Source organism: Amycolatopsis sp. NPDC114484, assembly GCF_055633755.1.
On the sequence record NZ_JBVKDQ010000039.1, the window covers coordinates 1 to 56,008 of the forward strand.

54 protein-coding genes, 1 tRNA gene and 1 pseudogene are annotated in these 56,008 nt (G+C 69.4%); 15 read left to right on the forward strand and 41 right to left on the reverse strand.

Translation table 11 applies throughout. The annotated features are described in order from the left end of the window. Positions 1–109: 109 nt before the first annotated feature. Both ACZ7SW_RS43585 and ACZ7SW_RS43590 read right to left on the reverse strand, forming a co-directional pair. Positions 110–883: an enoyl-CoA hydratase-related protein gene (locus tag ACZ7SW_RS43585; protein WP_470236246.1), complete on the reverse strand. Its 774-nt coding sequence runs from the start codon at positions 881–883 to the stop codon at positions 110–112. Next, positions 856–1,854 carry a GlxA family transcriptional regulator gene (locus tag ACZ7SW_RS43590; RefSeq protein WP_470236247.1) on the reverse strand — a complete coding sequence of 333 codons (999 nt, stop codon included), beginning with the start codon at positions 1,852–1,854 and terminating at the stop codon, positions 856–858. The genes ACZ7SW_RS43585 and ACZ7SW_RS43590 overlap by 28 nt, the downstream gene beginning before the upstream one ends. A 72-nt stretch (positions 1,855–1,926) precedes the next feature. Here ACZ7SW_RS43590 and ACZ7SW_RS43595 point away from each other — a divergent pair, with 72 nt between their 5' ends. Continuing rightward, on the forward strand, positions 1,927–2,484 hold the full coding sequence (locus ACZ7SW_RS43595) for a cysteine hydrolase family protein (protein WP_470236248.1): 558 nt from the start codon (positions 1,927–1,929) through the stop codon (positions 2,482–2,484). A gap of 388 nt (positions 2,485–2,872) precedes the next feature. Here ACZ7SW_RS43595 and ACZ7SW_RS43600 read toward each other — a convergent pair whose 3' ends face one another. Genes ACZ7SW_RS43600 through ACZ7SW_RS43610 form a run of 3 tightly spaced genes read right to left on the reverse strand, consistent with a single transcriptional unit; the run spans position 2,873 to position 5,810 of the window. Next, the gene (locus tag ACZ7SW_RS43600; protein WP_470236249.1) at positions 2,873–4,894 is read right to left on the reverse strand and encodes a protein meaA; all 2,022 of its coding nucleotides are present in this window, start codon (positions 4,892–4,894) and stop codon (positions 2,873–2,875) included. Positions 4,895–4,944: 50 nt separating this feature from the next. Then, positions 4,945–5,256 (reverse strand): DUF6191 domain-containing protein, encoded by a 312-nt coding sequence (locus tag ACZ7SW_RS43605; protein ID WP_470236250.1) that lies wholly within the window; start codon positions 5,254–5,256, stop codon positions 4,945–4,947. Positions 5,257–5,264: 8 nt separating this feature from the next. Beyond that, complete coding sequence (locus ACZ7SW_RS43610) at positions 5,265–5,810, reverse strand: hypothetical protein (RefSeq protein WP_470236251.1); 546 nt, start codon at positions 5,808–5,810, stop codon at positions 5,265–5,267. Between the two features lie 113 nt (positions 5,811–5,923). Between ACZ7SW_RS43610 and ACZ7SW_RS43615 the strand changes: the two genes are divergently transcribed. Then, a complete protein-coding gene (locus ACZ7SW_RS43615; protein ID WP_470236252.1) occupies positions 5,924–6,553 on the forward strand; it encodes a LysE family translocator in 630 nt (209 codons plus the stop codon). Positions 6,554–6,608: 55 nt separating this feature from the next. Here the strand turns inward: ACZ7SW_RS43615 and ACZ7SW_RS43620 are convergent, their stop codons facing one another. From ACZ7SW_RS43620 to ACZ7SW_RS43630, 3 genes are read right to left on the reverse strand one after another with little or no spacing between them, the layout of a single operon-like run. After that, positions 6,609–7,799: an alpha/beta hydrolase family protein gene (locus ACZ7SW_RS43620; RefSeq protein ID WP_470236253.1), complete on the reverse strand. Its 1,191-nt coding sequence runs from the start codon at positions 7,797–7,799 to the stop codon at positions 6,609–6,611. Continuing rightward, positions 7,796–8,602, reverse strand: coding sequence for an NmrA family NAD(P)-binding protein (locus ACZ7SW_RS43625; protein ID WP_470236254.1), 807 nt, complete (start codon positions 8,600–8,602; stop codon positions 7,796–7,798). Before ACZ7SW_RS43625 ends, ACZ7SW_RS43620 begins: the two co-directional genes overlap by 4 nt. After that, positions 8,595–8,990, reverse strand: a complete 396-nt coding sequence (locus tag ACZ7SW_RS43630) for a nuclear transport factor 2 family protein (RefSeq protein ID WP_470236255.1) — start codon at positions 8,988–8,990, stop codon at positions 8,595–8,597. The genes ACZ7SW_RS43625 and ACZ7SW_RS43630 overlap by 8 nt, the downstream gene beginning before the upstream one ends. Before the next feature lie 94 nt (positions 8,991–9,084). Between ACZ7SW_RS43630 and ACZ7SW_RS43635 the strand changes: the two genes are divergently transcribed. Further along, positions 9,085–9,675 (forward strand): TetR/AcrR family transcriptional regulator, encoded by a 591-nt coding sequence (locus ACZ7SW_RS43635; protein WP_470236256.1) that lies wholly within the window; start codon positions 9,085–9,087, stop codon positions 9,673–9,675. A 16-nt stretch (positions 9,676–9,691) separates the two neighbouring features. On the opposite strand, the gene ACZ7SW_RS43640 is transcribed toward ACZ7SW_RS43635, so the two are convergent. Then, on the reverse strand, positions 9,692–10,162 hold the full coding sequence (locus ACZ7SW_RS43640; RefSeq protein ID WP_470236257.1) for a MarR family winged helix-turn-helix transcriptional regulator: 471 nt from the start codon (positions 10,160–10,162) through the stop codon (positions 9,692–9,694). 70 nt (positions 10,163–10,232) lie between these two features. On the opposite strand from ACZ7SW_RS43640, the pseudogene ACZ7SW_RS43645 reads away from it, so the two are divergent. Continuing rightward, positions 10,233–11,330: pseudogene (locus ACZ7SW_RS43645) on the forward strand (amidohydrolase family protein); the annotation flags it as partial. Positions 11,331–11,598: 268 nt separating this feature from the next. On the opposite strand, the gene murA reads toward ACZ7SW_RS43645, so the two are convergent. Beyond that, the gene (murA, locus tag ACZ7SW_RS43650; RefSeq protein ID WP_470236258.1) at positions 11,599–12,873 is read right to left on the reverse strand and encodes a UDP-N-acetylglucosamine 1-carboxyvinyltransferase; all 1,275 of its coding nucleotides are present in this window, start codon (positions 12,871–12,873) and stop codon (positions 11,599–11,601) included. Positions 12,874–12,934: 61 nt separating this feature from the next. On the opposite strand from murA, the gene ACZ7SW_RS43655 reads away from it, so the two are divergent. Next, positions 12,935–13,501 (forward strand): cob(I)yrinic acid a,c-diamide adenosyltransferase, encoded by a 567-nt coding sequence (locus ACZ7SW_RS43655; protein WP_470236259.1) that lies wholly within the window; start codon positions 12,935–12,937, stop codon positions 13,499–13,501. A gap of 75 nt (positions 13,502–13,576) precedes the next feature. On the opposite strand, the gene ACZ7SW_RS43660 is transcribed toward ACZ7SW_RS43655, so the two are convergent. The 17 genes from ACZ7SW_RS43660 to ACZ7SW_RS43740 all read right to left on the reverse strand — a co-directional run bounded on the left by ACZ7SW_RS43660 (position 13,577) and on the right by ACZ7SW_RS43740 (position 29,732). Continuing rightward, the gene (locus ACZ7SW_RS43660; protein ID WP_370934648.1) at positions 13,577–13,747 is read right to left on the reverse strand and encodes a hypothetical protein; all 171 of its coding nucleotides are present in this window, start codon (positions 13,745–13,747) and stop codon (positions 13,577–13,579) included. Between the two features lie 90 nt (positions 13,748–13,837). Further along, positions 13,838–14,272 carry a DUF2550 domain-containing protein gene (locus ACZ7SW_RS43665; RefSeq protein WP_470236260.1) on the reverse strand — a complete coding sequence of 145 codons (435 nt, stop codon included), beginning with the start codon at positions 14,270–14,272 and terminating at the stop codon, positions 13,838–13,840. A 27-nt stretch (positions 14,273–14,299) separates the two neighbouring features. Next, positions 14,300–14,665, reverse strand: a complete 366-nt coding sequence (locus ACZ7SW_RS43670; protein ID WP_009082582.1) for a F0F1 ATP synthase subunit epsilon — start codon at positions 14,663–14,665, stop codon at positions 14,300–14,302. Positions 14,666–14,779: 114 nt separating this feature from the next. After that, complete coding sequence (gene atpD, locus ACZ7SW_RS43675) at positions 14,780–16,207, reverse strand: F0F1 ATP synthase subunit beta (protein ID WP_452078858.1); 1,428 nt, start codon at positions 16,205–16,207, stop codon at positions 14,780–14,782. After that, on the reverse strand, positions 16,207–17,139 hold the full coding sequence (locus tag ACZ7SW_RS43680; protein WP_470236261.1) for a F0F1 ATP synthase subunit gamma: 933 nt from the start codon (positions 17,137–17,139) through the stop codon (positions 16,207–16,209). Before ACZ7SW_RS43680 ends, atpD begins: the two co-directional genes overlap by 1 nt. A gap of 11 nt (positions 17,140–17,150) precedes the next feature. Beyond that, positions 17,151–18,788: a F0F1 ATP synthase subunit alpha gene (gene atpA, locus ACZ7SW_RS43685; RefSeq protein ID WP_470236262.1), complete on the reverse strand. Its 1,638-nt coding sequence runs from the start codon at positions 18,786–18,788 to the stop codon at positions 17,151–17,153. A 54-nt stretch (positions 18,789–18,842) separates the two neighbouring features. Further along, positions 18,843–19,667, reverse strand: coding sequence for a F0F1 ATP synthase subunit delta (locus tag ACZ7SW_RS43690; protein WP_470236263.1), 825 nt, complete (start codon positions 19,665–19,667; stop codon positions 18,843–18,845). A 6-nt stretch (positions 19,668–19,673) separates the two neighbouring features. Continuing rightward, complete coding sequence (locus tag ACZ7SW_RS43695; RefSeq protein WP_470236264.1) at positions 19,674–20,222, reverse strand: F0F1 ATP synthase subunit B; 549 nt, start codon at positions 20,220–20,222, stop codon at positions 19,674–19,676. Positions 20,223–20,250: 28 nt separating this feature from the next. Further along, positions 20,251–20,505, reverse strand: a complete 255-nt coding sequence (locus ACZ7SW_RS43700; RefSeq protein WP_037815373.1) for an ATP synthase subunit c family protein — start codon at positions 20,503–20,505, stop codon at positions 20,251–20,253. 58 nt (positions 20,506–20,563) lie between these two features. Then, positions 20,564–21,349: a F0F1 ATP synthase subunit A gene (gene atpB, locus ACZ7SW_RS43705; RefSeq protein WP_344271433.1), complete on the reverse strand. Its 786-nt coding sequence runs from the start codon at positions 21,347–21,349 to the stop codon at positions 20,564–20,566. A gap of 384 nt (positions 21,350–21,733) precedes the next feature. Continuing rightward, positions 21,734–22,225 (reverse strand): hypothetical protein, encoded by a 492-nt coding sequence (locus tag ACZ7SW_RS43710; RefSeq protein ID WP_370934641.1) that lies wholly within the window; start codon positions 22,223–22,225, stop codon positions 21,734–21,736. Positions 22,226–22,276: 51 nt separating this feature from the next. After that, positions 22,277–23,434, reverse strand: coding sequence for a glycosyltransferase family 4 protein (locus ACZ7SW_RS43715; protein WP_470236265.1), 1,158 nt, complete (start codon positions 23,432–23,434; stop codon positions 22,277–22,279). A gap of 91 nt (positions 23,435–23,525) precedes the next feature. Next, entirely contained in the window at positions 23,526–24,176 is a 651-nt protein-coding gene (locus ACZ7SW_RS43720) for an L-threonylcarbamoyladenylate synthase (protein WP_354743953.1), read from the reverse strand. 470 nt (positions 24,177–24,646) lie between these two features. Continuing rightward, the gene (locus tag ACZ7SW_RS43725) at positions 24,647–25,843 is read right to left on the reverse strand and encodes a hypothetical protein (protein ID WP_470236266.1); all 1,197 of its coding nucleotides are present in this window, start codon (positions 25,841–25,843) and stop codon (positions 24,647–24,649) included. Positions 25,844–25,968: 125 nt separating this feature from the next. Continuing rightward, positions 25,969–28,134: a M6 family metalloprotease domain-containing protein gene (locus ACZ7SW_RS43730; RefSeq protein ID WP_470236267.1), complete on the reverse strand. Its 2,166-nt coding sequence runs from the start codon at positions 28,132–28,134 to the stop codon at positions 25,969–25,971. 311 nt (positions 28,135–28,445) lie between these two features. After that, on the reverse strand, positions 28,446–29,312 hold the full coding sequence (prmC, locus tag ACZ7SW_RS43735) for a peptide chain release factor N(5)-glutamine methyltransferase (RefSeq protein ID WP_470236268.1): 867 nt from the start codon (positions 29,310–29,312) through the stop codon (positions 28,446–28,448). Between the two features lie 75 nt (positions 29,313–29,387). Next, complete coding sequence (locus ACZ7SW_RS43740; RefSeq protein WP_470236269.1) at positions 29,388–29,732, reverse strand: MerR family transcriptional regulator; 345 nt, start codon at positions 29,730–29,732, stop codon at positions 29,388–29,390. A 57-nt stretch (positions 29,733–29,789) separates the two neighbouring features. Here ACZ7SW_RS43740 and ACZ7SW_RS43745 point away from each other — a divergent pair, with 57 nt between their 5' ends. The 3 genes from ACZ7SW_RS43745 to wsfD all read left to right on the forward strand — a co-directional run bounded on the left by ACZ7SW_RS43745 (position 29,790) and on the right by wsfD (position 32,817). Continuing rightward, positions 29,790–30,527: an alpha/beta fold hydrolase gene (locus ACZ7SW_RS43745; RefSeq protein ID WP_470236270.1), complete on the forward strand. Its 738-nt coding sequence runs from the start codon at positions 29,790–29,792 to the stop codon at positions 30,525–30,527. Further along, complete coding sequence (locus ACZ7SW_RS43750; protein ID WP_470236271.1) at positions 30,524–31,303, forward strand: TIGR03619 family F420-dependent LLM class oxidoreductase; 780 nt, start codon at positions 30,524–30,526, stop codon at positions 31,301–31,303. The genes ACZ7SW_RS43745 and ACZ7SW_RS43750 overlap by 4 nt, the downstream gene beginning before the upstream one ends. Positions 31,304–31,389: 86 nt before the next feature. Further along, positions 31,390–32,817: a glycan biosynthesis hexose transferase WsfD gene (gene wsfD / locus ACZ7SW_RS43755; protein ID WP_470236272.1), complete on the forward strand. Its 1,428-nt coding sequence runs from the start codon at positions 31,390–31,392 to the stop codon at positions 32,815–32,817. A 3-nt stretch (positions 32,818–32,820) separates the two neighbouring features. On the opposite strand, the gene prfA is transcribed toward wsfD, so the two are convergent. Together prfA and rpmE are read right to left on the reverse strand one after the other, a co-directional pair. Then, positions 32,821–33,891: a peptide chain release factor 1 gene (gene prfA / locus ACZ7SW_RS43760; protein ID WP_470236273.1), complete on the reverse strand. Its 1,071-nt coding sequence runs from the start codon at positions 33,889–33,891 to the stop codon at positions 32,821–32,823. Positions 33,892–33,973: 82 nt separating this feature from the next. Then, complete coding sequence (gene rpmE / locus ACZ7SW_RS43765; RefSeq protein ID WP_043832086.1) at positions 33,974–34,201, reverse strand: 50S ribosomal protein L31; 228 nt, start codon at positions 34,199–34,201, stop codon at positions 33,974–33,976. A 233-nt stretch (positions 34,202–34,434) separates the two neighbouring features. Here rpmE and ACZ7SW_RS43770 point away from each other — a divergent pair, with 233 nt between their 5' ends. Continuing rightward, on the forward strand, positions 34,435–34,959 hold the full coding sequence (locus ACZ7SW_RS43770; protein ID WP_470236274.1) for a CHAP domain-containing protein: 525 nt from the start codon (positions 34,435–34,437) through the stop codon (positions 34,957–34,959). A 217-nt stretch (positions 34,960–35,176) separates the two neighbouring features. Here ACZ7SW_RS43770 and rho read toward each other — a convergent pair whose 3' ends face one another. The 6 genes from rho to argS all read right to left on the reverse strand — a co-directional run bounded on the left by rho (position 35,177) and on the right by argS (position 43,992). Continuing rightward, a complete protein-coding gene (gene rho, locus ACZ7SW_RS43775) occupies positions 35,177–37,213 on the reverse strand; it encodes a transcription termination factor Rho (RefSeq protein WP_470236275.1) in 2,037 nt (678 codons plus the stop codon). Positions 37,214–37,619: 406 nt separating this feature from the next. Further along, on the reverse strand, positions 37,620–38,501 hold the full coding sequence (gene thrB, locus ACZ7SW_RS43780; protein ID WP_470236276.1) for a homoserine kinase: 882 nt from the start codon (positions 38,499–38,501) through the stop codon (positions 37,620–37,622). After that, positions 38,498–39,553 carry a threonine synthase gene (gene thrC / locus ACZ7SW_RS43785; RefSeq protein WP_470236277.1) on the reverse strand — a complete coding sequence of 352 codons (1,056 nt, stop codon included), beginning with the start codon at positions 39,551–39,553 and terminating at the stop codon, positions 38,498–38,500. Before thrC ends, thrB begins: the two co-directional genes overlap by 4 nt. Next, positions 39,550–40,824 carry a homoserine dehydrogenase gene (locus tag ACZ7SW_RS43790; RefSeq protein ID WP_470236294.1) on the reverse strand — a complete coding sequence of 425 codons (1,275 nt, stop codon included), beginning with the start codon at positions 40,822–40,824 and terminating at the stop codon, positions 39,550–39,552. The genes thrC and ACZ7SW_RS43790 overlap by 4 nt, the downstream gene beginning before the upstream one ends. 78 nt (positions 40,825–40,902) lie before the next feature. Next, positions 40,903–42,333 (reverse strand): diaminopimelate decarboxylase, encoded by a 1,431-nt coding sequence (lysA, locus tag ACZ7SW_RS43795; protein WP_470236278.1) that lies wholly within the window; start codon positions 42,331–42,333, stop codon positions 40,903–40,905. Positions 42,334–42,336: 3 nt separating this feature from the next. Then, entirely contained in the window at positions 42,337–43,992 is a 1,656-nt protein-coding gene (gene argS, locus ACZ7SW_RS43800; protein ID WP_470236279.1) for an arginine--tRNA ligase, read from the reverse strand. A gap of 203 nt (positions 43,993–44,195) precedes the next feature. Between argS and ACZ7SW_RS43805 the strand changes: the two genes are divergently transcribed. Continuing rightward, on the forward strand, positions 44,196–45,032 hold the full coding sequence (locus tag ACZ7SW_RS43805) for a DUF3105 domain-containing protein (RefSeq protein WP_470236280.1): 837 nt from the start codon (positions 44,196–44,198) through the stop codon (positions 45,030–45,032). Positions 45,033–45,172: 140 nt separating this feature from the next. Continuing rightward, positions 45,173–45,823 carry a DUF305 domain-containing protein gene (locus ACZ7SW_RS43810; RefSeq protein WP_470236295.1) on the forward strand — a complete coding sequence of 217 codons (651 nt, stop codon included), beginning with the start codon at positions 45,173–45,175 and terminating at the stop codon, positions 45,821–45,823. Between the two features lie 45 nt (positions 45,824–45,868). Here ACZ7SW_RS43810 and ACZ7SW_RS43815 read toward each other — a convergent pair whose 3' ends face one another. The 3 genes from ACZ7SW_RS43815 to ACZ7SW_RS43825 all read right to left on the reverse strand — a co-directional run bounded on the left by ACZ7SW_RS43815 (position 45,869) and on the right by ACZ7SW_RS43825 (position 48,652). Further along, positions 45,869–46,465 carry a flavin reductase family protein gene (locus ACZ7SW_RS43815; RefSeq protein ID WP_470236281.1) on the reverse strand — a complete coding sequence of 199 codons (597 nt, stop codon included), beginning with the start codon at positions 46,463–46,465 and terminating at the stop codon, positions 45,869–45,871. Positions 46,466–46,475: 10 nt separating this feature from the next. Then, a complete protein-coding gene (locus ACZ7SW_RS43820; protein WP_470236282.1) occupies positions 46,476–47,396 on the reverse strand; it encodes a cation diffusion facilitator family transporter in 921 nt (306 codons plus the stop codon). Between the two features lie 134 nt (positions 47,397–47,530). Further along, complete coding sequence (locus ACZ7SW_RS43825; protein WP_470236283.1) at positions 47,531–48,652, reverse strand: epoxide hydrolase family protein; 1,122 nt, start codon at positions 48,650–48,652, stop codon at positions 47,531–47,533. A gap of 104 nt (positions 48,653–48,756) precedes the next feature. Here ACZ7SW_RS43825 and ACZ7SW_RS43830 point away from each other — a divergent pair. Next, positions 48,757–48,829 (forward strand) — tRNA-Arg (locus ACZ7SW_RS43830). 107 nt (positions 48,830–48,936) lie between these two features. Here the strand turns inward: ACZ7SW_RS43830 and ACZ7SW_RS43835 are convergent. Together ACZ7SW_RS43835 and ACZ7SW_RS43840 are read right to left on the reverse strand one after the other, a co-directional pair. Beyond that, positions 48,937–49,599, reverse strand: a complete 663-nt coding sequence (locus ACZ7SW_RS43835) for a response regulator transcription factor (protein ID WP_470236284.1) — start codon at positions 49,597–49,599, stop codon at positions 48,937–48,939. Continuing rightward, positions 49,596–50,705, reverse strand: a complete 1,110-nt coding sequence (locus tag ACZ7SW_RS43840) for a sensor histidine kinase (protein WP_470236285.1) — start codon at positions 50,703–50,705, stop codon at positions 49,596–49,598. The genes ACZ7SW_RS43835 and ACZ7SW_RS43840 overlap by 4 nt, the downstream gene beginning before the upstream one ends. Before the next feature lie 208 nt (positions 50,706–50,913). On the opposite strand from ACZ7SW_RS43840, the gene ACZ7SW_RS43845 reads away from it, so the two are divergent. Next, positions 50,914–52,323, forward strand: a complete 1,410-nt coding sequence (locus ACZ7SW_RS43845) for an alpha/beta hydrolase family protein (RefSeq protein ID WP_470236286.1) — start codon at positions 50,914–50,916, stop codon at positions 52,321–52,323. Between the two features lie 5 nt (positions 52,324–52,328). Here ACZ7SW_RS43845 and ACZ7SW_RS43850 read toward each other — a convergent pair whose 3' ends face one another. Then, the gene (locus ACZ7SW_RS43850) at positions 52,329–53,324 is read right to left on the reverse strand and encodes an NAD-dependent epimerase/dehydratase family protein (RefSeq protein ID WP_470236287.1); all 996 of its coding nucleotides are present in this window, start codon (positions 53,322–53,324) and stop codon (positions 52,329–52,331) included. 367 nt (positions 53,325–53,691) lie between these two features. On the opposite strand from ACZ7SW_RS43850, the gene ACZ7SW_RS43855 reads away from it, so the two are divergent. After that, positions 53,692–54,966 (forward strand): nucleotide disphospho-sugar-binding domain-containing protein, encoded by a 1,275-nt coding sequence (locus ACZ7SW_RS43855; protein ID WP_470236288.1) that lies wholly within the window; start codon positions 53,692–53,694, stop codon positions 54,964–54,966. 100 nt (positions 54,967–55,066) lie between these two features. Further along, complete coding sequence (locus ACZ7SW_RS43860; protein WP_470236289.1) at positions 55,067–56,002, forward strand: NAD-dependent epimerase/dehydratase family protein; 936 nt, start codon at positions 55,067–55,069, stop codon at positions 56,000–56,002. Positions 56,003–56,008: the final 6 nt, after the last annotated feature.

The following is a 56,008-nucleotide window of genomic DNA, read 5'->3' on the forward strand; positions in this document are numbered from 1 at the left end:
CCCATCGAAACCGAAGCAGCACGCCGCCTAGCCCAAGACCACGACGACTAACCACCCAGGTTCCGCAACACCCCCTCAGGGTTCCCCTCACGGACGTCAGGCCGAGAGGTCAGTCTGTCCAGTCGGGCTTGCGCTTCTCCAAGAACGCCGCCATTCCCTCACGCGCGCCCGGCAGCTGCGAAGCCGACGCCATCACCTCCACGGCGATCGCGTACGCGTCGGCTTCCGGCCGGTCCAGCTGGGCGTACAGGGTCTGCTTCCCCATCGCCTTGCTCGCCCGGCTGCCGCGGGTCGCCCGGCCGAGCAGTTCCGCGACCGCCTCGTCCAGGGAATCGTCCGGGACGACGCGGTTGACCAAACCCCAGTCCAACGCCGTCGCCGCGTCGACCACGTCGCCGGTCAAGGCCAGTTCCATCAGGCGTTTCCGGCCGATCGCGCGCGCCACCGGCACCGCGGGCGTATGACAGAACCAGCCGCCCTTGCCACCTGGCAGCGCGAAGCCCGAAGACTCCGCCGCGACCGCCAGATCGCACGACGCCACCAGCTGGCACCCGGCGGCGGTCGCCAGCCCGTGCACCCGCGCGATCACTACCTGCGGCACCGATTCCATCGTCCGCATGAGCGTCGTGCAGAGCGTCAGCAGCTCGCGCACCCCCATGAGGTCACGGGCCGCGACATCGCCGAAGTCGTGTCCGGCGGAGAACACCGGCCCCGCGCCGGCCAGCACGATGCCGGTCGCGTCGGACTCGCCCGCCTCGCGGAACGCGGCGAGCAGCTCGCCGAGATGCTCAGCGGACAGCGAATTGCGCCGCGCCGCGCGGTTCATCGTGATGGTGACCGTGTCGCCGTCCCGCTTTACGAGGATGTGCTCGTACTCGCCCATGCCCCGACCGTAACCCCGACCGACGGGATGCGGAAAGTGCGCCGATACGAATCCGGCCCGACCCCCACCTCCGCCCGCAGCCGGCGCCGCAGGTTCGCGGCACTGCCGAGCCCCGCCCGCTCGGCCACCCGGGCGACCGGCAGATCCGTGGTTTCCAGCAGCCGCCGCGCATGCCGCACCCGCTGCACGAGCAGCCACCGCCCCGGCGTACTGCCCGTGGCGGCGGCGAACTCGCGATGAAACGTCCGAGGGCTCATCCCCGCATGCTCCACCAGATCCGGCACCCCGATCTCGTCCGCGAGCCGAGTCAGCGCCCAGTCCATTGTGGACGCAATCCCGGGCCGAGAAGCACTGGGCGGCAACGGAGCTTCCGCATACTGCCGCTGCCCACCCTCCCGAACCGGAGGCATCACCAGCCGGCGGGCAAGACGCGCAGCGACATCCGCCCCATGATCACGACGCACCAGATGCAGACAAAGGTCAAGTCCACCCACGACGCCCGCAGACGTAAGCACGTCGTCCTGCTCGGTGTACAACACGTCGCGGCGCGGATCCGCAGCCGGCGCGACCGCGGCGAGCGCGTCCAGATCGCGCCAGTGCGTCGTAGCGGGCCGCCCGTCGAGCAGCCCCGCAGCAGCGAGCGTGAACGCTCCAGAACAAAGCCCAGCAACCGTCGCCCCGCCCCGATGAGCCCGCCGAAGCGCATCCCGCGCGGCGGCAGGCACTTCAGCCAGCGGATCGTCGCGCCCCGGCGCAAGAATCAGATCGCACTCGTCCAGCCCAGAAAGACCATGCGTCGCAACGACTTCCCCGAACGGCGACACCCGCACGCGCCCCCGCCCGGGCGCACACACGCGCACCGTGAACGGACCGATGCCACTGTCGGTGCGGTCCTGAGCCCACACCTCCGCGATCACCGCCAGGTCGAACATCCGGCTGCCCGGCAGGAGCAGCACCCCGATCGTGCGCATGGCAGAAAAGTACCGTATCGCGCCTCTTCTGCCACTCCCCTTTACCGCGATCCTCCGGTCAAAATCGAGCCTATGACCACCGCACTGCTGCTCATCGACGTCCAACAAGGCTTCGACGACGCCCCCTTCTGGGGCCCACGCAACAACCCCGACGCCGAAGCGAACATCAAGGCCCTGCTTCAAGCGTGGCAAGACCGCCGAGCCCCCGTAGTGCTGGTCCACCACGACTCCGTCAAGCCCGATTCGCCGCTACGCCCCGGCCAGCCAGGCAACGACTTCAAACCCGAACTAGCCAACGCCCGCCCAGACCTGGTCTTCGGCAAAAAGGTGAACTCCGCCTTCCTAGGCGACATCGACCTGGACGCCTGGTTCAAAACCCGAGGCATCACCAGCTTCGTCCTGGCCGGCATCCAAACCAACTTCTGCTGCGAAACCACCGCCCGCATGGGCGGAAACCTAGGCTACGAAGTAACTTTCGCCCTGGACGCCACCTTCACCTTCGACCTGCGAGGCCCAGACGGCGCCCTCTTGACCGCCGAAGAACTCTCCCGAGCAACCGCGACAAACCTCCACGGCGGCGGCTTCGCCACAGTGAAATCCACCAAGGAAATCCTGGCCAACGCTCCGTGAGGGCCACCCTCACAGCCCCTGATTCCCTCAGGGTTCCCCTCACGACCAGCGCAAGTCCGTGCGGGACCCCTTCACGTACCTAGATTCCCTCAAGGAGCCCTTCACAGCCCACTCGGCCACCGCCGCCGAGCTGCCGCCGCGCACCAAACCGCAGCCCACGCACCCAACCAACCAGGCACCCACACCACCCCCGCACCCGCACCCCACACACCACCCCCGCACCCACACCACCCCCGCACCCCGATACGAAGCCAAAAATGCAGTCTGCGGGGGCTTGTCAAGGCATCTTTCCCGCCTCGACAAGCCCCCGCAGACTGTCATCACAATGGGCTTCGGGGTGCCCCACGCAACAACAGGGCGCAATGTCGCCGCCAGGCGACGAGCCCCCCTAAGCCCCCAACCCGCCCCGCTCCCGAACCAACTCCACAATCCCAGCCATAATGTCCGTCAACTCATAATCCTTAGGCGTAAACACCCGAGCAATCCCCCGCTCAGTCAGCGACGCCGCATCGTCGGGCGGAATAATCCCACCCACGATCACCGGAATATCCCCAGCCCCCGCCGCCCGCAACCCGTCAACGACGAGCGGCACCACCTCAAGATGGGACCCGGACAGCACAGACAACCCGACCACATGCACCCCCTCCTGCACAGCAGCCGCGACAATCTGCTCCGGAGTCAGCCGGATCCCCTGGTAAATAACCTCAAACCCAACATCCCGAGCCCGCACCGCAACCTGCTCGGCCCCGTTGGAATGCCCGTCCAGCCCAGGCTTCCCCACCAGAATCCGCAGCCGCTCGCCCATCTCGGCCTCAGTCCGGCGAACCAGCTCCCGGACCCGCTCCAACTCCGGATCCCCCTGTCCAGCAGCAGCCGCGGCGGAAACCCCAGTAGGCGCCCGATATTCGCCGAACACCTCGCGCAGCGCCCCGGACCACTCCCCAGTAGTCACCCCCGCCCGAGCACAATCCACCGTCGCCTCGAACAAATTCCCCGAAGTACGAGCCACGTCCTTCAACACAGCAAGAGAATCAGCGACAGCAGCGTTATCCCGCTCCTCCCGCCACTTCTCCACCGCGGCAACCGCGGCCTTCTCCACCGCGGGATCAATAGTCTCGATCGCCTTGGCCCCCTCCGCCTGCAACGGCGACGGCTCAGTCGTCTCGAACTTATTCACCCCGACAAGAACCCGCTCGCCGTTCTCCATCCCCCGCCGATATTCCGCGAGAGACGAAACGAGCTGCGACTTCATGTACCCGCTCTCGACCGCGGCCACCGCCCCGCCGAGATCCTGCACCCGGGCGATCTCCTCGCGAGCGCCGGAAACGATCTCGTCGACCTTGGCCTCGACCACCCGCGACCCGTCGAAAATATCCTCGTACTCCAGCAAATCCGTCTCGAACGCGAGCACCTGCTGCATCCGCAGCGCCCACTGCTGATCCCACGGCCGAGGCAACCCGAGCGCCTCGTTCCAAGCGGGCAGCTGAATCGCCCGAGCCCGCGAACCCCGCGACAGCGACACCGCCAGCATCTCCAGCACGATCCGCTGGACGTTGTTCTCCGGCTGGGCCTCGGTGAGCCCGAGCGAGTTCACCTGCACCCCGTACCGCAGCCGTCGCGCCTTCGGGTTCTCGACGCCGTAGCGTTCACGCGTCAGCTCATCCCACAGCTGCGTGAACGCGCGCATCTTGCACATCTCTTCGACGAACCGGACGCCCGCGTTGACGAAGAACGAAATGCGCGCGACGACCTTCTCCATGTCGGCCTGGTCGACCTGGCCGGAGTCGCGCACCGCGTCCAGCACGGCGATCGCGGTGCACAGCGCGTACGCGACCTCCTGCGTCGGCGTCGCGCCCGCTTCCTGCAGGTGGTAGCTGCAGATGTTGATCGGGTTCCATTTCGGCACGTGGTGCACGGTCCAGGCGATCATGTCGGTGATCAGCCGGAGGCTCGGCCCGGGCGGGAAGATGTAGGTGCCGCGGGACAGGTATTCCTTGATGATGTCGTTCTGCGTGGTGCCGGTGAGCTTGGCCAGCACCTCGTCGACGTCGCGGCCCTCGGCCTCGGCCTGCTCGCGGGCCACCGAAACGTACAGCGCGAGCAGCCACATCGCGGGCGCGTTGATGGTCATCGAGGTGTTCGCCTCGGCGAGCGGGATGCCGTCGAACAGCCGCCGCATGTCGCCGATGTGCGAAACCGGGACGCCGACCTTGCCGACCTCGCCGCGCGCGAGCACGTGGTCCGGGTCGTAGCCGGTCTGCGTCGGAAGGTCGAAGGCGACCGACAACCCGGTCTGCCCCTTGGCGAGATTCCGCCGGTAGAGCTCGTTGGACGCGGCGGCGGACGAATGACCCGCATAGGTGCGCATCACCCAGGGCCGGTCGCGCTCGTGGTCGGTGGGGTACGGCACGGTGCACCTCTCTTCGCCGAGACGACCGCCCGAGTGTACCCGCCGGTAACTTAATCGGCGGAGTGGATTCGGCCACGCCCGGGTGACGCGCCGGGCCGGACGACCACTACCCCGCGGTCAAGGTCGACGGTACCCAGCGGCGGCGCTCCCTGCGCGTCCTCGTCGAGGGTCATCTCGACCGAATCCCGGTGTTCGAGCTCGTTGCGCTTGGTGCCGTAAAGGAATGAGGTGACCTCGTCGAGGTAGGTCGAGGACAGCCGCGCCTTGAGCCGGGACGGCTTCCTCTTTCGGCGCAGTTCCCAGCCGCCGACGATCAGCAGCGCGATGGTGGCGACCGGCAGCGAGAGACCCAGCAAGGTCATCAGCATGGTTAGCCAACGACCGGCGTGCGCGGAGCGTTCCGGGCGATCAGCTCCGCGATGTGCCCCGCATCCTCGACCGCGACCAGTTCGGGCACCATCGTCGTGAGCGACGACTGCGCCCGGAACTTCCGGGCGCGCAGCCGCACGCGCGGGGGTGCCCCGAAGCCGACGGTGCCGATGCCGTCGCCGTGGTCGCGAACCCGCGGCTCGCCCAGGTCGGGAAGCCACACCCAGCGGAACTCGATGCCGCCCGGACGGTCGGCGACGAAGACGATCCGACGGTCCGTCACCAGGTAGGCCAGCACCCCGAACAGCACCTTTCGCTGCCGGTTCTGGTCGGCGATCAGTGCGAGCATCGCCCCGAGGAAGCCTGGCCACAGGGTGAAGATGACGGGATCCACGTCGAACAGCACGATGCCGACGGTGCCGAGCGCGAGGAGCATCCCGAAGACCACCGCCGCTGCTACGTAACCGTGATAGTCCGCGTACCGGCGCACGTACCGCTGCGGCCGCCCGGACCAGAGCAGTTTTTCGTCTTCTGCCAGTGGGTACATGACGCCCTCCTCGCTCCCGAAGAGTGCACGCCGTCCGGTTCGCCCGGGTTGCCCGAGCACTGTGACGGAAATCCGCGCGACGTCGGCCGATCCGGGATCTACCGTGGTCAAACGTGACGTGGAGCGGGTACGGCAGTTATCTGGTGATCGTGGTCCTCATCGTGCTCGCGCCGGGGCCGGACACGATGGTGATGCTGAAGAACGCGCTGTCCGGCGGGGCGCGCGGCGGCTTGCTGGCCACGGCGGGCATCCTCGCCGGCAACGCGGTGCAGGGCACTGCCGCGGCGCTCGGGCTGGGCGTGGTCATCGCCCGCTCGCAACCGGTGTTCCTCACGCTCAAGTGGCTCGGCGCGGCATACCTCCTGTTCCTCGGCTTCCAAGCGCTGCGCGGCGCCTGGCGCGGCAACTACGACACGGTCGCCGACACCCAGCGCAAGCGCACCAGCGGCTTCCGGCGGTGGCGCGAAGGGTTCCTGTCGAACATCACGAACCCCAAGGTGCTGGTGCTGTACCTGTCGGTGCTGCCGCAGTTCCTCGACCCGGTGCGCACGACGACCTGGGACGCGCTGGTGCTCGCGTACACGGTCGCCGTGCTGGGCACGATCTGGTTGCTGGTCCTCCTGTTCTTCGTGCACCGGGTCCGCGCCTGGCTCAGCCGCCGCAAGGTCCGCCGCGCGCTGGACGGGGTGACCGGCACCGCGCTGGTCGGGTTCGGCGCGGCGCTGGCCCTCGAATCCTCGTGAGTGCTGATCGCGGCTAGGACGTGCGACTCGCGCCGGGAACAACACTCACGGGACCTCACAGCACGTCGTCCAGCCAGTCGTAGATGCGGCCGTTCGCGAGCCGCATCGCGCCGACGTGGCAGTGCGCGTCCGCGCCCTCCTCCGCGGTGAAGTTCAGCAGCTTCTTCGGGCCGCTGATCCGGTCGTACAACTGCTGCGGCTCGCCGGTGAAGAACAGGTCCTCCGGAGCGTCGCAGATCAGCGCCGGGCACGTGATGCGCTCGGCCACCCCGTCGTACAGGTTGTATTCGAGGTACTTCGCGAGGAACTCGCGATCGGTCGCGCCGCCCATCACGTAGCGGCCGTGGCTCAGGGCCCAGCGCACGGTCGGGCTCTGCTCCCTCGCGGCGGCTAGAAAGGCGTCCAGTTCAGGATCCTCCGGCGCGTACGCCCGGCGGACGAGTTCGTCGCGGTCCCACGGAAGCTGCTGCACGAAAACCGCACCCGCGTCGAAGAGGCCGTCCACCGCGACGACGGCCGACAGCCTCGGCTCGAACGCGGCGGCGCGCGGCGCGAGCATTCCGCCGAGGCTCCAGCCGATCAGAGCGACCTTCTCCGGGATCACCTCCGGGAGAGCGAGGGCGTAGTCGAGCACCTGGCTGACGACGTGCTCCCAGTCCGGGCGGAACAGCATTCCGTCGCGGTGCACGGCACTGGGCTGGCCGGGACCGTCGAAGGTCAGCACGTGGTAGCCGCGTTCCTGGCCGGCTGTCGCGCCCATGAAGTGCAGGTCCTCGGCGCTGCCGTCGAAACCGTTGTGCGCCACCAGAAGCGGCTTCGGGCCGTCGCCGGGAGCGCGGTAGAAGTAGCCGCGCAGGACGTGGCCGTCGTAGGGGATTTCGATCCGTTCGACGTTGTCGATCGACTCCACGGCGCGCTGGAAACACTCGACGTTGCGCTCGTAGGCGTAGTTGATCCGCGGGTCTTCCGGGTTGCCGTGCAAGAAAAACTCGGCACGGCGGTAGTACGTCGAGGCGCGCAGGTACGCGTCGCGCGCGCTGACCGGGTGCATGGTGGCGGCTTCGTCGTAGAGCCGTTCGGCGGCGGCGAGCCACGCGTCGTGCCAGCTGTCGTAGTCACCGGATTTGATGTTCGACGCGATCGCCACGACCTCGCCGAAATCCGCGCCCCCGTAGGCGATCTGGCCCAGCGCGATCAGCGTCTCGAACCAGAATTGCGGGTCGTCTTCGAACAGCAGCGGCTTCATCGGATCTCCTCTTTCGCGAAGGTGCGGAAATCGCGGGCGGGTCGTCCGGTGACCCGCTCGACGGTGTCGGTCACGCGGTCCTCGGCACCGCCGCGGATCGCCTCGTCCAGCGAGGCGAGCATTTCGGCGTACGCCTCGGGGAGGCCGTCGCGGACCAGGAATCGCTGGTACTCAAGGGTGGGAACCGGTGCGTGCGCGACCGGGTGGCCGAGCCGCTTCCCGACGATCTCGGCGGCCTCGTCGTAGCTGAGCGCGCGCGGGCCGGTGATGAGGTGGCCGGTGTTGTGCGGCTCCGGATCGAGCAGCGCGCGAACGGCGACCGCGGCGATGTCGCCGGCGTCCACGAACGCCACCCGGGCGTCGCCGGTCGCGGTCACGATCCGGCCCGCGCGGGCGCTGTCGCCGACCAGGTTCCCGGCGGTGAAGTTCTGCATGAACCACGACGGCCGCAGCACCGCCCAGCCCGGCTGACGGCGGACGAGGCCGGGCAGACCGCCGAGCACCGGGGTGTGTTCGTCCACCGAGGACGAGCTGAGCAGGACCACCCGCGCGTGCGGGGCGTGCTTGAGAAACTCCTCGACAAGTGGCTGCGGATCAGCCGCGACCGGCGCGATCAGGTAGACCGCCGAGACCCCGTCCAGCGCCGGGCCGTACGTCGCGGGCTCGTCCCAGTCGAACCGGATCTGACCGGCCCGCACCGGATTCCGGGTCGCCGCGCGCGGCCGCACCCCGGCGGCTTCGAGCCCGCGCACGACGCGGCTGCCGGTGGTGCCGGTCGAGCCGAGCACGAGGACGTCAGACACCCGGCACCCCGAGAACGTCGATCACGGCGAGCGGGCTGAAGTAGTCGCGATAGCGGCGGATCAGGCCGTCGCGGACGGTCAGGACCACGACGTAGCCCAGGCGGTACGGCTTCTGCGTGGCGACCGCGACGCCGGCCAGTTCGAACTCCGCGATCGAGACCTCCGGATCGGTCGTCTGGTGCACGGTCTTGGCGGCGACCTCGCGGACGTCGAACAGGTTCGGGTAGTCGCGCAGGTACTCGGCCAGGGCGGCGCGGCCCTCGACACGCTTGGGCTCGCTCGGCGCGGCGAACGGGAACTCGAGCACGGCGTCCTCGGCGAACAGCTGCACGAATCCGGCCATGTCGTGCTGGACCAGCAGGTCGAGCGCGTGATCGATGAGTGACATCGAACCCCCTCCTCAGGAACGGACGAGACGGTACCGTCTCAACGAGAACGTACACGGGACGGGACCGTCCCGTCCACCCGCTATGCTGCTCGGCATGACGACCCGCCGGACGCCGACCGGGGCTGCCGTGCTGCAGCCCGACGTCACCTACGCCATCACCGAAGCCGTGATCGACGAGCTCGCCGATCACGGCTTCGGCAGGCTGTCGATGGAAGCGGTCTCGAAACGCGCAGGAGTCGGGAAAAGCGCGCTATACCGGCGCTGGCCGTCGAAAGACGAAATGATCGGCGCGGTGATCGCGGAATTCAGCGTGGCACGCGCGGCGGACCCGGACACCGGCAGCCTGCGCGGCGATATCCGGGCCACCCTGGAAGCGCTCTACGAATGGATCACGCATCCGCGGTTTTCCCGGATCTTCCCCGGGCTGATCGCGGAAGCCCGGCAAAACCCGGCAATGGCCGAATTCGCCCGCCAAGCGATCGGCGGACCTCGCCGAGCCATCAACCGGGCGGTGTTCACCAGGGCGATCGAGCGCGGCGAGATCCCGGCGGACACGGATGTCGAACTGGCCCAGGACATGGGCGCGGGGATCATCTACTGGCGATTGATCGTGCGCGGAGTTCCCGTGGCAGAGGATTATCTGGATCAAGTGACGGAATTGGTGGTGCGCGCACTCAGCGCATAACCCGAACCCCGGCCGGTCATGATCGACGGCCGGGCATCGAATCCTCCGCGGGCGAATCCTCTTCAAGGTTCGCGACGAGCCTCTTCAGCAAATCCACCAGCAGATCGGCTTCTTCGGCGGCGAAGCCCCGCAACGCTTGCTCATTGGTTTCGACCAGCGCCGACTTCACGTGCGCGACCTTCGCCGATCCGGCCTCGGTCAGCGAGATCAGGCTGACCCGTCGGTCATGTTCGGCGGGGACGCGCCGGATGAGGCCGTCGCGGTCCATCCGGGCGAGCAACTGGGCCATGGACGGCTGCTCGATCCGGGCCAGCGCCGCCAGCTCCTTCTGGGAGAGCGCATCGGACTTGGCCAGCGCCGCCAGTACCGGCATCTGCGCGAAGGTCAGCCCCAACGGCCGCAACCGCCGGTCATTGACCCTGGACAACGCGCGCGAGGCGAGGTTGACCAGGGCGGCGGGCGCGAACTCGAACCGGGGATCCTTCACGCCGCGAAGTATATAGGGTCCTATTGACCTAATACATAGGTTCCTATACGTTCAGGATGCATAGGAACCTATGCATCCTGGTCCAGGCAGGGAGAGACCCGTGATCATTCGCAACGTGACCGTCCTCGACGGGCAGTCAGCCACCCCGATCACCGACGCTGAAGCAGTAGTGGCCGACGGGAAATTCAGCGCCATCCGGCCGTCAACGGACGCTCGGCCGGCCGACGACGGTCCCGTGTTCGACGCGCGGGGCGGCTATCTGGTCCCGGGTTTGTGGGAGAGCCACACGCATCTGGGCGGGTACGCCTACTCCAAGCCCGAAAACGAGCGCGCGGCGTACGTTTCCCAGTTGCTCACCGACTTCCTTGGCGTCGGGGTGACCACCGTCGTCGACCTCGGCGGCCCGCTCGACGTCGAACTCGCCGTCCGAGACCACCGGAGCAAGGCCACCGACGCCGCCGCCGAGTTGTTCTTCGCCGGGCCGGTGTTCACCGGTATCGAGGGCTGGCCAATCCTCGACGATCCGAAGCGGGCGCCCATCGCTCGCCAAATCGACGATGCCGACGTCGCCTACCGGCAAGCGTTGGAGCTGTCCGACCAGGTCGACTTCCTCAAGTGCATCTACGACGGCGAGCCCGGCGCGCCGGACAAGCTGCCTCTGGACGCGCTCAAAGCGATCGTCGCGGCCGCCCACGAGAAGGGCAAGAAAGTGCTCGTGCACATCCACGAACGCCTCGATCTGGAGGAGGCGGTGGCAGCCGGCGCGGACGGCATCGAACACGCTTTCCAGCCGCAGGACCCCAGCAGCACCGCCGAGGCCCGCGACGTCGCCGCCCTGCTGACGGAAACGAACACCTATTACTGCCCCACGCTGGTCACCTGGGAGCAGATCGCGCACAACGGCGACGCTGGCTACTTGCAGCAGCTGGTCAAGGACGGCTTCGCGACGCCCGAAGACCTTCCGCAGATCACCAGCCGCCCCATCTACGGCCACGAGTTCCCGCGGCATTCCGCGAAGGATTCCCGCCTCCGCTTCGACTACGCGATGCGCACGCTGGCGCTGATGCACGACGCGGGGGTGAGGATCAGTGCGGGCAGCGACGTGGCGATGCTGATGCCCGCACCGCCCGTCGCCCTGCTGCGGGAACTGCAATTACTGGCGAAGGCAGGCGTGCCGCTGCCCGCGGTCCTGGCGGCCGGCACCCGGCATTCAGCCGAGAAGATCGGTCAGCAGGGGGGGAACGATCACCGTCGGATCCGTCGCCGACGCACTGTTGCTCGACGCCGATCCCTACACGGACATCGCGCACCTGATCGGCCGTTCCCACCACGTCGGGACGTTGCGGGCCGGACAGCTGAGCTGGGAAGAGGCCTGACACAGCCGAATCGCGAAGCCGGGGACAAGCAGCTTCCCCGCTTCGCGACCACGGTGCGGCTCAAGCCCGCTCCGGCTCCCCCGTCACGCGATCGATCCGGGCGCCGAGCCGGTTCAAGTTCTCCACGAAATGCGGGTACCCGCGGTCGATGTGGAACACGTCCCACACCTCGGTCACGCCATCCGCGCACAGCCCGGCCAGCACCAGCCCGGCCCCGGCGCGGATGTCCGACGCCCACACCGGCGCGCTCGACAGCTTCTCGATCCCCCGGACCACCGCGTGGTGGCCGTCCGTGCGGGCGTCGCCGGACAACCGGATCATTTCCTCGATGAAGCGGAACCTCGCCTCGTACACGTTTTCCGTGATCATCGACGTGCCCTCGGACACCGCCGACAGCGCGACCGCGAACGGCTGCAGGTCGGTGGCGAAACCGGGGTAGGGCAGCGTCACCCAGTCCACCGCCTTCGGCCGTTCCGGCTGGACGACGCGGAAACCCTTGTCGTCGTAGGTGGTCACCTCCGCGCCGGCCAGGCGCAGCTTGTCCAGGACCAGGTCGAGGTGGTGCGGGTTCACGCCGCGCACGGTCAGGTCGCCGCGGGTCATCGCGGCGGCGAACGCCCAGGTCGCGCCTACGATGCGGTCACCGATCACGCGGTGTTCGGTCGGGTTCAGCGCCTCGACGCCGTGGACGGTCAGCGTCGAGGTGCCCGCGCCCTCGATCTTCGCGCCCATTTCGGTCAGCATCGTGCAGATGTCGGCGATTTCCGGCTCACGGGCCGCGTTGTCGATCACCGTCGTGCCCTCGGCCAGCACGGCCGCCATCAGGATGTTCTCGGTCGCCCCGACGCTCGGGAAGTCCAGCCAGATCTGGGTGCCCACCAGCGTTTCGGCCTTCGCGACGACACACCCGTGCTCGATGGTGCTCGTCGCGCCGAGCTTGCGCAGGCCGTTCTGGTGCATGTCCAGCGGACGCTGGCCGATCGCGTCGCCGCCGGGCAGCGCGACGACCGCCTGCTTCAGCCGGCCGACCAGCGGGCCCAGCACGCACACCGACGCGCGCAGCTTGCCCATCGCCGCCGAATCGGCGCGGTGCGACAGCTCCGCGGGCGTCGTGATGCGCGCCGTGTCGCCCTCGATCTCCACCTCGCAGCCGACGCTGCGCAGGACGTCGCCCATCAGCGGGACGTCCAGGATCTGCGGGCAGTTCGTGATGGTCGTGGTGCCTTCGGCCAGCAGTGCCGCGGCCATCAGTTTCAGCACGCTGTTCTTGGCGCCGACCACGTCGACCTCGCCGACCAGCCGCGCTCCGCCATGCACGTCGAAGTGCTCGCTCATGGCCGCCAATCATGCCCTCTCGCCCAGTTTTGCCCGAACCCGGGCCGGTAGAGTCGGCCGTATGGTGGTTCGTATCAACCGGGTCTACACGAAGGTCGGCGACAGCGGCACGACCGCGCTCGGCGACGGTTCCCGGGTGCCCAAGACTTCCGCCCGGCTGTCCGCCTACGCCGACACCGACGAGGCCAATTCCGTGCTCGGCCTGGCGATCGCCCTCGGCGGGCTCCCCGACGAGATCTCGGTCGTGCTGCGCCGGATCCAGAACGACCTGTTCGACGTCGGCGCGGATCTGTGCCTCCCGATCCAGGAGGACCCGCCGTACGAGCCGCTGCGCATCACCGAGGCGTACCTGGAACGGCTCGAAGGCTGGTGCGACGAGTTCAACGACCGGCTGCCGAAACTCACGTCTTTCATCCTTCCGGGCGGCACCCCGGGCGCGGCGTTCCTGCACCAGGCGCGCACGGTCTCCCGCCGCGCGGAACGGTCGGCGTGGGCGCTGATGGAGGCCGAGCCGGACACGTCCAACCCGATCGCGGCCAAGTACCTGAACCGGCTCTCGGACCTGCTGTTCATCCTCGCCCGGCTGGCCAATCCGGACGGCGACGTGCTGTGGCAGCCGGGCGGCTGATCCGGCGAATCCGGCGGGAGCGCATCCAGACCGGCCGGGCACGACGTTCTTCAGGCCGCCGGGCGGAACCTCTGGCTACCGGGCCCAGCTGGCTTCCTGAGCGGCCCAGTAGCGCTCGTAATCGACGTCCCACGTCGAATCCCGGCCCGGCTCGACGGCCTGGGCGACAGTGAGGTCCTCGAGCCGCACCGGCTTCGGCAAGGTCTGCCACCGGCGAGCGCGGTCTTCCCGTTCTCGGGCGTCCATGCCTCAAGGATAGCGCCGCGAAACCACCGCACGAGAAACAAAAAACCGGGCCCGCCACCGCGTACACGGTGACGGGCCCGGCTGAAAAACTCACGAAGCCCGCGGCAGCCTTCGACCCGGCGGAGCCGATTCGAGCCACGACAGGAACCCGGTCAGCGCACCCGGTCCCATCGCGATCTCGATCGCTTCCTGGTCCGAGGACTCGCAGCGCAGCACCGTCGACCCCTCGGGCACCGCGTACGCCTCGGAACCGGACGGGTCCCGCCGGTCCGCGATCTGCATGCTTTCCCGCTGGAAAACGCGATCCGGACCGGTGCGCAGGCTCCACACCCGGTACCAGACGAATTTATCGCCCTCGTACCGGCCGAGGCCGAGATGCCAGCTCGAACGGGGACTGTCCGGACGCCACCGCAGCGCGACGCTGACGCCGCCGCCGCGGCGCATCCGGATCCACCGCTGGCCGTACCAGCCGACCACGACGACGAGCACGATCAGGAGCGCTAGCACCACCACAGCGATCTGCACGGCCCGGCTCCTGCCCGTCTAGTCCGCTCAGACCGACTGTCCAGCCGCGCGGAGCTGGGCCGTGGCCCTCGTCCGCTCGGCCTCGTCGCCGGTGCTGAGGGCTGCCTTCGCGGCCGCCACGTCGATTTCGTCGGACAGCTCGGCGCTCTCCGCGAGCACGCTCACGCCGGTCGCGGTGACGGACAGGAACCCGCCGTGCACCGCGGCGGTCAGCACGTCGCCGTCCGTCGTGTTCACCTTCACCACGCCACCCTCGACGAGCTGGCCCAGCACCGGCTCGTGTCCGGGCATGATGCCGATCTCGCCCTCGGTGGTCTGCGCCACCACGAAGGTGGCGGTACCCGACCAGAGCCGGCGCTCGACGGCAACCAGCTCCACGGACATCTCAGCCACGTAGCACTCCTTCGCTCGGGGTGTCACCACCGAGTGTAATAGGTCTTGCTTCGGTTACGAGAACGGCGGGGGCTGATGTCCACAATGGACAGTGCCCCCGCCGGTCTCACGCACTCACTTGCCGGTGATCTCGTGGTACTTCTTCTCGAGGTCCTCGAGCCCGCCAATGCCCAAGAACGCCTGCTCCGGGTAGTGGTCGAAGTCGCCCTTGGTGATGCGGTCGAACGACTCGATGGTCTCCGACAGCGGCACCGTGGAGCCCGGGATCTGCGTGAAGGCCTCGGCCACCAGCATGTTCTGGGACAGGAAGCGCTCGATCCGGCGCGCCCGCTGCACGGTGAGCTTGTCCTCTTCGGGAAGCTCGTCCATGCCGAAGATCGCGATGATGTCCTGCAGTTCCTTGTACTTCTGCAGAATCCGGATGACCTCGGAGGCGACGCGGTAGTGGTCCTCGCCGACGATCGCCGGGTCGAGGATCGTCGACGTCGACGCCAGCGGGTCCACCGCCGGGAAGATGCCCTTCTGGAACACGCCGCGGGAAAGCTCCGTGGTGGCGTCCAGGTGGGCGAACGTCGTCGCCGGGGCCGGGTCGGTGTAGTCGTCCGCGGGCACGTAGATCGCCTGCATCGAGGTGATCGAACGGCCTCGGGTCGAGGTGATCCGCTCCTGCAGCTGGCCCATCTCGTCCGCCAGCGTCGGCTGGTAGCCCACCGCCGAGGGCATGCGGCCCAGCAGGGTCGACACCTCGGAACCGGCCTGGGTGAACCGGAAGATGTTGTCGATGAACAGCAGCACGTCCTGGTTCTGGACGTCGCGGAAGTACTCCGCCATGGTCAGCGCGGACAGCGCGACGCGCATACGCGTGCCCGGCGGCTCGTCCATCTGGCCGAACACGAGGGCGGTGTCGTTGATGACGCCGTCCTCGGACATCTCCAGGAAGAGGTCGTTGCCCTCACGGGTGCGCTCGCCGACGCCGGCGAACACCGACGTACCGCCGAAGTTCCGGGCGACACGGGTGATCATTTCCTTGATCAGCACCGTCTTGCCCACGCCCGCGCCGCCGAACAGGCCGATCTTGCCGCCCTGCACGTACGGGGTCAGCAGGTCGACGACCTTCAGGCCGGTCTCCAGCATCTCCGTCTTGCCCTCGAGCTGGTCGAAGGGCGGCGGGTTGCGGTGGATGCCCCAGCGCTCGAGGTCGTCGCCGTAGCCGGGCACGTCGAGGCACTCGCCGAGCGCGTTGTAGACGTGGCCCTTGACCTTGTCGCCCACCGGCACGGTGATCGGGCCGCCGGTGTCGGTGACCTCCGCGCCGCGGACGAGACCGTCCTGCGCCTGCAGCGAAATGGTGCGCACGAGGTTGTCGCCGAGGTGGCTGGCGACCTCGAGGGTCACCGTCTTGCGCAGCTGCTCGAACTCGATGTCGACCTTGAGCGCGTTGAACTGGTCGGGGACGGAACCGCGCGGGAACTCGACGTCGACGACCGACCCGGTCACCGAGACGATGCGCCCCTTGGCGCGCGGGGCTTCAGTACTGGTCATCAGTCATCACTTCCTGCTGCGGTGAGCGCGTTCGCGCCACCGACGATTTCGGAGATCTCCTGGGTGATCTGCGCCTGCCGGGCCTGGTTCGCCTCCCGCGTCAGCGTGTTCACCAGTTCGTTCGCGTTGTCCGAAGCGGCCTTCATCGCCGTGCGGCGGGCCGCCAGCTCGGAGGCCGCGGAGTCCAGCAGCGCGGAGTACAGCCGGGTGTTGATGTACTTCGGCAGCAGCGCGGACAGCAGCTTGTCGGCACTCGGCTCGAACTCGTAGCTCGGCAGCAGACCGGCCGGCTTCTCGTCCTCGCCCTCGGAGTACTCGACCTCGAGCGGCGCGACGCGCTTGGCCACCGGGCGCTGCGTCAGCATCGACACGAACTCGGTGTAGACGACATGCACCTCGTCCACCCCGTCGGTGGCGCCGGGATCGCCCGCCGCCGTCCCGGCGAGGAACCGGTCCACCAGCATCTCGCCGGCTTCCACCGCGTTCGTGTAGGACGGCCGGTCGGAGAACCCGGTCCAGCTGCTGACGACCTCGCGGCCGCGGAAGCGGTAGTAGCCGAGCCCCTTGTTGCCGGTCACGTAGACCTCGGGCTCCTTGCCCTCCGACCGCAGCAGCGCGAGCAGTTCCTCGGTCGCCCGCAGCACGTTGGAGTTGTAACCGCCGCACTGGCCCTTGTCGCTGGTCACGACGAGCACCGCGGCCCGCTTCGGGTTCGGGCGCTCGACCAGCATCGGGTGGTCGAGGCTGGCCGCCGCGCCGGCCAGCGCGGAGAGGACCTTGGTGATCTCCTCCGCGTACGGCCGGGAAGCGGCGACCTTCGCCCGCGCTTTGCCGACCCGCGCGGTGGCGGTCAGCTCCATCGCCTTGGTGATCTTGCTGATCGACTTCGTCGCCTTGATGCGAGAGCGAAGCTCCCGGAGTTGTGCGGCCATGGGCTACCAGCTCACTTCTTCGGAGCGGGCTTGTTGACCTTGACGGTCTCCTGCCCGACCTTCTCGGCGGCCATCGCGTCGGCGTTCGACTCGAGCGGCTTGCCCTCGGAGGTGGTGAACTCCTTCTTGAACTCGTTCACCGCCGCGATCAGCGCGTCGCGGGTGTCGTCCTCGAACTTGCCGGTGTCGCGGATCGCGCCGAGCACCTCGGGGTGCTTGCGCCGCATCGACTCGAGCAGCTCGTGGTTGAACCGGCGCACGTCCTCGGTCGGGACCGAGTCGAAGTAGCCGCCGGTGCCCAGGAACACCGTGGCGACCTGCTCCTCGACCGGGACCGGGGAGTACTGCGGCTGCTTGAGCACCTCGTACAGCCGGGCGCCGCGCTCGAGCTGCGCCTTCGACGCGTCGTCGAGGTCCGAGGCGAAGGCGGCGAACGCCTCCAGCTCCCGGTACTGCGACAGGTCGATGCGGAGCGAACCCGAAACGTTCTTCATCGCCTTGACCTGTGCGGCACCGCCGACCCGGGACACCGAGATGCCCACGTCGATGGCCGGGCGCTGGCCCGAGTTGAACAGGTCGGACTGGAAGAAGCACTGGCCGTCGGTGATCGAGATGACGTTCGTCGGGATGTAGGCCGACACGTCGTTCGCCTTGGTCTCGATGATCGGCAGGCCGGTCAGCGAGCCGGCGCCCAGCTCGTCCGACAGCTTCGCGCACCGCTCGAGGAGACGGGAGTGCAAGTAGAAGACGTCGCCGGGGAACGCCTCGCGGCCCGGCGGACGGCGCAGCAGCAGCGAGATCGCGCGGTAGGCGTCCGCCTGCTTGGTCAGGTCGTCGAACACGATGAGGACGTGCTTGCCCTCGTACATCCAGTGCTGGCCGATGGCCGAGCCGGTGTAGGGGGCGATCCACTTGAAGCCCGCCGAGTCCGAGGCCGGGGCCGCGACGATGGTGGTGTACTCCATCGCGCCCGCGTCCTCGAGCGCCGTCTTCACCGAGGCGATCGTGGAGCCCTTCTGGCCGACCGCGACGTAGATGCAGCGGACCTGCTTCTTCGGGTCGCCGGTCTCCCAGTTGGCCTTCTGGTTGATGATCGTGTCCACCGCGACCGCGGTCTTGCCGGTCTTGCGGTCGCCGATGATCAGCTGGCGCTGGCCGCGGCCGATCGGGGTCATCGAGTCGATCGCGGTGATGCCCGTCTGCAGCGGCTCGGTCACCGGCTGGCGCTCGACCACCGAGGCGGCCTTCAGCTCCAGCGCGCGGCGGCCGGAGGTCTCGATCTCGCCGAGGCCGTCGATGGCCTGGCCGAGAGGGTTGACCACGCGGCCGAGGTAGCCGTCGCCGACCGGCACCGAAAGGACCTGGCCGGTCCGCTTGACCTGCTGGCCTTCTTCGATGCTTTCGAAGTCGCCGAGGATCGCGACGCCGATGGAGCGCGCGTCCAGGTTCAGCGCCACGCCAAGGACGCCGCCCGGGAACTCGAGCAGCTCGTTGGCCATGGCCGAGGGCAGCCCTTCGACGTGGGCGATGCCGTCACCGGCGTCGGCGACGACGCCGACCTCTTCCCGCTCCACCGAAGGGGCGTAACTCGAGACGTAATTCTCGATCGCGTGGGCGATCTCGTCCGAGGAGATCGTCAGCTCCGCCATTTCGTTCCCGCTCTCGCTTCTCTTCTGTCCAGTGTGCAAAGTCTGTGGTGCCGCTCAGGCCCGGCTCAGCGTGCGGCGCACCGCCGCCAGCTGCCCGGAGGTGCTGCCGTCGATGACCTCGTCCCCGACGCGGACGACGAGGCCGCCGCCGAGTGCCGGGTCGATCTCGACGTGCAGCGCGATCGGCCGCCCGTAGATGCCGTCGAGCTTGGTCCCGAGAAGGGCCCGCTGCTCGTCGGTGAGCGCGTTCGCCGAGGTCACGTACGCGACCGAGCGTTCACGCCGTTCGGCGGCCAATGCGACCAGCTTGTCGAGCGCGCCGCCGATGCCGCGCCCCTTGGCGCGCTGCACGGCCTGCTCGACCAGGGTCTCGGTGACCGCGTCGACCTTGTCCGCGAACAGCCCGCGGACCAGGGTCCGCTTCGCGTCGGCGGGAGCGGCCAGGTCGGACAGCGCCGCCTCGAGTTCCGGGGCGCCCGCGACGATCCGCGCGACCTGGAACAGCTGAGCCTCGACGGTTTCGATGTTCCCGGCCTTCTCGGCGGCGGTGAGCAGCGCCGAACGGCCGATCGATTCGAGCCCGTCCACCAGCTCGCGGGGACTGGACCAGCGGCTGCCCGCCACGGTGTCGAGCACCTTCAGGGCCTGTTCGCCCAGCTTTCCGTCGAACAGGCGGCGGACCAGGCCCTGGCGGCTCTCCGGCGCGACCGAAGAATCGCCGACCGCACGGCGCAGGCCGATTTCGCGGTCGAGGAGGTCGACGACCGAGAGCAGCTCGTCCCCGACCTTCGCGGGGTCGGCGCCCGCTCCGGCCAGCACCTCGCCGAGGCGTTCCTCGGCGAGGTCGAGCGCTTCACGGCTCGCAGCATGCAGCGTCATCTCTGGTTACTTCCCCGCTCCGTTAGTGGCCCCGGCGGTGTCCAGCTCCGCGAGGAACCGGTCGACGGTGCCCCGGCGGCGCGCCTCGTCCTCGAGCGACTCGCCGACGATGCGACCGGCCAGCTCGACCGCGTTGCGGCCCATCTCGGCCCGCAGCTCGGCGACGATCTGCGCCTTCTGCGCCTGCAGCTGGGCGTGGCCCTGCGCCACGATCCGCTGGGATTCGGACTCCGCCTGCTCCCGCAGCTCCGCCTTGATCTGCTCGGCTTCGAGCCGGGCGTCGTCGCGGATCTTCGCGGCTTCGGAACGGGCGTCCGCCAGCTGCGCCTTGTACTCCGACAGCGCCTTCTCGGCCTCTGCCTGAGCCTTCTCGGCCCTCTCGATCCCGCCTTCGATCTTCTGCGCCCGCTCCTCGTACGCCTTCTCGAAACGAGGGACGACGTACTTCTTGAGGATGAACAGCAGGATCAGGAAGGCGACGATGCCGAGGATCACTTCCGGCCACGCCGGAACGATCGGGTTCTCTGATGCGAGCACCACTTCGGTCTTCAGCACAACGTCTCCTTACGCGAGAGCGGACGACTCAGGCGGAGGCGATGAAGTAGATGACGATACCGATCAGGGCCAGCACCTCGGTGAGCACGAAGGTGGCGTAACCGATGCCCTGCAGCTTGCTCTGGGCCTCCGGCTGACGCGCGGTGCCGTTGATCACCGCGGCGAAGATCAGGCCCACACCGATGCCGGGGCCGATCGCGCCCAGGCCGTAGCCGATCGCGGCGAGGCCCTTGTTGATGCTGACGGCTTCGGCGGCCTGCTGGGCCAGAACGATGTTGCTCACGAGCGTTTCCCTTCACTTCGGTCCGCGCACTCACGCGGATCGGGGTCTTTAGGTGTTCTCAGTGCTCCGACGCCAGCGCGGCGCCGATGTACCCCGCGGACAGCAGGGCGAAGATGTACGCCTGGAGGCATTGGATGAACGCCTCCAGGAACGTCAGGCCGATGGCGAAGATCCACGCCACCAGCGACACCGGCTTCAGCGCGATGCTCGAGGTCTCGGTCAGCAGGAAGGAGCCGCCGAGGGTGAAGACCGCCAGGATCAGGTGTCCCGCGAACATGGCGGCGAAAACACGGATGGCGAGCGTGAGCGGGTTCAGGAAGAACTTCTCCGCGAACTCGATCAGCGCGTACAGCGGAAGCACCGCGCCGGGGACGCCGGCGGGCGCGAGTTCCTTTTTGAAGTACCCGCCGAGCCCGTGCTTCTTGATCCCGACGTAGTGGTACATCGGGTAGACCACGAGCACCGACAACGCGATCGGGAACCCGAACCGCGCCATGGTGGGGAACTGCAGGAACGGGATGACCCCGTAGAGGTTGTTCAGCAGGATGAAGGTGAACAACGCGAAGATCACCGGCACGAAGCGCTGGAAGTCTTTCGAGCCGATCTGCTCGCGGGCGATGTTGTTGCGCGCGAAGTCGTAGATGCCCTCGGCCACGAACTGGCCTTTGGTCGGCACCACCTTCAGCTTGCGCGTCGCCAGCAGGAAGTACCCCGCGATGATGATCACCGAGAGCACCACCAGAAGCATCGGCTTCGTGACGAAGCCGAACAACGGCGGCAGCTCAAAGCTTTCGGCGCCAGGGGGCGCGAAGGTCGCACCCTCGGTCAGTACCAGCGCGGCCACTGGGCTCCTCCCGGTTCTCCCGGCCGGCGTTCACTCCGCCGGGGGAATCGTCACGATCTGGACTTAACGTACCCGATACGCATCGGGACGCCGGAGGCGGCGGTACCCACTGTGCGCGGAGCCGGCTTGCCGGTCTGCGCACGAGGGATGTCTCGCGTGAACACTGCCCTGCGGTCTACTTCGGACCAGCTTGGGATGAGGCGGAACCATCCGGTCGCCACACTGCTGATCGCGGTTCGTCGTCGGGAGTGCGCGGCCGAGACCGCCACCCATGACGCGGACCATACCAGCAGGTCAATCACTGCCGTACAGGCGTACTCCTAACCAGCCGAACGGTCCAGGACCTAGGTCCCGAATCCGGCTGGGACCCTTGTCCCGAATCCGTCAATTCGAGGCGGGAATGATGGTCGGGATACGCGCTTTGCGGAATGTCGCGAACTCCACGGCGGCGGCCACGAGAATGGCGACGATCATCGTGATCCCGAGCGAAAGCGGGTGCAGCACGGTGACGCCCTTGAGCAGAGTGAGCGCGAGGAACAGCAGGATGACCTTCGCCGCGTAACCGCCGAGCGCGATGAGCATCACCAGCGACGGGTCCTGTCCGGCGGATACCTTCATCATGCCCAGCGTCGAGAGCGAGGCGACCATCGCGAGCACGCCGCCGACCAGGGCCCCGAGGAAGCCGTGCAGTCCGTTGAGGACGGTGAAAAGCACAATGCAGACCAGGATGAACGGCGGGGTGAACAGGAGCGAGGCCCGCGTCATCGAGCGCGCCAGCTGGCGCACCGGAGCGGCGTGCGGGTTCTCCGGAGCTTTGGCCTGAGCCGCTGCCTGGGACGTCTCGGGCGTCGTCTCGGGCGTCTCGGTGTCGCTCACTGCATTCGCTCCTCGTTCGGTTCGACCCGCCAGTATAGACCGCCCGAAGTCTCAGACGCCGTGGCGGTGCCGGGAACGCAGTCGCGGCACCAGTGAAACGAGCACCGCGACCACCAGTGCGGCGCCAATCGCCCAGAACACGACGGGGCTGTCGAAAATCGTGAGGGAGACCGCGCCGAAAGAGAGAATTCCGGCCCACAAATAGATCAACAGCACCGCGCGCCGTTGCGAATGGCCGATTTCCAGCAAACGGTGGTGCAGATGCATTTTGTCCGCGGCGAACGGGCTCTGCCCGCGCCGCGTGCGCCGGACGACGGCCATCACGAGGTCGAGCACCGGCACGAAAAGCACCGCGACGACGACCACCAGCGGGGACAGCAGGGCCAGCGCGTCCGAGGCGGAGAACCGGGTGTAGTTGACCCGTCCGCTCGCCGAGGTGGTGGCTCCGGCGAGCATCAGGCCGATCATCATCGATCCGGAGTCGCCCATGAAAATTTTGGCTGGCTGGAAGTTGTACGGGAGGAAACCAAGACACGCCCCGGCGAGCGCGGCGGCGATGAGCGCGGGCGGGTACGAGCCGAAGTCGCCGCCCGCGTTGTCGAGCAGGCCGAGCGAGAAGACGCAGGTGGCCGTCGCGGCGATGAAGCCGAGCCCGCCGGCCAGCCCGTCGAGGCCGTCGACGAAGTTCATCGCGTTGACCATGACGACGACCATGACGACGGTCAGCAGCGCCCCCTGGTTCTTGTCCAGCACCAGCACCGAGCCGATGGAATCGCCGTTTCCGCCCCACGGCACCCAGAACGACACCCACTGCACGCCGAAGATGACGAGGATCCCGGCGCACATGACCTGTCCGGCGAGCTTCGTCCACGCGTCGAGTTCGAACCGGTCGTCCAGGATGCCGATGAGCGAGATGACGCCCGCCGCGAGCAGCACGCCGACCGCGTCGTAGGAGACGTCGAAACCGTGGCTGAGCGCGGGAAGCTGGTGCGCGAGACCCATCGCCGCGGCGATCCCGAGGTAGATGCCGACGCCGCCCATCCGCGGGATCGGCTTGACGTGCACGTCGCGTGCGCGGGGGTTGGCGATCGCACCGATCCGGATGGCCACGCGCCGTACGACGCCGGTCAGCAGATAGGTCACCGCGGTCGCGGTCAGCGCGACGAGCAGGTACTCCCGGATCGGGAGAAGTCCTTGGACTACAGGCATGACCGCGTCACGCCCGCCGGGAGGTCGGAGTCACCGCGCCACGCTACCGCGCCCGCGTGCGGCCCCGGTGAACGGCAGTCGCTTGCCCGGCTCAGTCCAGCGTCTCCTCGGCGACGCCGATCACCTCGGCGATGGCGGCCTTCGTGACCGCGCCCTCGCGCAGCACCACCGGCTTGTCGCCGGTCAGGTCCACGATGGACGACGCCACGGCTTCGCCGCTCGACCCGCCGTCGAGGTACACCGACACCGAATCGCCGAGCTGCTCCTGAGCTTCCTCGGCGGTCGAGGCGGGCGGACGGCCGGAGACGTTCGCGCTCGACACCGCCATCGGGCCGACGTCGCGAAGCAGCTCCAGCGCGACCGGGTGCAACGGCATCCGCAGCATCACCGTGCCGCGCGAGTTGCCGAGATTCCACTGCAGACTCGGCGCGTGCGGCAGCACGATCGACAGATCGCCGGGCCAGAACGCCTCGATGAGCGCCCGCGCCTGCGGCGGAACGCCGAGCACCAGACCGTCCACAGTGGACCAGGAACCGACGAGAACGCCGACCGGCATGTCCGGGCCGCGGTTCTTCGCCCGCAGCAGCGCCTGGACGGCGCCGGAGTCGAACGCGTCGGCGCCAATGCCGTACACCGTGTCCGTCGGCAGGACGACCAGCCGGCTAGACCGCACCGCGGCGGCCGCCGCGGACAGGCCTTCGGCTCGGGATTCGCGCTTGCCGCAGTCGTAGACCGCACTCATGACGGGCAGCCTATCCCCCGGCGTGCGGGGGTTTGGGGCGCCCCGAGGTGGGAAGGGGTGCCGGGGCGGGGCGCCGGAGTGAGGCGGGTGCCAGGGCGGGGCGAGGTGCCGGAGTGAGGCGAGGTGCCGGAGCGGGACGAGGTGCCGGAGCGAGGCGAGGCACCCGAGTGGGGCGAGGCGCCGGGATGGGCGGGGGTGCCGGGATTGAGGGTGCGGATCGGGGCGGGTTCCGGGATAGGGCGAGATGCGGGGATCTCGCGCCGCGCGGGCTGACCCGGCTCCGACCGGGCGATGGTGAAGGGCTCGGGCGAAGGGGCGGCGCGGTGAAGGTCCGTGAAGAGCCCCTTGAGGGAATCTGATTCCCTCAAGGGGCCCTTCACGGACGGCTGCGAGAGCAGGGCCGCAAGCCGAAAGGTCAGCGGCCGCAATCAGCAATCAGCGGCCAGCAATCAGCGGCCAGCAGTCAGCGGTCAACTGCCGTAACTGGCCTGCTTGACCGCGAACACGTTCCGGTTCCCCGCCCCCTCCTGCAGGGACCACAGCAGATCCGCGTCCTTCGGGTCCTCCCAGTACGAGATGCTCTCCCCGCTGCTCACCCAGGCGTGCGTGGCCGGGGCCGCCGTCGGGGTCCAGTAGTAGAGCTGTTTCTGAGTGGAGGAGTTGAACCACCAGCGGCCGTTGTGCGAGGCGACGCCGTTGAGGTTGTACCAGGGCAGCTGCAGCGCCTGGCTCGCCGTCGTCGAGGCGGCGAACGTCGTCGCTCCCGGGGCGAACGGGAAGCGGACCGCGCGCGGCGGGCGGTTCGGGTAGTCGGTGCAGTCGGCCTTGCAGGTGTACTCGGTCATCACGATCGACTTGCTCACCCGGTCCAGCGAGATGCTCGACCAGGCCAGGTTCGTGCCGGACGTGGTGTGCGCGGCGACCGTGCCGACCTGCGGCAGGACGTAGCGGTAGTTGTGCGCGTAGTACTGGCCGCCGGAAAGGCCGATCTGGTCAGCCGTGCCGCCCGAGTTGACCTCGAGGATCTTGCGCAGGTCGAAGACGCGCATGCCACTGCCGGTGTCGGCGACGTACAGGTAGTCGCCGTACCAGGAGACGCCGCCGGCGTGGATCGGGATGTCTTTGTAGTTCGGCGAAGCGGTGGTGCCGGTGGGTTCGACGAGCAGGATCTTGCGGTACTTGTTCGGGTACGTCGCGTCCCAGTCGGCGAGCGTGATCCGGCTGCGGACCTGTTTGCCGCCGCATTTGTCGCGCGTGTACCAGCTGACCGCGACGAGCTGGTGGCCGTCGTAGTTGCCGCCGTTGTCGCCGCCGACCGCGTCGCGGCTGGTGGTGATGCCCTGCGGGTAGTTGGTGCAGTCGGTGTTGTCGCCGTCGTCGAAGCGGAATCCGCCGGCGAGACCGGCCGGGTTGAAGGTCGACGGCAGCGGTTTGCGGTCGTGGTTTGCGTTGTCCATGACGGTGTGCACCGGCACGGTGTGCAGCTTCGACGAAAGACCGGAGTAGGCCGCGTCGTACTTGTGGTAATCCGAGGTCAGCGTGTATTCGCTGGCGGGCAGCGTGGTCGGTCCGGCCGCGGCGGACGCGTTGGTCGCGCTCGCGGTCAACGCCGTGGCGGCGATGAGCGCGGCGCCGCATCCGGCGGTGATTCGATGACGCAAGAACATGACTCCCCCAGAAGTCTGATTGTTCGGCCGCCCCAAGGTAGGGGCTCGCTCGGCGCGGGGGCAAGCAGTTGCCGCCCAGCCGAAAGGCGCCATCCGCCGGGTGGACGGATGGCGCCTTTCCGGGTTCAGAATCCGATCGCGGTACAGGCGGTGGTGGTGGTCTTCGCCGGGTCGGCGATCGACGTCGCGGTCAGCCGGACGCGAGCGGTGTGCGGCGCGTTCGCCGAACGTTTCGCGTACGCCTGGATTTGCGTCGAGCTGCCGAACTTGGCGGTGGCCAACGCGTTCGGCAGCCGGACTTCCCAGCCCCGGGTGTCGGTGGACGCGGTCAGCCGGTAGGTGTCCTGGTCGTAGGGAGCTGCCGCGCCGCGTGCCGAGCCCTGGTTCGAAAGGCGGAAGTCGCAGGTCGCCAGCCCGCCGTGGGTGAAGGCGGGCAGTGCGGGCCACAACCACGCGCCGCGCGCCTGCGGTCCGGCGCCGTCGAGCGACGCGACGGTGACCGTGTACGACAGCACGCCCCGGCTGTCCCGGTCGAGGTCGGTGACGAGGAACCGCAAGCGGTTGGCCTCGTCGGTGTACTCGTAGCCGCTGGCCGCGCCGGTGCCCGCCTTGAACGTGGCGTCGTTGAGCTGCCGGTAGTCGCCGACGGTGATCTTGACCGGGGTGCCGTCCGAGCGGACGTAGTCGGTCAGGCCGATGTCCTGCGGGTTCGCGTCCACGATCCACTCGAACGGCGCGGCGTCCCGGCTCTTGGTCTTGGCCAGCAGGACGCCGGAGTCGGGAGCGAACGAGTCCGATCCCATCCGGTCGATGACTTCGACGCTGTAGTGGTCGTACCCGCCGCCGTCGCATTTCGGGTCCTTCGCCGGATCGCACTTGGGCGAACGGTCGCCGCCGGTGAGCGCGATCGTGACGCCCGCGTACGCGCCGGGCGCGGGCTCCGCTTCCCGAGCGGTCACGCGGGCGGTGACCGGACCGGTCGTGGCGAGCTGGTTCCGGTCGAGGGTCAGTACGGCTTTCGGATCGACGATGCCGAGCTTGAGTTTGTTGCGCAGCATGTGGTGCGCGCCCATCGAACCGCCTTCGGTCGCCGGGATCTGCCAGCGCGTGTGCGGGCCGCCGGGACCGTTGAAACTGCCGCGCGACAACATTTCCCACGGTCCGGTGTACGAGCGCCGGGGCGGGTTGCCGAACGGGTTGTTGTAGTTGTCGCCGATGCCGAGGATGTGGCTGAACTCGTGTGCGAACACGGCCTGGCCGGAGCTTTCCCCCTGGGTCGAGGAACCGTCGGCCGCGTTGGGCCAGATGCTCGCCGCCGAGGCCCACGACGTCCACGGCACGTACCGCGTGTGCGCCCAGTTCTGGTCGCCCGGTTTGCTGCCCGGCGGGCCGAATTCGGCGGGCACGTTCTCCTTCGAGCCGAACTTCATCTCGCCGAATTCCTGCCACGTCGAGCTTTCGTCCTGGCCCGCGGAGAGGAAGAAGATGAAATCGAACTGGTCGGCGACCGGGCCGACGTCGGCGCGCCACGCGTCGCCCGCGTCCTTGCGCAGGTCGCGGGTGCAGTCGGCGTTCGCCGGGCAGTCCTCCGGCTGCATTTCCATGCCGTACTCGAAGGATTTGCCGGGCATCCGGTAGGGGCCGAACGCGGTGAGGTCGACGCCGAAGCGGCCGCCGGAGTCCTCCATCCAGTACTCGTTGATGGTGTGGCCGTGGTTCAAGGTTTCGGGTTTGTTGAGGAAATCCTGGTAGTGCTGCGCGACTTTTTCGCGCGGCAGATTGCTCGCCGACGGCGTCGGATTGCCGAAGACGGTCGAATGCGGCGGCTTCGTGACGACGAAATCCTCGTCCGGGTAGTCGGCCAGCACGACGGCGCCCTTGAACTTGCGCACGGTCGGTTTCAGCGACGGGTCGGCCCAGTTGGTGCCGGGCACGTGGCGGTAGTCCTGCCAGGTCATGCTCGCCTGGTCGGCCCAGTGCGCGGAGTCCAGCGCCGCGGGCCAGCCCTGGGTGAGCGGATCGGCCGCGGCGGTCCCGGCGAACAGCGCGGGCGCCAGTGCCGCGACCGCCACGACTACGGCGACGCGGCCGCGAGCGGTCCGGGCGCGGGCAGTGCCGAGGCGGGTCGTCCAGGCGCGGGTGGTCCCGGCGCGGGCAGTGCCGAGACCGGTCGTCCAGGCGCGGGTGGTACGAGCAGCGTCGAGGCGGGTGCTCCGGACGCGAGCGGTCCGGGCGATGCCGAGGCGGGTGGTCCGGGTGCGGTGATCCCGGCGGGGTAAGGGGGATCTCATCCTCGCTCCTCACAGTCCGCCGGTCCGCCCGGCGGTCCCGAGGCCCGACGCTAACGGTGATCGTTAGGCGCGCGAACGAAATCCACCCCGCTGCCGCACGACGAAAGTCGGGCAAGACAGGGGCAAAGGTGCGAATGGCGCAGTGCCGCCGTCCGCGAGGGGTGCCCGGGTGAAGTCCGTGAGGGCCACCTTCAGGGACTCTGATTCCCTCAAGGCCCCCCTCACGACCCGCTGCTGTCCGTGAGGGGACCCCTGAGGGACTTGGATTCCTCAAGGAGCCCTTCACAGACCTTCGGTGAGCAAGAAGAGCGTCAGCCCAGTCGACGGGCGGTGACGAAGCGGGCTCGGCCCGTGTAGTCCGGGTGGTCCTCGACGCCGGTCAGCACCCGGCGCGCCCGTACCAGCGCGGGCACCGCCGAACCGTGCGTGTCGTCGTGTTCGATCGCCAGGCCGCCGCCCGGGCGCAGCAAGCGCGCGGCGGCGGCGATCGCGTGTCGGATCACCGCCAGGCCGCTTTCCTCCGCGAAGACCGCGCGCGCTGGGTCGTGCTCGCCGACCTCTGGCGGGACCGGCGTGCCCTCCGGCACGTACGGCGGGTTGCAGAGCACCAGATCCACGAGACCGTCGAGCTCGGCGAACATCGTCGGGTCGGCGATGTCGCCGGAGTAGAGCCGGATCGGCGTGTTTCCGGCCGCGGTGTGCACGTCGGCGTTGTGCCTGGCCCAGGCGAGCGCCTGCGGGTCGACGTCGACCGCGTAGACCACCGCGTCCGGGCGTTCGTGCGCGAGCGCCAGCGCCAGCGCGCCGGAACCGGTGCACAGGTCGACCACCACCGGGTATTCGCGGCCCTGCAGGAACTTCACGCCCCATTCGAGCAGCAGTTCGGTTTCCGGGCGGGGGACGAACACGCCCGCGCCGACGTTGACGGTGATGTTGCCGAGCGCGGCCCAGCCGGTCAGGTACTGCAGCGGGATCCGCTTGGCGCGCTGCGCGACCAGCTGCCCGATCGCGTCGATCACCGGCGGGTCGACCAGCGGCACCATCGGCAGCCTGCCCCGTTCGACGCCGAGGACGTGCGCGGCGATGAGATCCGCGTCCGACCGCGGCGATTCCACGCCCGCCTCGGTGAGGATCCGGGTGGCCTCCATGATGGCCAGGCGCAGCGGCTGCCGATTCACTGGTCGTCCTTCACTCGTCGAAACTGCCCCCAACGGGGGTGCTGCTCAGCGTATCGACCCCCGCCCGCGCGGGCCTCACGCCTGGCCGAGATACCCGGACAGGACTTCGCGCCGCTGGGCGAGATCCCCGATCCGGCGCTCCACTTCGGCCAGTTCCCCGCGCAGCCTGCGGACCAGGTCGGGGCACAGGTCGAGATGCGCGGCGGGACCGCTGGCGCAGTCGAGCATCCCGGCGATCATCTCCGTGGTCAGGCCCGCGGCCAGCAGTTTCCGGATCTGCAGCACGCGGACGACGGCGTCCTCTCCGTACACCCGGTACCCGCTCGTGTTGCGCGTCGAGGACAGCAGCCCCTGCTCGCCGTAGTAGCGCAGCAACCGCGGCGCCACGCCGGTGCGCTGCGCGAGTTCGCCGATCAGCATCCGATTCTTCCCCTGCGTCTGGCCTTCACACTGGTGTCAATCCTTAACGTCGCGAACATGACAGAACATTTCGCGCCTCTCGTTCTCGGACAGGGCCCCGGCCTGCTGCTCGCGCACGGCGCGGGCGGCGGCGTACGCGCCAACTTCGGTCCGCTGCTGGACGATCTCGCCCGCACGCACACCGTGGTCGGGGCCGATTACCCCGTCGCGGGCGGCACGCTCGACGAATTCGCCGACGGCCTGGTCGCGACCGCCGTCGACGCGGGCGTCGAGAGGTTCACGGTGCTCGGCTACTCGCTCGGCACGGCCGTCGCGGTCCGCGCGGCTACCCGGCACCCCGACCGCGTGACCGGGCTCATCCTCACCGCCGGCCTCGCCCGGCCGGATGCGCGGATGGAGCTGGCGCTGGATCTGTGGGCGCACCTGCTGGAGGGCGACCGCACCCTGCTCGCCAAGTACCTGATGCTGCTCGCGACGAGCGAGCCGTTCCTCGCCGCGCTCACGCCCGAGCAGCTCACCGCGGCGGTCGCCGGGCTGGCCGAGTCGGTGCCCGAGGGCACGGCGAAGCAGGTCGAGCTGGTCCGATCCGTCGACACCCGGGCGGAACTGGCGTCGATCGCGGTCCCGACGCTGGTGATCGCCACGACTCTGGACGTCCTCGTGCCGCCGAGGCACTCGCACGAGCTGGCCGACGGCATTCCCGGCGCGGAGCTGGTCGAGATCGCGTCCGGGCACGGCATCACCGACGAAGCGCCGGACGCCTGGCTCACCGCGATCCGGAAGGTCCTGCGATGAGCCGCCAGGTCGTCCTGCCGAACGAATCGCCCGACCTGACCCCTCGACGCCTCGCCGACCTCGCGCGACTGGCCGAGGAGCTGGGGTACGAATCCGTCTGGCTGCCGGACCATGTGCTGCCGCCGGAACCGTTCGGCGAGGTCTTCGGCGGGGTGTACGAACCGCTCGCGACGCTCGCTTACCTGGCCGCCGCGACCGAACGCGTGCAGCTGGGCACGTCGGTGGTGATCGTGCCGCTGCGCGAGCCGTATCTGCTGGCCAAGCAGGCCGCGACGATCGACCGGCTGTCCGGGCACCGGCTGGTGCTCGGCGTCGGCGCTGGGTGGAACGAGCCGGAGTTCGCGGAGATCGGCGCGGATTTCGCTCGGCGCGGCGCGGTGCTGGACGAGACGCTTTCGCTGCTGGACCAGCTGTTCACCACCGGACGGGGCCGGGCTGGCGGGTATTTCGAACCTCGGCCGCGGCGGCGGATCCCGATCCTGGTCGGCGGGAACTCGACGGTCGCGCTGCGCCGCGCGGTCCGGGCCGGAGACCAGTGGCTCAGTGCGGGCCTCTCGCCGGGGGCTTTCGCGGAACGGGTCGCGACGCTGGCTCGGCTCGATCCGGAGCGGCGCGTGCGGCGGATCGCCCGGCAGCAGTTCAGTCAGGAGCTGAGCTCGGCCGTCGAGACCTACCGGGCGTATCGGAAGGCGGGCGCGGACGCGGTGGCCGTGCACTTCGGGAGTGACGAGGGATACGAGGAGCGGATGGCCGCCTTCGCTGACGCGACCTCGTGAGTGCCTATCCCGGTTGGAACCGCGATAAACGCTCACGAGCCCGGCGCCTCCTTGGCCCCGCGTCGGTCCCCTCTAGACTCCGGCCGGTGAGATCCAGGGACCTGCGCTTCGGCCTCGGGGTATTCGTCGCCTCGCTCGGACTGTTGCTGCTGCGGTTCCTGGTGCCCCGTCCGGTCGGCATGGCCGACAACGGCGACGGCTGGCGATTGCTGTGCCAACTCGGCGGGCGGCAACTGGACCGGCCGTCGGAAGGGTTCGTCCGGTTCAGTTACGGGTCCGCGCCGCCGTGCGATTCCGCCTACGTCTCGAGCCAGACCTGGCTCGACTGGGCAGCGGGCAAGATCGGCGCGCTGTTCGGTGCCTCCGGTGTGCTGAATCTGCTGGTGCTCGGCGTGCTCACCTGCGTGCTGGTCGCGGCGGCGATCACGGTCACCGTGCTCGGTCTCGACCTGAACCGGCGAAACCGGCTGATCGCCACGGTGTTGCTGCTGCTCGTGATGGGCGACTCGGCGTTCTTCGGCTACTTCGCGTCGGTGCTCAGCGAAGGCGCGGCGTTCCTCGGCGTCCTGCTGATCTGCGGTGGCCTGTTCTTGTTGCACCGCACCGGAAAGCTGCGCTGGGCCGGTGCGGCGGTGACTGTCCTCGGCGGACTCATCGGGATCAACGCCAAATCGCAGACCCTGTTGCTCATCCCGCTTTTCGCGCTCGCGCTGCTGCTGGCCCGGCCGTCCGGCGCGCACGGGCGGAAGCGCTGGGTGCTGCCGCTCGCGGTGCTCGCGATCGTCGGCGCGGGCACCCTGGCGATCCAGTCCCAGGGAGACCCGGCCAACGCGGAATACCGCGAGGCCAACATGTACCACGCGATCTTCGACTCCATTGTGGACGGAAAGCACGACACGAAGGCCGACCTCGCCGCGCTCGGGCTGCCGGAATCGTTCGAACAGTACGTCGGCACCGGCTGGTGGGGCGAGCGCGCGGCCTGGCACGACCCGCTTTACCCGCGGTACAAAGACAAAATCAGCCGCCGCAACGTGCTGCACTACTACGCGACGCATCCGGCCCGGACGGCGGAAATCCTGCAGCAGGGCGGGGTCGACGCTCTCACCGCGCGCCCGGAGAACCTCGGCAGCTTCGGCGAACTCTCCGGACAGCCGCGGCTGGCCAAGGAATACCGGGTGCCGGTGTTCTCCGGGCTCGCCGCACTGATCGCGCCGCTCGGGTTGTTCGCGCTGGTGCCGATTTGGGTGCTCGTCGGCTGGGCCGGGGTGCGCGCGTTCCGTCGTGGTCGGCGCGAGTACGGGATTGTCGCGTTCCTGCTGGTGTTCTTCGCGGCGGGACAGCTTGGACTGTCCGCGTTGGGCGAAGGCATCGAAGGCGTGAAGCACCAGCTGCTGACGTTGTTCCCGACTGTGCTGGCCGTGGTGTTCGCGGTCCTCAGCCTGCTCCCCCGCGCGGAAACCGAGCCGGAGCGCACTAAGGATCCGAGCGCCGAGGAAATCCCTGCCGCAGTCTGAGAATCAGCCCGACTGCGAAGCGAGCCGCTCCTCCCGGTCGGCGGTGGCCAGCGCGTCCAGCACGCCGTCCAGTTCGCCGTCCAGGACCTGGTCCAGGTTGTACGCCTTGTAATTCACCCGGTGGTCCGAGATCCGGTTCTCCGGGAAGTTGTACGTCCGCACCCGCTCCGAACGGTCCACCGTCCGCACCTGCGAACGGCGCGCGTCCGAGGCCTTCGCCGCCGCCTCTTCCTCGGCGACCTGCTGAAGCCGCGCCTGCAGCACCTGCAGCGCCCGCGCGCGGTTCTGGATCTGCGACTTCTCGTTCTGGCACGACACGACGATCCCGGTCGGCAGGTGCGTGATCCGCACCGCCGAGTCGGTGGTGTTGACGCTCTGCCCGCCGGGGCCGGAAGACCGGAACACGTCGATGCGCAGGTCGTTCGGGTCGATTTCGACCTCGACCTCTTCCGGTTCCGGGTAGATCAGCACGCCGGACGCGGACGTGTGGATGCGGCCCTGCGATTCGGTGGCGGGCACGCGCTGCACGCGGTGCACGCCGCCCTCGAACTTCAGCCTCGCCCACACGCCTTCGACGTCCGCGGTCTTGCTCTTGAGAGACAGCGTGACGTCCTTGTAGCCGCCCAGGTCCGACTCCGTCGAGTCGAGCACCTCGGCCTTCCAGTTGTGCCGTTCGGCGTAGCGCAGGTACATCCGCAGCAGGTCGCCGGCGAACAGCGCGGATTCCTCGCCGCCTTCGCCGGATTTGATCTCCATGACGACGTCGGAACCGTCGTACGGGTCGCGCGGCAGCAGGAGTTCGGTGAGTTTCGCTTCGAGCTGCGGGATTTTCGCCGCCAGCTCGTCGGCCTCGGCGGCGAACGCCGCGTCCTCGGGCGCGAGTTCCTTGGCCGCGGAAAGATCGTCGCGGGTCTGGTCCAGCTCGCGCACCGCGCGCACGACCGGGCTCAGCTCGGCGTAGCGGCGGCCCAGTTTGCGGGCCTGTGCCTGGTCCGCGTGCACCGCCGGGTCGGCGAGCTGCTGTTCCAGCCGCGCGTGCTCGTCGAGCAGCCCCTTGAGCGAACTCGAATCCACTTCGCCGTCTCCCTCTCGCGAAACAAGCCCGGACAGAACAACGGCGCCCACCCGGGCGTGCGGGTGGGCGCCGTCGGACAAGCTACTTGGCGTCGGTCTTCTGCTGACGCTTGCCGTAGCGCTTCTCGAACCGGGCAACCCGGCCACCGGTGTCCATGATCTTCTGCTTGCCGGTGTAGAAGGGGTGGCAGTTCGAGCAGATCTCGACGTGGATCTGACCCGACTCCTTCGTGCTGCGGGTGACGAAGTTGTTCCCGCAGTTGCACGTGACGGTCGTGGTCACGTATTCGGGGTGAATACCGCTCTTCATGGTGTCCTCTCTCGTTGGCCCCGGGTCCCCAGTGCGGGGTGAACCGGTGCCGGACTTCAGCGGGTCATTCTGCCAGACGTGCTGGCAAGGGCTTCAACACACCCCGGTGACCAGGTATTCCGCCGCCGGACGCGACGGTGGGTAGTGAAGGACATTCGCATTGTACGGATTTTGTACCTGATGGCGTGAAGCTGGCCGAGTTCGTGAATCGCTCACTTACTGGAGGTCCGGACATGCGCACGACCGACCTGCTCACCCGGCTCGCGAAGCCGGCCGCCGTGCTGGCACTGGCCGCTTCCGCCGCGGTCTTCGCGCCCGCCGCGAACGCCGCCGACGGGATCACGACGGCGGACGTGAACCCCGCCGCGGGCACGTTCTCCGAGCTGTCCGAGGCGAATCTGACCGGCGCCGCCGACGGCACCCCGGCCGGTGCCGTCGCTTGGTACAAGGCGCACGCCGGGAGCACCGGGTGGGAGCACTACTGCGAGAAGGCCGCCGAGAATTCTTACGGCACCACTGGGGTTTGGGCGTCCGCCAACGCACATTGGAACGGGGCCAGCCCGAAGCACACGAGCGGCAAGCCGCCCGCTGGTTCGTTCGTGTACTGGAACATCAGCGCCTACGGCCACGTCGGCATCGCGGACGGCAACGGCGGGTTCTACGCCACCAGCGTCGGCGGCAAGATCGGCCACGGCAGCTCCACGAGCTACTTCAACAACTACCGCGGCTGGACCCCGGCCGCTGTCCCCCGCCACTGAGCTTTCTCCCCGCGCCACCTCCCCGGTGCGGGGAGAAAAGTCCGTGAAGGGAACCCTGAGGGAATCAGGGTCCCTTGGGGTTCCCCTCACGGACGGCGGGAGTCGTGAGGGGAACCCTGAGGGAATCAGAGTCCCTGAAGGTGGCCCTCACGGACCGCGAACGCACCCGGCCCGCCCCCGAGGTGATGGGGGCGGGCCGGGTGCGTTGAAGCGAAACTCAGTCGTCGTCTCCGCCGCCGAGGGCGGTCTTCGAGACCTGCATCAGGAATTCGATGTTGGTCTTCGTCTTGCGCAGACGCGAGATCAGCAGGTCGATGGCCTGCTGCGAGTCCAGCGCGTGCAGCACGCGGTGCAGCTTGTGCGTGACCGCGAGCTCGTCCGGCGAGAGCAGCAGCTCTTCCTTGCGGGTGCCGGACGGGTTGACGTCGACCGCCGGGAACACGCGGCGCTCGGAGATCTTGCGGTCCAGCTTGAGCTCCGCGTTGCCGGTGCCCTTGAACTCCTCGAAGATCACCGTGTCCATCGTGGACCCGGTCTCCACCATCGCGGTCGCGAAGATGGTGAGCGAGCCGCCGTTCTCGATGTTGCGCGCGGCGCCGAGGAAACGCTTCGGCGGGTACAGCGCGGTCGAGTCGACACCACCGGACAGGATCCGGCCCGACGCGGGCGCGGCCAGGTTGTAGGCCCGGCCCAGACGGGTGATCGAGTCGAGCAGGACGACCACGTCGTGGCCCATCTCGACCAGGCGCTTGGCCCGTTCGATGGACAGCTCGGCGACCGAGGTGTGGTCGGACGGCGGGCGGTCGAAGGTGGAGGCGATGACCTCGCCCTTCACCGACCGCTGCATGTCGGTGACCTCTTCCGGGCGCTCGTCGACCAGCACGACCATGAGGTGCGCCTCAGGGTTGTTGGTCGTGATCGCGTTCGCGATGTCCTGCATGATCGTCGTCTTGCCGGCCTTGGGCGGGGACACGATCAGCGCGCGCTGGCCCTTGCCGACCGGCATGATCAGGTCGATCACGCGGGTCGTGAGCTTGTGCGGCTCGGTCTCGAGGCGCAGCCGCTCGTTCGGGTACAGCGGGGTCAGCTTGGTGAAGTCGGGACGGCGCTTGGCCTCGTCCGGCTCCAGGCCGTTGATCGAGTCGACGCGCACCAGCGGGTTGAACTTCTGCCGCTGCTGCTCGCCCTCGCGCGGCTGGCGCACGACACCGGTGATCGCGTCGCCGCGGCGCAGGCCGAACTTGCGGACCAGCGACAGCGACACGTACACGTCGTTCGGCCCGGCCAGGTAGCCCGAGGTGCGCACGAACGCGTAGTTGTCGAGCACGTCCAGGATGCCGGCGACCGGCAGCAGGACGTCGTCCTCGCGGATCTCGGTGTCCGGCGCGCCGCCCTCGGCGCGGCCGCCGCCGGTGCCCCGGCGACGGCGGTCGCGGAAGCGGCGCCCGCGGCGGCCGCCTTCCTCGTCGTCGTCCTGCGGGCCGTTGTTGCGGTTGTCCCGGTTGTCGCGGTTGTCCTGCTGGTTCCGCTGCCGGTTGTCGCGGCTGTCCGGACGGTTGTCCTGGCCGCCGCGGTTGTCCTGGCCGCCGCGGTTGTCGCGGTTGCCGTCGCGGTTCTCGCGGCCGCTGTTGCTGTCCCGGCTGTCGCGGTTGTCCCGGCTGTCGCGGCTGTTGTCGCGGTTGCCGCCCTGGCGGTCGCCGCGCTGGTCGCGCTGGCCGTCGCCCCGGTTCGCGCCGCCCCGGCGACGCCGGTTGCGGCCGCCCTCCTCGGACTGGCCGTCGGACTGGCCCTCGGAACGGTCGTGCCGCTCCGGGCGCTCCTGCGCGGCCGGCTTCCCGTCCTGCGCGGTCTCCGCCTTCGGGGCCTCGGCCTTGGGGGCCTCCGCCTGGACCGGCTCGGCCTTCGGCTCCGCCTTGGGAGCCTCCGCCTTCGGCGCGTCGGCCTTGGCCCGGCGGGCGGGCTTCTCGGCCTTCTCCGCCTTGACCGGCTCGCCGACGCCGTCGAGCGGCAGCGTCTCGGCGGCGGCGCGCTTCTTGCTCTTGCCCTGGCGCTCGCGGATCGCGGCGATCAGGTCCCCCTTGCGCATGCCGGTGGTCTCGCCCACACCCAGTTCGCCCGCCAGCTGGCGGAGCTCGGCGATGACCATTCCGGACAGGCCCCCGGTGCGGCGCTTCGGAGCGGCCGCGGCCCCATTGGTCTCAGCGGCCGCGGCGGGGGTCTCCACGTCGCCGCTCAACAGATCGGTGTTGCTCACACATGTCCTTCCTGACCGATCCACGTTCCAGGTGGATCAGCGGACTGCCGCCGGTAGCGAGACGGCTTCTGCCTCCGATGCGGACGGCTCGCGCCCAGCCGTGCGAGACACAGCGAAGCGCCGCCAGCACAGGGTGTTTGCCCCCTCCGGACGGAGAAAGCGGAATTCGGCACCGCCGGAACCGGAAACCCGCCTGCGTCCCTCCGCCTCCCGCGTGCCGGGCGGTGCGGAATGGGCGGATCGACGAAGGATGCGGACCGGAGCCGCCGCTAGGGGCGAACAGGCCCGGCATCGGGTGCGGAAACGCACGGTGATCGAACGCCCCCGAGGGTAGACCGCGCCCTGTCCGGGTGCAACAACCACCCCCCGCGTGGCGCACGCTGCCGCCCAGCCTGTGACCAGGTCGTCACCTGGCCACAACCTGCACTCCATCGCGGTCCACCGGCAATTCGGCGACGTCGAAGCCCGTAACGTCCACGCTGGGCGGGAGTATTCCCGTCAGAGTGAGAGCGAGCACAGTCGGCCCGGCCCCGGAGATCGTGGCGGGCACGCCGTGGGCACGCAGCGTGCGCACGAGTTCGGTGCTCGCCGGGTACGCCTCGGCGCGGTAATCCTGGTGCAACCGGTCTTCCGTAGCGGCCATCAGCAGCTCAGGCCGTTCGGTGACGGCCAGCACGGCGAGCGCCGCCCGTCCCGCGCTGTGCGCCGCGTCGGCGTGCGGCACCTGCTGCGGAAGCAGGCCGCGGGTGGTGTTGGTGGACGACTTCTCCGCGGGAACCGCGACCACCGGCCGGATCGCCGGGTTCGGCTCCACGCGTTCGGCGCGGAACCGGCCGTCCTCGGACCACGCCACCACGAGCCCGCCGAACAGGCTCGCCGCCGCGTTGTCCGCGTGGCCCTCGAACTCGGCCGCGAGCTGGAGCGCGTCGGCGTCGAGCGGACGCTCCGCCAGCGCGTAGCCCAGCGCCACGCCGGTCACCACCGCGGCCGCCGACGACCCGAGGCCGCGCGCGTGCGGAATGCTGTTGTGGCAACGAAGGTGCAGGCCGGGCGGCCGGACGTCCAGGTGCTCGCAGGCCCGCCGGAGCGCGCGGACCACCAGATGGGACTCGTCGGTCGGCACGTCCTCGACGCCGCCCGCGCCCGCGTCGAGCACCTCGATCTTCAGGCCGCCCTCGGTGACCTGCAGTTCGACCACGTCGTAGCGGGACAGGGCGAGGCCGAGCGCGTCGAATCCCGGGCCGAGGTTCGCCGTGGACGCCGGGACCGTCGCGCGGAACCCGCTCATCGCAGGTCCAGCGCCGCCGCCACGGCCGTCGGGTCGACCGCGAGCGGTTCCACCTCGACGTTGCCCTCCAGCGCCGTGGCCGGGTCCTTCAGGCCGTGCCCGGTGACCGTGCAGACGACCTTCGCGCCCTTCGGCAGCCGTCCGTCCGCCGCGGTGGCCAGCAGGCCGGCCACGCTCGTCGCGGACGCGGGCTCCACGAAGACACCCTCGCGACGGGCCAGCAGCCGGTACGCCTCAAGGATCTTCTCGTCGGTGATCGCCTCGAACAGGCCATTCGATTCGGCGCGCGCGTGCACCGCGCCGTCCCACGAAGCCGGGCTGCCGATGCGGATCGCGGTCGCGATGGTGTCCGGGTCGGAAACCGGTTCGCCGTGTACCAGCGGCGCGGCGCCGGCGGCCTGGAAACCGAACATCCGCGGGGTGTTCTTGACCACACCGTCGGCCGCGTACTCCGAATAGCCCTTCCAGTACGCGGTGATGTTGCCCGCGTTGCCCACCGGGAGGCAGTGCACGTCGGGGGCCACGCCGAGCACGTCGCAGATCTCGAACGCCGCCGTCTTCTGTCCGGCGATGCGCACCGGGTTGACCGAGTTGACCAGGGTGACCGGATAGTCCGCCGCGGTCTTGCGGGCGAGTTCGAGGCAATCGTCGAAGTTGCCGTCCACCTGGAGGATCCGCGCGCCGTGCAGCACCGCCTGGGCGAGCTTGCCCATCGCGATCTTGCCTTGCGGCACCAGCACCGCGCAGGTGAGCCCGGCCCGCGCGGCGTACGCGGCGGCCGAGGCCGACGTGTTGCCGGTGGACGCGCAGATCACCGCTTTGAGACCGCTGGCCAGCGCGTGCGTGATCGCCACGGTCATCCCGCGGTCCTTGAACGAGCCGGTCGGGTTCGCGCCCTCGACCTTCAGGTACACCTCGGCTCCAGTCAGCTCCGACAGGTGCGCGGCGGGCAGCAGCGGGGTGTCGCCCTCGCCGAGCGTGACCACGTGCGCCCCGTCGGGGACCGGAATCCGGTCGCGGTACGCCTCGATAATTCCCGGCCACGCACTCATGCGTCTTCGCCTTCCACGCGCATCACACTGACCACCTCGTGCACCACATCGAGTTTCGCGATTTCGTCCACAGTGGACTGCAAGGCCGCGTCGGGCGCGAGGTGAGTCACCACCACGAGGCTCGCGGTGTCGTTCGCGTCGCGCTGGCGCACCGCGGCGATGCTCACGCCGTGCGCCGCGAACGCTTGCGCCACCTGGGCGAGCACACCCGCGCGGTCCGCGACGTCGAGGCTCACGTGGTAACGCGTCGGCGTCTGGCCCATCGGCCGCACCGGCAGCGCGGCGTGCGCCGATTCGCGCGGGCCGCGGCCGCCGAGCACCTGGTTGCGCGCCACCGCGACGAGATCGCCGAGCACCGCGCTGGCGGTCGGCGCGCCGCCGGCACCCTGGCCGTAGAACATCAACTCGCCGGCCGCGTCCGCCTCGACGTAAACCGCGTTGAACGCGCCGCCGACCCCGGCCAGCTGGTGGCTGCGCGGAATCATCACCGGATGCACGCGGGCGGACACCGATTCCGCACCGTCGTCCGCCGTCACCCGTTCGCAAATCGCCAACAGTTTCACCGTGCGGCCAAGCGTTCGCGCGGCAGCGAGGTCGGACGCCGTGACGTCGGCGATGCCTTCGCGGTGCACGTCTTTCGCGGTGACCCGGGAGTGGAACGCCAGCGAGGCAAGGATCGCGGCCTTCGACGCGGCGTCGTAGCCGTCGACGTCCGCCGTCGGGTCCGCCTCCGCGTAGCCGAGCCGGCTCGCCTCGTCGAGCGTTTCGGCGTAGCCCGCGCCGGTGGCGTCCATCGCGGAGAGGATGTAGTTGGTGGTGCCGTTGACAATCCCCATCACGCGGGTGATCCGGTCGCCCGCCAGCGATTCGCGCAACGGGCGCAGCAGCGGGATGGCCCCGGCCACGGCGGCCTCGAAGTACAGGTCGACGCCGGCCGCGTCGGCCGCCTCGAACAGCTCGGCCGAATGCTCGGCGAGCAGCGCCTTGTTGGCGGTGACCACGGATTTGCCCGCGTTCAGCGCGGTGAGCAGCCAGCTGCGCACCGGGTCGATCCCGCCGACCAGCTCGACCACGACGTCGACGTCGTCGCGCGCCACGAGCGCGGCCGCGTCGTCGGTGAGCAGTTCGGCGGGCAGCTCCGGGTGTTTGTCCGGGCGCCGCACCGCGATGCCGACCAGTTCCACCGGCGCGCCCGCGCGGGCCGCCAGTTCGCTGGCCTCTTCGGTGAGCAGCCGGGCGACCTCGCTGCCGACCGTGCCGCAGCCGAGCATCGCGACCCGGATAGGCGCGCGGTCGGTGGGAGACGGGCTTTTCGGAGACGGGCTTTTCGGAGACACAGTGGACACTTCTCAAACCTCCAGGCGCAGCATGTCGTCCGTCGTCTCCCTGCGCAGCAGCAGCCGGGCGGCGCCGTTGCGCACGGCGACCACCGCGGGCCGCGGCAGCCGGTTGTAGCCGCTGGCCATCGCGTAGCAGTAGGCGCCGGTCGCCGCGACGGCCAGCAGGTCGCCGGGAGCCAGCGTGTCTGGCAGCCAGCAGTCTCGGACGACGATGTCGCCGGACTCACAGTGTTTTCCCACCACGCGAGACAACGCCGGGGTCACCGGCTCCTCGCCGTCGGAGGCGGACCGCGAAACCACGCGGCAGTCGTAGACCGCGTCGTAGAGCGCCGTGCGGATGTTGTCGCTCATGCCGCCGTCGACGCTGACGTACCGGCGGGCGGTCTCGTCGCCGAGCGCGACGTCCTTGATCGTGCCGACTTCGTACAGCGTGAACGTGCCCGGGCCGGCGATCGCGCGGCCCGGCTCGCCCGCGATGCGCGGCACCGGAAGCTCGGCGTACGCGCATTCCTTGCGGACGATCTCGCGGATCTGCGTGATCATCTGCGAGGGCGGCGGCGGGTTGTCCTTTTCGGTGTAGGCGATACCGAAACCGCCGCCGAGGTCGACGACGTTCATCTGCTCCAGCAGTTCCGGCCCGTGCTCCTTGGCCAGTTCCGCGAGCAGCCCGACGACGCGGCGCGCGGCCACCTCGAACCCGTCGGCGTCGAAGATCTGCGAACCGATGTGGCTGTGCAGGCCGATCAGCTTCAGCGACGGCGCGTTCAGCACCCGGCGCACCGCCTCGGCGGCGTCGCCGGAAGCCAGCGAGAAACCGAACTTCTGGTCCTCGTGCGCGGTCGCGATGAACTCGTGCGTGTGCGCCTCGACGCCGACCGTCACCCGGACGAGCACCTTCTGCTCGATCCCGTGCGCGGCGGCGATTTCGGCGAGCCGGGCGATCTCGTAGTACGAGTCGACCACCACGGTGCCGACGCCCGCTTCGACGGCCGCGTCCAGTTCGGCGACCGATTTGTTGTTGCCGTGGAACGTGATCCGCTCCACCGGGAAGTCCGCGCGCTGCGCGACGGCCAGTTCGCCGCCGCTGCAGACGTCGAGGCTCAGGCCCTGTTCGGCCACCCAGCGGGCGACCTCGACGGACAGGAACGCCTTCGACGCGTAGTGCACGAGCGCCGGGTCGTCGAACGCCTCGGCGTAGTCGGCGCAGCGGGACTTGAAGTCCGCCTCGTCGACCACGAACAGCGGCGTTCCGTACGTCTGCGCGAGGTCGCGCACGTCGACGCCGGCGATCCGCACGACGCCGTCGGCGGCGCGATAAACGTTGCGCGGCCACACTTTCGCGGGCAGCTGGTCGAGTTCGCCCGCACTCGCGGGCGGGAACCCGGAGGCGTCGGCATGGGGGTAGACGTCGGCGTGGCGGGGGCCCGCGGGGTGCGCCATTGTTTACATCCGTTCCGGAGCGGAGACACCGAGCAGCGACAGGCCGTTCGCCAGCACCTGGCGCGCGGCTTCGCACAGAGCGAGCCGGGCGTACGTGAGGGGGGTGGCCTCCTCGTCGCCCTGCGGGAGGACCCGGCCCACGGTGTAGAACTTGTGGTACGCGCCGGCCAGTTCCTCGAGATAGCGGGCCACGCGATGCGGTTCGCGCATCTCCGCCGCCCGCCGCACCACGGCGGGGAATTCGCCGATGGTGCGGATCAGGTCGCCTTCTGCAGGCAGGGTGAGCAGTCCGAAATCGACGTCCGAACCGGCCTTGAGCCCGAGGTCCGCCGCGCCGCGCCGCAGCGACGACAGCCGGGCGTGCGCGTACTGCACGTAGTAGACCGGGTTGTCGTTGGAATGCTTGCGCAGCAAGTCCAAATCGATGTCCAAAGAGGAATCGACGGAGTAGCGGATCAGCTCGTAGCGGGCCGGGTCGACGCCGACCGCCTCGACCAGGTCCTCGAGCGTGATCACGGTGCCCGCGCGCTTGGACATCCGCACCGGCTTGCCGTCGCTGACCAGGTTCACCATCTGGCCGATCAGCACCTCGACCGTGGCCGGGTCGTCGCCGAACGCCGCGGCGGCCGCCTTGAGCCGCGCGATGTAGCCGTGGTGGTCCGCGCCGAGCATGTAGATGCACAGGTCGAAACCGCGGTTGCGCTTGTCCTTGAAGTAGGCCAGGTCGCCCGCGATGTAGGCCGGGTTGCCGTCCTTCTTGAGGACGACCCGGTCCTTGTCGTCGCCGTACTCGCTGGACTTGAGCCACCAGGCGCCGTCGGCGAAGTAGAGGTTGCCGGAGTCCTTGAGCTGTTGCACCGCCGCGTCGACCGCGCCCGATTCGTGCAGCGAGTTCTCGTGGAAGTAGACGTCGAAGTCGGTGCCGAACTCGTGCAGGCTCTGCTTGATCTGAGTGAACATCAGCTCGATGCCGATGCGCCGGAAGGTCTCGTGCCGCTCGGTCTCGGGCAGGCTCAGCGCGCTCGGCTCGGCCTTGATCACCTCGGCCGCGATGTCGCTGATGTAGCCGCCCGCGTAGCCGTCCTCCGGCGCGGGCTCGCCCTTCGCGGCGGCGATCAGCGAGCGCACGAAGCGGTCGATCTGCGCGCCGGCGTCGTTGAAGTAGTACTCGCGGGTGACGTCCGCGCCCTGCGCGCCGAGCACCCGGCCCAGCGCGTCGCCGACCGCGGCCCAGCGCGTGCCGCCGAGGTGGATCGGGCCGGTCGGGTTCGCGGAGACGAACTCCAGGTTGATCCGGCGCCCGGCCAGCGCGTCGCCGCGGCCGTACGCCGCGCCCGCGGCCAGCACCTGGCGCACGACCTCGCCCTGCGCGTCGGCGGCGAGCCGGAAGTTGAGGAAGCCCGGTCCGGCGACCTCGGCCGCGGCCACCCCGTCCGCTCCCGCGACGACCTCCGCGAGCGCCTCGGCGAACTCGCGCGGCTTAAGCCCGGCTTTCTTGGCCACCTGCAGCGCGAGGTTGGTCGCGTAGTCTCCGTGGTCCGGGTTGCGCGGGCGTTCGATGGTCACGGTCTCCGGCAGCACGGCGGCGTCGACGCCGCGTGCGGCGAGGACCTGCTCGGCGGAGCTGCGGACCAGATCGGCGAGAGCGGCGGGAGTCACTCGCCGGATTCTAGGTGCGCTCCGGCCGCGCGGTCGCGGCGGTACAGGCTGGCGAGACGGCGGGCACACCGGAGACGGATGTTCCGCTCGCCGGGGCGCCTCGCGGGTGCTCACGGTGATCGCACGCCCGGTCTCTACACTGGGCTACCGGCAGGGATCCGTCCGGCTCCCTCCCCCGCTCTCACGAGGAGATCTCGGCAATCATGGCCAACGGGACCACCAAGAAGAAGGGCTCGGGCGCGTCCGCGGTCAAGGCGGCGAAGAACCGCTCGGTCGTCGCGGGCAAGGGCACGCCCTGGGGCACCATCATCGGCGTCGTCGTGGTGGTCGCCCTGCTGGCCGGCGTCATCGTCTACTACCTGCAGGCCTCCGCGCCCAAGCGCGACCAGGCCTCCCGGGACGAGGCCGCCGCCGCGTTCGCGCCGACCGCGAGCAATCCGGACCCGTCGAAGAAGATCCCCGGCGTGATCACCAAGCAATACACCGGTTCGGTGCACATCCTGCCCACCGAACGGGTGGCCTACGACCAGAGCCCGCCGTTCGGCGGCCCGCACGACGGCTACTGGGCCACCTGCACCGGCGTCGTCTACCCGGCCGCGGTGCGCAACGAGAACATGGTGCACGCGCTCGAGCACGGCACGGTGTGGATCGCCTACAACCCGGACCAGGTCAAGGGCGACCAGCTCCCGCTGCTCGAGGCGCGGGTCAAGGGCAAGCCGTACACGATGATGTCGCCCTACCCCGGCCTGGACAAGCCGATCTCGCTGCAGTCGTGGGGCCACCAGCTGAAGCTGGACAGCGCCGACGACCCGCGCATCGACCAGTTCATCGCCGCGCTGCGGACCAACCCGAACGGCGTGTACCCGGAGATCGGCGCCTCGTGCGACGCGCTCGGCAAGGGCATGTTCGACCCGAGCAACCCGCCGAAGTTCGACCCGAGCAAGCCGGGCAAGGACGCGAAGCCGATGGACTACAAGGGCAGCACCGGGGCACAGAGCGAGCAGGGCGGCATGCCGGGGACCCCGCCGGCCGGGCAGTGACCGTGGGCCGTTCCGAAAACCACGCTGATCAGGCGGAGACGGGCGGAGTCGAATCCGTCCCGTCCTCCGCCGGGAGCACTGAGACCGCCGAGTTCGCCGAGGAGGCCGCTCCGGCGGAGCGGACCGGCTGGTCCCGGTGGGTGGTCATCGGCGGCACGCTGATCGCCGTGCTGCTGGTCGGGGCCGCGATCGGCGTCTTCGCGACGCGGCTCACCGACGGCAGCGACGCGGTGCCCGCGACGCCGGGAGCGGGTTCGGTCGAGGTCGGCTTCGCCCAGGACATGTCGGTGCACCACCTGCAGGCCGTCACGATGGCCGGCTGGGCACGCGATCACTCCACCGACCCGGAGATCCGCCAGCTCGCGTTCGACATCGAGCGCACGCAGAACGAGCAGATCGGGCGGATGAAGGGCTGGCTCATGCTGTGGGACCAGCCGGAGCAGGCGACCGGCGCGTACATGACGTGGATGACCGAGCCGATGGGCCACGCGGGCATGCAGATGCCGACCAGCAGCCCGGCTGGCGGCGCGCCGATGCCGGGCATGGCCACCGACGCGGAGATCGCGAAGCTGCGCACGCTGTCCGGCCGCGCGCTGGACGTCGACTTCCTTCAGCTGATGCTGCGCCACCACCAGGGCGGCGTCGCGATGGCCGAGTACGCGCAGGACCACACGTCCAACAACGCGGTGAAAGCGTTGTGCCGCAGCATGTTGGTGTCTCAGGGCGCGGAGATGGACCAGATGAAGATCATGCTGAAGGGGCGGGACGCACAGCCTCTGCCCGCCCCCTGACGCTCCTCGAAAACCCTCCCAAAAGCTCGTGAGCGCCTCAGCCGCTCACGAGCTTTTGTATGTGGGCCGCGCCAGTTCCTTGATGTCGCCCAGCGTCCCCCACTCGTCGCGGCCCAGCCGGGACAGCGGGCGCAGCCGGTCGATCAGCGGGTGGTCGCCGTCGAGAACGTCCTCGTTGACCGCGAGGTGCACGACCCGGCCGAACACCACCGTCGAACGCCCGAAACCGACCGTGCTGTGCAGTTCGCATTCGAACGCCACCGGCGATTCCGCCACCCGCGGCGGGCGGACTTTGAGGCTCGGCTCACGGGTCAGCCCGGCCTCGTCGAATTCGCTCAGTTCCGGCGGGAAATCCGCGCCGGTCGCGTTGATCTGCTCGAACAGCGGCTCGGGCGCGAGGTTGACCACGAACTCACCTGTCGACTCGACGTTGCGCAGGGTGTCTTTCCGCCCGACCGAGGTGAACTGCAGCACCGCGGGCGCGGCCGAGGCGACGGTGAAGAACGAATGCGGTGCGAGGTTGTCGACCCCGGCTCGCGAGGTGCTCGACACCCAGGCGATCGGCCGCGGCACGACGGTCGCGGTCATGAGGTGGTAGAAGGCGTTCGGGGCCAGCTGTGCGGGGTCGAAGTCCTTGCGCATGGTCCCCGGTCTACCAGGACAGCTCCGCGCATCTGCGGGCGCATTGCGGTCCCTCGACCTGAAGTGTCGCGTGTTTGATCTCGTAGCGGACCGACAGCAGGTCTTGCGCCTTGGTGAGCACAGTGGACTGTTCGGCTTCGGCGCTCACCGTCAGATGCGCCGAGGCGACCTCCATGCCCGAGGTCAACGTCCAGACGTGCAGGTCGTGCACGTCCGCGACGCCCGGCAGCGCGGCGAGTTCGGTGCTGATCTCGTCCACGTCGACACCGGCGGGCGCGTGCTGGAAGAGGATTCGCAGCGCGCGGCGGGCGAGCGACCAGGTGCGCGGCAGGACGAACAGTCCGATCGCGACGCCGATGATCGGGTCGGCGTAGCGCCAGCCGGTGGTCAGCGTGATCGCTCCGCTGAGCAGCACGCCGACCGAGCCGATGAGGTCAGCCAGCACTTCGAGATACGCGCCGCGGACGTTCAGGCTTTCCTTCGCGCCCGAGCGCAGCACCAGGAAGGACACGATGTTCGCGACGAGACCGGCCGCGGCGGCGAGCAGCACCGGCAGGCCGGGCACCTCCGGCGGGTCCGCGATCCGCCCGATCGCCTCGACCGCCACATACCCGGCGACGCCGAACAGCAGCACCGCATTGGCAAGCGCGGCAAGGACTTCCGCCCGGTACATGCCGAACGTGCGGCTGGGCGTCGGCCCGCTGCGGCGCGCGAGCACGATCGCGGCGAGCGCCATTCCGACGCCGAGGACGTCGGTGAACATGTGCGCGGCGTCGGAGATCAGCGCGAGCGAGCCGGTGGCGAAGCCCACGACGAACTCCAGCACCATGAACCCGGCGCCGACCGCGAGAGCGATCAGCAGCGCGCGGACGTAGCGGCCGGACGCGCTCGCCGGAGCGGCGGTGTGCCCGTGGCCGTGCCCGTGTCCCATCGCTCGCCTCCCAAGTCTCGGTGTCGAGAGTAATATATAGTGACATGCGCATATGTGCAATACAGGGTAGCCTAACTTCACTCTAATGCGTGGTGGGGCGTTTCTCCCAGCCCTGTTCCGAGAGCTGGGAAAGATCAGCGCACGAGCCGGAAGAAGCCGCGGATCTGCTCGACGAGCGACGCCGGTTGTTCCATCGCGGCGAAATGCCCGCCCCGGGGCAGCCGCTCGAACCAGCGCAGATCGGTGTACTTCAGCTCCGCCTGCCGCCGCGACGGGCGGATGATGTCGCGCGGGTAGACGGAGATGCCGGACGGCGCCGTGACGAGATCGCCGAAGCTGCGGTAGCTCTCCCAGTACAGCCGCGCGGACGAGGTCGCCGACGCGGTGAACCAGTACGCCGAGATCGCGTCGAGGAGCTGCTGCCGGGTGACCGCGTCCTCCGGGTGGCCGTTGTTGTCGGTCCAGGCCCAGAACTTCTCGGCGATCCAGGCCGCCTGTCCCGCCGGCGAGTCGGTGAGGCCGTAGCCGAGAGTTTGCGGACGCGTCCCCTGCTGCCCCGAGTACCCCTGACCGGTGCGCCGGAACTCGGCCGCCGCTTCCGCGCCCTCGCGCTCCTCGTCGGTCTCGTCCTCGAAGTGGCCGCGCGGAGCGGCCGCCATGTTGACGTGCACCCCCGCGACCCGTTCCCGCGCCACCTCGCCGAGCGCGCCCGACACCGCCGAACCCCAGTCGCCGCCCTGCGCGCCGTACCGGTCGTAGCCGAGGGAGACCATCAGCTGATCCCAGGCTTTCGCGATCCGTTGAACGCCCCAGCCGGTCTCACTCGGCTTGTCGCTCCAGCCGTACCCCGGCAACGAAGGCGCGACGACGTGGAACGCGTCCGCCGGATCGCCGCCGTGCGCCCGCGGGTCGGCCAGCGGGCCGAAGAGGTCGAGGAATTCGAGCACCGAGCCAGGCCAGCCGTGCGTGATCACCAGCGGAAACGCGTCCGGCTCCGGCGAGCGGAGGTGCACGAAGTGAATCCCGAGGCCGTCGATCTCCTGGCGGAACTGCGGGAAGACGTTGAGCCGCTCCGCGAACCCGAAGTCGTAGTCCTCGGCCCAGCTGCGGCACAGCTCTTTGGCGTAGGCGAGCGGCAGCCCCTGCGACCAGTCGCCGACAGTCTCCGCCTCGGGCCACCGCGTACGCCGCAACCGCGCCCGCACGTCGTCGATGTCCTCTTCCGCCACCCTGACCTGGAACGGCTCGGCGCGCACCGCCGCCTCCTTCCGCCTCGATAGTTCGACGCTACCGCGCTAAGCACCCTCTGTGCGTGGCCATCAGGGGGCATGCGCTAGGCTCTGTTCAGTCGCGCAAGCGGGCCCTCGTAGCTCAGGGGATAGAGCACTGCCCTCCGGAGGCAGGTGTCGCAGGTTCGAATCCTGCCGAGGGCACAGCACTGGCCGATACTCGAAAACACCTTCAAGGTGCGAGTATCGGCCAATTTTCATTTCTGGCCAAGAATGCCTGTCTTTGCCGCGCAACGGCGCTCGCGCGGCTTTCACGCCGGGTGGATGAGGCGGCTTTCGTAGGCGAAGATCACGGCCTGGATCCGGTCGCGGAGTTCGAGTTTGTGCAGGATCCGCCCCAGGTGGGACTTCACGGTCGCCTCCGCGAGGTGCAGGGCTGCGGCGATTTCGGCGTTGGACCGGCCGGAGCCCACCTGGACTAGCACCTCGCGTTCGCGGGCGCTGAGCCTGCTGAGCCGCTCGTCGCGGGCAATCGCACCGGTTTCGGGGAGGTGCGGGCGGAATTTCTCTAGCAGGCGGTGGGTGATGCGCGGGGAGACCACGGCGTTGCCTGCGGCCACGGTACGGATCGCGGCGAGTAGTTCACCGGGTCTGGCGTTCTTGAGCAGGAAGCCCGAGGCTCCGGCTTTGAGCCCGGCGAAGGCGTATTCGTCCAGGTCGAAGGTGGTGAGGATCAGGACTCTGGTCTGCGGGCAGCTTCGGAGGATCTCCCGGGTCGCCTCGATTCCGTCAGTCCCGGGCATGCGGACGTCCATCAGGACGACGTCGGGGCGCAGGTCGGCGGCGAGGCGGACGGCTTCGGCACCGTCCGAGGCTTCGCCGACTGGCTCCAGGTCCGGCTCGGCGTCCAAGACCATGCTGAATGCCATGCGCAGCAACGCTTCGTCGTCGGCGATCAGGATGCGGATCGTCATGCGGACTCCGCTGAGTCGCCGAAGGCGAGGCGGGTGTGCACTCCCCAGCCGCCGCCGGGAAGCGGTCCGGCCAGCACTGTTCCGCCGTAGACGGCTGAACGTTCGCGCATGCCGGTGATGCCGTTGCCGGAGTGGGTGACGGGGGAAGCCTGCGGGCCGGTGTCGGTGACGTCCACGGTGACGGTGTCGGCGGTGCACTCGATCCGGACCTTCGCGTGGGTTCCGGTGGGGGTGTGTTTGAGAGTGTTGGTCAAGGCTTCCTGCACCAGGCGGTAGACGGTCAGTTGCGCGGTCGCGGGGATGTGCGTGTGGCTGCCGTCGAGGTCGAGGCTGGTCGGGAGTCCGGCGGCGCACATCTGGCCCGTAAGAGTTTCCAGTTGCGCGATGCCGGGCAGTGGGTGGCGCGCCGCGTCCGGTTCGTCGGTGTTCAGGAGGCCGAGTGAACGCCGCATGTCGGTCAGGGCCTGTCTGCCGGTTTCGGAGACCTGGAGCATCGCGGTGGTGGCTTTGGCCGGAGACCGATGCTGCGCGGAGACGGCGGCATCGGTGAGCGCGACCATGACGGACAGGTTGTGGGTGACGATGTCGTGCATTTCCCGGGTGATCCGGGCCCTTTCCTCGGCAACTGCCCGCTCCCGCACAGCTTCCAAGTACGCGCGTGCGGTCCGGTTGTTCATCCCGAGGACGGCCGCGGCGACGACCATCGCGGTGAGCGCGGCGAACGGGGTCAGGAACGCACCGTCGCCCGCCCAGCGCAGGCAGGCGAGGACGGCCCCGAGCTCAACCACGGCGACAGCTACCAGGGTGACGCGCTTGCCCGAGTTCGCGGCCACTGTGTAGAGCGCCACCAGCAGTGCGAGATCTGCGGGCAGTTGAACGCCGATGGTCCACTGGACGGCGGCTGCGGTCACCACCGCGCCGAACACCGCGAGAGGGGCCTGGCGCCGCCACACCAGGGGCAGCGCGAGTGCGGCGGTGAGTGCGAGGGCCACCGGTAGCTCCGCGGGTGCCCACATGATCAAGACATGCAGCAGGAGAAGCGCGGGCAGCAGGGAATCCCACGCTGTCGGCGGCAGCCGGGACGCCCAGCGCCACTCGGTTCTCACCTAGCAAGCGTAGGCCGACGGGCCGTCGCACACATGAGCCTGCCGTCTGACCGTGATGGGCCGGATTGCGACCGCAGAAGGAGTCCCGATACCTCCTGTGGTCGTAGTCCGACCGCTGGTCCGGGTGCTCGATTACCACTGGAGGCGGCACTGAGATCGGGTCCGGAGAGCGATGTGGGCGCACGGTTCCGGGACCGAATATGGCGAGATGAACCTGTCCCTGCTGGAAATCCTGACGTTGCTCAGTGCCGTCGCGCTGGTGGTGGTGCGGTGGCTGCCCGCCGCTGTCCGCCCGCGCTTCACTATCGGGGCGGGGGCGGTGTTCCTGGTGTCCGCGATCGCACTTTGCGTGACCGGGCTCCGCTGGCAACTGCTGCCGGTCCTTGCGGGTGCTGTCGTCGCAGCGCCGTTCTCCTTCTCCCCTCTGGTGCGAAGCCGTGCTCGGCGGGTCCGCTGGTGGTGGGCATTGCCGGGATCGCTGGCCTGCGTCGGTCTGGACACCACCGGTCCCGTGACGGCGTGGGCCTTTCCCGTCCCCGTCTTCCCGGCGCCCTCCGGCGGCTTCGCGGTCGGCACCCGGGTGCTGCAGTGGACCGACCCGGACCGCCCCGAGACCTTCACCGCCGATCCGCAGGACCGGCGCACGGTCGTGGCCCAGCTCTGGTACCCCGCGCAGAACAGCCCGGCGGACGTACCGCGCGCCCAGTACCTCGGACGCACGCAGGACGAAGCACGCACCGTCGCCGAAGGGCTCGCGGGCGGCGTCGGCCTGCCGGGTTTCCTGTTCGACGGTGTCCCGCGCGCCCGCACCCACGCGATTCCCGACGCACCAGTGGCCGTCGAGGGCGGACGGTTTCCGGTCGTGCTGTTCTCGCCAGGGTCCAGCGGAGTGCGCACCCAGAACACCGCGTGGGCGGAGGAGATCGCCAGTCACGGCTACGTGGTCGCCGCACTCGACCACCCGTACGACTCCGCCGCGGTCGTGCTCGCCGACGGCCGGACGATCACCAGCGCGACCGTCTCCACCGGCGATCGGGAGGAGGACGACCGGCTGGCCGACGACTGGACCGCGATCCGGGCCGCCGACCTCGGCTTCGCCCTGACTCGGCTGGAGAGGCTCGGCGCCGACCCACTGGCCGGACGCCTGGACACCAGCCGCGTCGCCGTGACCGGTCATTCCATGGGTGGTGCCGCCGCGCTGCAGGCGGCCAGGCGGGACCATCGGTTCGCCGCCGTCGTCGATCTGGACGGCTACCCTCGCGCGCCGCTGTCGCCCGCACTTGATCGGCCGACGCTCGCGCTTACCCAGGCGGTCACTCCGGCGACTGATCCGCGTTACTTGCCTCGGCTCACCGAGGTGCTCACGCGCGGGACGGCGACGAACTACCGGGTCGCTGTCCCGGGTGCCGCGCATCTCACCTTTACGGACGGTCCCCTGTATCTGCCGCCGGTGCCGTCGATAGTCGGTTCACTGGGTCGCGCCGAGAGCCCGCGTGTCGTCGCCGCTGCCACACTCGCATTTCTGGATTCCGTTCTGCGCAACGGATCCAGCGACCTGGCGGGCACGCTGTCCGCCTACGGCGAGGTCAGCGTATTTCGCCACGGCAACGACCATTGACCCGCTCAGGCCACGAACGCCGCCTCGCGACCCGCAGCACAGAAATCGACCGTGCGACGCAACCCTTCGTCAAGGGAAACCGCCGGACTCCACCCCGTCGCCTCCCGAAAAGCCGACGCATCGATAGTGAGACTGCGGAAATCCGCAGCCTTGGCGTAATCCGGCGGCGGCACCGACACCACCTTCACCGGCGGCTCCCCCGTTCGCTCCGCGACCAGATCGGCCACCCGGCGGAACACCTCACCCAGCGGTTCACCGCGGCCGGTTCCCACTACCCAGCGGCGGCCGGCCAGACGCGGGAGGTTGCGGGTCGCGGCGGCCAGGCCGTCGGCGGCGTCTTCGACGTAGAGCAGGTCTCGCCGGACGGTGCCGTCGTGCCACATCGTCAAGGGCTCGCCGGCGAGCGCGCGGCGGACCATGGTCGAGACCACTCCCTTGTCGCGGGCGCAGGACTGCGCGCTGTAGCCGTAAGTCGCGGGCAGCCGTACCGAGGTCGCTCGCAGCACGCCTTCCGCGTCGGCGGCCAGCAGGAGCTGTTCGGCAGCCAGCTTTTGCCTGCTGTACTCGTCGTTCGGGCGGTCGGGCTCGGTGCCGTCCACGGTTTCGGTCCGGAGTGGACCGGCTTGGGTGATGGCGCCGGTGAACACCACGCCCAGCCGATCGCCGCGAACCCTCGTGCGCGCCGCGGCGACAAGATCGCGGGCCAGTCCGACGTTGACCCGCTCGGCCGCGGCGTCCCCCTCGTCGATCCGCCAGGTCGACGAACCGGTGATGTGGGCGACGGTGTGGATTACGACGGCGCAATCGCCGACCGCCTCGGCCAGCGCACCCGGTTCGGTCAGATCGAGCGGGCACACCTCGACGTCGGCGACCGCGCCGGCGGGAATCGTCGCGGGGCGCCGGGACACCGCGCGAATCCGGATCGGTTTCTCGGCGAGCCGGCGCAATACCGCCGAACCGACGAATCCGGTGGCGCCGAGCAGAACAACCTCAGTGCGCATCGATATCGACATCCTGATTCCGGGCGGGAAAGAATGGGGCGGCGGCCGCCGCGATAATCGTGTTCGCCGCCGCGGGTCAGCGTAATGGCGTTCAATTGCGGCTTCGACGTGGTCGAATGGACACGGCACGATGTTTTCCGGGCCCGGGACCGAGTGGCCTGGCGGTGCTGACAGCCCGGGTCCGCGGACGGCGCCGAGCTGGCGAGGCAGCTTCCCCGCAGCGGGGAAACGGTGCGGCGAACTGGGGATGTCGAACGGCGGCAAGGCTTTGCGGGCCCGGCAGGACAAGGGCGGGCAAGCGGCTCGTTCCCGGTGCGGCGCTGACCGCCGAGAACCGTGAAACCAGCGGCAATCAGGGGAGCGTGCGATGCGGATTCTGTTCACGGTGTCGAATTGGCCGGGGCACTACATGTGCCTGGTCCCGTTGGCCTGGGCCTTCCGGGCGGCCGGGCACGACGTGCGGGTCGCCTGCCCGCCGCAGCAGGTGCAGTCGATCGCGTCCGCGGGACTGATGCCGGTGTCGGTGCTGGACGCGCCCGATTCGATGGCGGCCGCGCGGCTGGCGGTCTGGGTCCGGGTGATCAACACCCCGCCGCAGAGCGGCGAGACGCCGTTGCCGCTGCACCCGTTCACCGGGGAGACGCTGAGTTCGGTGCGCGATTTCGACCCCGGCGACCTCGGCGACTTCTGGAAGAACGCCGTCACCGCGGTGCTTCGCAGCTACGACAGCACCGTCGACTACGCCGCGTCCTGGCGGCCCGACCTGGTGGTGCACGACCTCATGGCGCTCGAAGGGGCACTGGTCGGCGAGCTGAACGAGGTGCCGAGCGTCTACTACGGACCGGGTTTCATCGGCACCGTCGAGACCGATCCGGACCTCAACCTCCTCGCCGGGGATCCGGTGCTGTGCTTCGCGAAGTACGGGGTGGACTGGTCGCGGCACAAGATCAAGTACGCGGTGGATCCCTCGCCGAGCGCGGCTGTCCCGCCGCTGGGCGACGCGCTGCGCATCCCCGTCCGGTACCACCCGTACAACGGCTCCCAGGACGTCGATCCGTGGCTGCTGGGCCCGGTGCGGGGCAAGCGCGTGTGCATCGTGTGGGGCAACTCGGCGACCGGCGTGTTCGGCAAGCAGGTGCCCGCGCTGCGGCACGCGATCGAATCCGCCTCGCAGCAGGCCGCCGAGGTGGTGCTCACCGCGGCGGTGTCCGAAGTGGACGAACTCGGGACGTTGCCGCCGAACGTGCGGGTGCTGCGCAACTGCCCGCTGGAGCTCATCCTGCCCGGCTGCGACCTGCTCATCCACCACGGCAGCGCCAACACCCTGATGAACGGCATCGCGCTGGGCGTGCCGCAGATCTCGCTGTCCCTGAACTACGACGGGCTGCTCTACGGCCGCAGGCTGGACCCTCTCGGAGCGACGAAGACGCTGCCCGGGCTGACGGTCGAGCGGGAGGCGATCGACCAGGCCATCGGAGAGGTGCTGTTCAACCGCAACTACCGCCGCAGCGCCGCCGGGCTGAGCAAGTCGATCGCCGAGGAGCCGACCGCCGCGCAGGTCGCGGATCTGCTCGCCAAGCTGGCCCGCACCGGCGAGCTGACCGAGGACGACGTGGCCGCCCTGCGCACCGCGGGCCGGTGACGGCCGACCGTTCAGCGGCTGGGCCGCTGAACGGTCGTGCTGTCGGCGGGTCCGGCCCGCGGCCCGCCGAGCTGAACCGGAAGCTACTCAGGAGGCACGCGTGAGCGACGGTCGCGTCGTCGTGTTCGGCGGCACGGGATTCCTCGGCCGCCAGATCTGCCAGAATTTCGTCGCCGCCGGACGCGAGGTGCTCGTGCTGGGGCGGACCCCGCCGCGAACGGCCGCGGGCTGCCGGTTCCGGACCGTGGACGTCGCCCGGACGCCGACGCGGGACCTGGCCGGATTGCTGGCCGCCGAGCGCCCGGCGGTGGTCGTCAACGCCACTGGCAGCAAATGGGGCCTGACCGGGCGAGATCTGGTGGACAGCTGTGTCGGGGCGTCGCGGAACATCATGGCCGCACTGGCGGAAAGCGACGTGACGCCCCGGTACATCCATCTCGGATCGGTGCTGGAGTACGGATATCTCGCGCCGCCGCCGGTCGGACCGAACAGCGCGTACGGCCAGCTCAAGCTCGCGGCGACGGAGACGGTGCTGGCGGCGGGCGCGGCCGGAACCGTGGACGCGGCCGTGCTGCGGCTAGCCAATGTCGTGGGCCCGGGCGCAGCGGCGGAAAGCCTGCCGGGCCTGGTCGCGGGCAAACTCGCGGACGCCGCGCGGCGCGGGGAATCCGCGCTGATCGAGGTGACCGCGCTGAACGCGCACCGCGACTATGTCGACGTCCGGGATGTCGCCGACGCCGTGGAAGCCGCGGCCGGAGTTCCCGCATTGCGCGAACCGGTCGCGATCGGCCGCGGCGAGACTGTGCCGGTGCGCAAACTGGTCACCATGCTGATCGAGGTGAGCGGGGTGCCGGCGACAGTTTCGGAGCTGCCCTCCCCCGATCTGTCCTCGGAGTCGGAGGTGTCGACCCGGGTCGACACCTCCCCGGCGCGTGAGCTGCTCGGCTGGACCCCACGACGGACACTGCGCGACGCGATCGAGGCACTCTGGCTCGACGCGAAGGAAAAGCACAAGCCCGCGCAGCCGGTCCGGTGACGAGAA

Bases quoted from the DNA above. Each gene is read 5' to 3' on its own strand.
- ACZ7SW_RS43585 (WP_470236246.1), bottom strand. From the start codon at position 883: ATGGGCGAGTACGAGCACATCCTCGTAAAGCGGGACGGCGACACGGTC.
- ACZ7SW_RS43590 (WP_470236247.1), bottom strand. From the start codon at position 1,854: ATGCGCACGATCGGGGTGCTGCTCCTGCCGGGCAGCCGGATGTTCGAC.
- ACZ7SW_RS43595 (WP_470236248.1), top strand. From the start codon at position 1,927: ATGACCACCGCACTGCTGCTCATCGACGTCCAACAAGGCTTCGACGAC.
- ACZ7SW_RS43605 (WP_470236250.1), bottom strand. From the start codon at position 5,256: ATGACCTTGCTGGGTCTCTCGCTGCCGGTCGCCACCATCGCGCTGCTG.
- ACZ7SW_RS43610 (WP_470236251.1), bottom strand. From the start codon at position 5,810: ATGTACCCACTGGCAGAAGACGAAAAACTGCTCTGGTCCGGGCGGCCG.
- ACZ7SW_RS43620 (WP_470236253.1), bottom strand. From the start codon at position 7,799: ATGAAGCCGCTGCTGTTCGAAGACGACCCGCAATTCTGGTTCGAGACG.
- ACZ7SW_RS43630 (WP_470236255.1), bottom strand. From the start codon at position 8,990: ATGTCACTCATCGATCACGCGCTCGACCTGCTGGTCCAGCACGACATG.
- ACZ7SW_RS43635 (WP_470236256.1), top strand. From the start codon at position 9,085: ATGACGACCCGCCGGACGCCGACCGGGGCTGCCGTGCTGCAGCCCGAC.
- murA (WP_470236258.1), bottom strand. From the start codon at position 12,873: ATGAGCGAGCACTTCGACGTGCATGGCGGAGCGCGGCTGGTCGGCGAG.
- ACZ7SW_RS43655 (WP_470236259.1), top strand. From the start codon at position 12,935: ATGGTGGTTCGTATCAACCGGGTCTACACGAAGGTCGGCGACAGCGGC.
- ACZ7SW_RS43660 (WP_370934648.1), bottom strand. From the start codon at position 13,747: ATGGACGCCCGAGAACGGGAAGACCGCGCTCGCCGGTGGCAGACCTTG.
- atpD (WP_452078858.1), bottom strand. From the start codon at position 16,207: ATGACCAGTACTGAAGCCCCGCGCGCCAAGGGGCGCATCGTCTCGGTG.
- ACZ7SW_RS43680 (WP_470236261.1), bottom strand. From the start codon at position 17,139: ATGGCCGCACAACTCCGGGAGCTTCGCTCTCGCATCAAGGCGACGAAG.
- atpA (WP_470236262.1), bottom strand. From the start codon at position 18,788: ATGGCGGAGCTGACGATCTCCTCGGACGAGATCGCCCACGCGATCGAG.
- ACZ7SW_RS43690 (WP_470236263.1), bottom strand. From the start codon at position 19,667: ATGACGCTGCATGCTGCGAGCCGTGAAGCGCTCGACCTCGCCGAGGAA.
- ACZ7SW_RS43715 (WP_470236265.1), bottom strand. From the start codon at position 23,434: ATGCCTGTAGTCCAAGGACTTCTCCCGATCCGGGAGTACCTGCTCGTC.
- ACZ7SW_RS43720 (WP_354743953.1), bottom strand. From the start codon at position 24,176: ATGAGTGCGGTCTACGACTGCGGCAAGCGCGAATCCCGAGCCGAAGGC.
- ACZ7SW_RS43725 (WP_470236266.1), bottom strand. From the start codon at position 25,843: ATGTTCTTGCGTCATCGAATCACCGCCGGATGCGGCGCCGCGCTCATC.
- ACZ7SW_RS43730 (WP_470236267.1), bottom strand. From the start codon at position 28,134: ATGAGATCCCCCTTACCCCGCCGGGATCACCGCACCCGGACCACCCGC.
- ACZ7SW_RS43740 (WP_470236269.1), bottom strand. From the start codon at position 29,732: ATGCTGATCGGCGAACTCGCGCAGCGCACCGGCGTGGCGCCGCGGTTG.
- ACZ7SW_RS43745 (WP_470236270.1), top strand. From the start codon at position 29,790: ATGACAGAACATTTCGCGCCTCTCGTTCTCGGACAGGGCCCCGGCCTG.
- ACZ7SW_RS43750 (WP_470236271.1), top strand. From the start codon at position 30,524: ATGAGCCGCCAGGTCGTCCTGCCGAACGAATCGCCCGACCTGACCCCT.
- rpmE (WP_043832086.1), bottom strand. From the start codon at position 34,201: ATGAAGAGCGGTATTCACCCCGAATACGTGACCACGACCGTCACGTGC.
- ACZ7SW_RS43770 (WP_470236274.1), top strand. From the start codon at position 34,435: ATGCGCACGACCGACCTGCTCACCCGGCTCGCGAAGCCGGCCGCCGTG.
- thrB (WP_470236276.1), bottom strand. From the start codon at position 38,501: ATGAGCGGGTTCCGCGCGACGGTCCCGGCGTCCACGGCGAACCTCGGC.
- thrC (WP_470236277.1), bottom strand. From the start codon at position 39,553: ATGAGTGCGTGGCCGGGAATTATCGAGGCGTACCGCGACCGGATTCCG.
- ACZ7SW_RS43790 (WP_470236294.1), bottom strand. From the start codon at position 40,824: ATGCTCGGCTGCGGCACGGTCGGCAGCGAGGTCGCCCGGCTGCTCACC.
- lysA (WP_470236278.1), bottom strand. From the start codon at position 42,333: ATGGCGCACCCCGCGGGCCCCCGCCACGCCGACGTCTACCCCCATGCC.
- ACZ7SW_RS43805 (WP_470236280.1), top strand. From the start codon at position 44,196: ATGGCCAACGGGACCACCAAGAAGAAGGGCTCGGGCGCGTCCGCGGTC.
- ACZ7SW_RS43815 (WP_470236281.1), bottom strand. From the start codon at position 46,465: ATGCGCAAGGACTTCGACCCCGCACAGCTGGCCCCGAACGCCTTCTAC.
- ACZ7SW_RS43820 (WP_470236282.1), bottom strand. From the start codon at position 47,396: ATGGGACACGGGCACGGCCACGGGCACACCGCCGCTCCGGCGAGCGCG.
- ACZ7SW_RS43835 (WP_470236284.1), bottom strand. From the start codon at position 49,599: ATGACGATCCGCATCCTGATCGCCGACGACGAAGCGTTGCTGCGCATG.
- ACZ7SW_RS43845 (WP_470236286.1), top strand. From the start codon at position 50,914: ATGAACCTGTCCCTGCTGGAAATCCTGACGTTGCTCAGTGCCGTCGCG.
- ACZ7SW_RS43850 (WP_470236287.1), bottom strand. From the start codon at position 53,324: ATGCGCACTGAGGTTGTTCTGCTCGGCGCCACCGGATTCGTCGGTTCG.
- ACZ7SW_RS43855 (WP_470236288.1), top strand. From the start codon at position 53,692: ATGCGGATTCTGTTCACGGTGTCGAATTGGCCGGGGCACTACATGTGC.